The 55,776-nt window shown below is 58.6% G+C and carries 58 protein-coding genes and 2 pseudogenes (2 of these 60 running past the window's edge); 32 read left to right on the forward strand and 28 right to left on the reverse strand.

The features are described from left to right. On the forward strand, positions 1-1,075 hold the 3' portion of the coding sequence (locus Q8K09_RS14655; protein ID WP_305255716.1) for a class I adenylate cyclase. Its footprint begins 1,781 nt before the window's first position; only the last 1,075 of its 2,856 coding nucleotides appear in the window; the start codon falls outside the window, past its left edge; it ends in the stop codon at positions 1,073-1,075. A gap of 28 nt (positions 1,076-1,103) precedes the next feature. Here Q8K09_RS14655 and rnk read toward each other — a convergent pair whose 3' ends face one another. The 3 genes from rnk to cyaY form a co-directional block, all read right to left on the reverse strand. Beyond that, the gene (rnk, locus tag Q8K09_RS14660) at positions 1,104-1,511 is read right to left on the reverse strand and encodes a nucleoside diphosphate kinase regulator (protein WP_305255717.1); all 408 of its coding nucleotides are present in this window, start codon (positions 1,509-1,511) and stop codon (positions 1,104-1,106) included. Between the two features lie 121 nt (positions 1,512-1,632). Then, positions 1,633-1,857 carry a DUF1289 domain-containing protein gene (locus tag Q8K09_RS14665; protein ID WP_370869543.1) on the reverse strand — a complete coding sequence of 75 codons (225 nt, stop codon included), beginning with the start codon at positions 1,855-1,857 and terminating at the stop codon, positions 1,633-1,635. Then, positions 1,838-2,170 (reverse strand): iron donor protein CyaY, encoded by a 333-nt coding sequence (gene cyaY / locus Q8K09_RS14670; RefSeq protein ID WP_305255718.1) that lies wholly within the window; start codon positions 2,168-2,170, stop codon positions 1,838-1,840. Before cyaY ends, Q8K09_RS14665 begins: the two co-directional genes overlap by 20 nt. 283 nt (positions 2,171-2,453) lie before the next feature. Between cyaY and Q8K09_RS14675 the strand changes: the two genes are divergently transcribed. From Q8K09_RS14675 to Q8K09_RS14695, 5 genes are all read left to right on the forward strand, one after another. Beyond that, complete coding sequence (locus Q8K09_RS14675) at positions 2,454-2,579, forward strand: lipoprotein (protein WP_305255773.1); 126 nt, start codon at positions 2,454-2,456, stop codon at positions 2,577-2,579. Positions 2,580-2,588: 9 nt separating this feature from the next. Next, positions 2,589-3,842, forward strand: coding sequence for a diaminopimelate decarboxylase (lysA, locus tag Q8K09_RS14680; protein ID WP_305255719.1), 1,254 nt, complete (start codon positions 2,589-2,591; stop codon positions 3,840-3,842). A gap of 10 nt (positions 3,843-3,852) precedes the next feature. Beyond that, a complete protein-coding gene (dapF, locus tag Q8K09_RS14685) occupies positions 3,853-4,683 on the forward strand; it encodes a diaminopimelate epimerase (RefSeq protein WP_305255720.1) in 831 nt (276 codons plus the stop codon). After that, the gene (locus tag Q8K09_RS14690) at positions 4,680-5,378 is read left to right on the forward strand and encodes a DUF484 family protein (protein ID WP_305255721.1); all 699 of its coding nucleotides are present in this window, start codon (positions 4,680-4,682) and stop codon (positions 5,376-5,378) included. Before dapF ends, Q8K09_RS14690 begins: the two co-directional genes overlap by 4 nt. A gap of 261 nt (positions 5,379-5,639) precedes the next feature. Next, entirely contained in the window at positions 5,640-6,335 is a 696-nt protein-coding gene (locus Q8K09_RS14695) for an HAD family hydrolase (RefSeq protein ID WP_305255722.1), read from the forward strand. A gap of 61 nt (positions 6,336-6,396) precedes the next feature. Here the strand turns inward: Q8K09_RS14695 and sutA are convergent, their stop codons facing one another. From sutA to glnK, 4 genes are all read right to left on the reverse strand, one after another. Next, positions 6,397-6,720 carry a transcriptional regulator SutA gene (sutA, locus tag Q8K09_RS14700; protein ID WP_305255723.1) on the reverse strand — a complete coding sequence of 108 codons (324 nt, stop codon included), beginning with the start codon at positions 6,718-6,720 and terminating at the stop codon, positions 6,397-6,399. Between the two features lie 233 nt (positions 6,721-6,953). Then, positions 6,954-8,204 carry an ammonium transporter gene (locus tag Q8K09_RS14705; RefSeq protein ID WP_305255724.1) on the reverse strand — a complete coding sequence of 417 codons (1,251 nt, stop codon included), beginning with the start codon at positions 8,202-8,204 and terminating at the stop codon, positions 6,954-6,956. An 80-nt stretch (positions 8,205-8,284) separates the two neighbouring features. Beyond that, positions 8,285-9,598 (reverse strand): ammonium transporter, encoded by a 1,314-nt coding sequence (locus Q8K09_RS14710; protein ID WP_305255725.1) that lies wholly within the window; start codon positions 9,596-9,598, stop codon positions 8,285-8,287. 39 nt (positions 9,599-9,637) lie between these two features. Further along, on the reverse strand, positions 9,638-9,976 hold the full coding sequence (glnK, locus tag Q8K09_RS14715) for a P-II family nitrogen regulator (protein ID WP_003096476.1): 339 nt from the start codon (positions 9,974-9,976) through the stop codon (positions 9,638-9,640). Between the two features lie 408 nt (positions 9,977-10,384). Here glnK and Q8K09_RS14720 point away from each other — a divergent pair, with 408 nt between their 5' ends. The 5 genes and pseudogenes from Q8K09_RS14720 to Q8K09_RS14740 all read left to right on the forward strand — a co-directional run bounded on the left by Q8K09_RS14720 (position 10,385) and on the right by Q8K09_RS14740 (position 13,307). Beyond that, positions 10,385-10,657 (forward strand): accessory factor UbiK family protein, encoded by a 273-nt coding sequence (locus Q8K09_RS14720; protein WP_305255726.1) that lies wholly within the window; start codon positions 10,385-10,387, stop codon positions 10,655-10,657. Between the two features lie 34 nt (positions 10,658-10,691). Then, positions 10,692-11,339: pseudogene (locus tag Q8K09_RS14725) on the forward strand (magnesium chelatase domain-containing protein); the annotation flags it as partial. A gap of 479 nt (positions 11,340-11,818) precedes the next feature. After that, on the forward strand, positions 11,819-12,001 hold the full coding sequence (locus Q8K09_RS14730; RefSeq protein ID WP_305255727.1) for a hypothetical protein: 183 nt from the start codon (positions 11,819-11,821) through the stop codon (positions 11,999-12,001). A gap of 42 nt (positions 12,002-12,043) precedes the next feature. Further along, a complete protein-coding gene (locus Q8K09_RS14735; protein ID WP_305255728.1) occupies positions 12,044-12,370 on the forward strand; it encodes a helix-turn-helix domain-containing protein in 327 nt (108 codons plus the stop codon). Positions 12,371-12,404: 34 nt separating this feature from the next. Further along, a complete protein-coding gene (locus Q8K09_RS14740; protein WP_305255729.1) occupies positions 12,405-13,307 on the forward strand; it encodes a reverse transcriptase family protein in 903 nt (300 codons plus the stop codon). Between the two features lie 7 nt (positions 13,308-13,314). Here the strand turns inward: Q8K09_RS14740 and Q8K09_RS14745 are convergent, their stop codons facing one another. After that, positions 13,315-13,884, reverse strand: a complete 570-nt coding sequence (locus Q8K09_RS14745; RefSeq protein ID WP_305255774.1) for a recombinase family protein — start codon at positions 13,882-13,884, stop codon at positions 13,315-13,317. 449 nt (positions 13,885-14,333) lie between these two features. Between Q8K09_RS14745 and Q8K09_RS14750 the strand changes: the two genes are divergently transcribed. Beyond that, positions 14,334-15,596: a replication endonuclease gene (locus tag Q8K09_RS14750; protein WP_305255730.1), complete on the forward strand. Its 1,263-nt coding sequence runs from the start codon at positions 14,334-14,336 to the stop codon at positions 15,594-15,596. Between the two features lie 175 nt (positions 15,597-15,771). Here the strand turns inward: Q8K09_RS14750 and mobV are convergent, their stop codons facing one another. Together mobV and Q8K09_RS14760 are read right to left on the reverse strand one after the other, a co-directional pair. Further along, a complete protein-coding gene (gene mobV, locus Q8K09_RS14755; RefSeq protein WP_305255731.1) occupies positions 15,772-16,767 on the reverse strand; it encodes a MobV family relaxase in 996 nt (331 codons plus the stop codon). A gap of 5 nt (positions 16,768-16,772) precedes the next feature. Further along, positions 16,773-17,210: a hypothetical protein gene (locus Q8K09_RS14760; protein ID WP_305255732.1), complete on the reverse strand. Its 438-nt coding sequence runs from the start codon at positions 17,208-17,210 to the stop codon at positions 16,773-16,775. 286 nt (positions 17,211-17,496) lie between these two features. Here Q8K09_RS14760 and Q8K09_RS14765 point away from each other — a divergent pair, with 286 nt between their 5' ends. Beyond that, positions 17,497-17,907: a hypothetical protein gene (locus Q8K09_RS14765; RefSeq protein WP_305255733.1), complete on the forward strand. Its 411-nt coding sequence runs from the start codon at positions 17,497-17,499 to the stop codon at positions 17,905-17,907. An 86-nt stretch (positions 17,908-17,993) separates the two neighbouring features. Here the strand turns inward: Q8K09_RS14765 and Q8K09_RS14770 are convergent, their stop codons facing one another. Beyond that, positions 17,994-19,661 (reverse strand): recombinase family protein, encoded by a 1,668-nt coding sequence (locus Q8K09_RS14770; RefSeq protein WP_305255734.1) that lies wholly within the window; start codon positions 19,659-19,661, stop codon positions 17,994-17,996. 35 nt (positions 19,662-19,696) lie between these two features. Here Q8K09_RS14770 and Q8K09_RS14775 point away from each other — a divergent pair. Then, positions 19,697-20,560: pseudogene (locus Q8K09_RS14775) on the forward strand (YifB family Mg chelatase-like AAA ATPase); the annotation flags it as partial. A 189-nt stretch (positions 20,561-20,749) separates the two neighbouring features. Here the strand turns inward: Q8K09_RS14775 and Q8K09_RS14780 are convergent. Further along, complete coding sequence (locus tag Q8K09_RS14780; RefSeq protein ID WP_305255735.1) at positions 20,750-22,423, reverse strand: bifunctional diguanylate cyclase/phosphodiesterase; 1,674 nt, start codon at positions 22,421-22,423, stop codon at positions 20,750-20,752. Between the two features lie 267 nt (positions 22,424-22,690). On the opposite strand from Q8K09_RS14780, the gene rep reads away from it, so the two are divergent. Together rep and Q8K09_RS14790 are read left to right on the forward strand one after the other, a co-directional pair. Beyond that, on the forward strand, positions 22,691-24,700 hold the full coding sequence (gene rep / locus Q8K09_RS14785) for a DNA helicase Rep (RefSeq protein ID WP_305255736.1): 2,010 nt from the start codon (positions 22,691-22,693) through the stop codon (positions 24,698-24,700). Positions 24,701-24,855: 155 nt separating this feature from the next. After that, positions 24,856-25,428 (forward strand): xanthine phosphoribosyltransferase, encoded by a 573-nt coding sequence (locus Q8K09_RS14790; protein ID WP_305255737.1) that lies wholly within the window; start codon positions 24,856-24,858, stop codon positions 25,426-25,428. Positions 25,429-25,530: 102 nt separating this feature from the next. Here the strand turns inward: Q8K09_RS14790 and Q8K09_RS14795 are convergent, their stop codons facing one another. The 5 genes from Q8K09_RS14795 to dadA form a co-directional block, all read right to left on the reverse strand. Then, complete coding sequence (locus Q8K09_RS14795; RefSeq protein ID WP_305255738.1) at positions 25,531-25,953, reverse strand: cytochrome c5 family protein; 423 nt, start codon at positions 25,951-25,953, stop codon at positions 25,531-25,533. A gap of 193 nt (positions 25,954-26,146) precedes the next feature. Continuing rightward, positions 26,147-26,695: a cupin domain-containing protein gene (locus Q8K09_RS14800; protein ID WP_305255739.1), complete on the reverse strand. Its 549-nt coding sequence runs from the start codon at positions 26,693-26,695 to the stop codon at positions 26,147-26,149. Positions 26,696-26,798: 103 nt separating this feature from the next. Then, positions 26,799-27,872 carry an alanine racemase gene (alr, locus tag Q8K09_RS14805; protein ID WP_305255740.1) on the reverse strand — a complete coding sequence of 358 codons (1,074 nt, stop codon included), beginning with the start codon at positions 27,870-27,872 and terminating at the stop codon, positions 26,799-26,801. A gap of 133 nt (positions 27,873-28,005) precedes the next feature. Next, on the reverse strand, positions 28,006-28,356 hold the full coding sequence (locus tag Q8K09_RS14810) for a RidA family protein (RefSeq protein WP_305255741.1): 351 nt from the start codon (positions 28,354-28,356) through the stop codon (positions 28,006-28,008). Next, positions 28,331-29,629 (reverse strand): D-amino acid dehydrogenase, encoded by a 1,299-nt coding sequence (dadA, locus tag Q8K09_RS14815; protein ID WP_305255775.1) that lies wholly within the window; start codon positions 29,627-29,629, stop codon positions 28,331-28,333. The genes Q8K09_RS14810 and dadA overlap by 26 nt, the downstream gene beginning before the upstream one ends. A gap of 154 nt (positions 29,630-29,783) precedes the next feature. On the opposite strand from dadA, the gene Q8K09_RS14820 reads away from it, so the two are divergent. Continuing rightward, entirely contained in the window at positions 29,784-30,272 is a 489-nt protein-coding gene (locus tag Q8K09_RS14820) for an Lrp/AsnC ligand binding domain-containing protein (protein ID WP_305255742.1), read from the forward strand. Between the two features lie 43 nt (positions 30,273-30,315). Here Q8K09_RS14820 and Q8K09_RS14825 read toward each other — a convergent pair whose 3' ends face one another. After that, positions 30,316-30,669, reverse strand: a complete 354-nt coding sequence (locus tag Q8K09_RS14825; protein WP_305255743.1) for a YkgJ family cysteine cluster protein — start codon at positions 30,667-30,669, stop codon at positions 30,316-30,318. Between the two features lie 173 nt (positions 30,670-30,842). Between Q8K09_RS14825 and Q8K09_RS14830 the strand changes: the two genes are divergently transcribed. Beyond that, entirely contained in the window at positions 30,843-32,156 is a 1,314-nt protein-coding gene (locus Q8K09_RS14830; RefSeq protein WP_305255744.1) for an FAD-binding oxidoreductase, read from the forward strand. Positions 32,157-32,165: 9 nt separating this feature from the next. Here the strand turns inward: Q8K09_RS14830 and Q8K09_RS14835 are convergent, their stop codons facing one another. Together Q8K09_RS14835 and Q8K09_RS14840 are read right to left on the reverse strand one after the other, a co-directional pair. Beyond that, on the reverse strand, positions 32,166-33,329 hold the full coding sequence (locus Q8K09_RS14835; protein ID WP_305255745.1) for an MFS transporter: 1,164 nt from the start codon (positions 33,327-33,329) through the stop codon (positions 32,166-32,168). A gap of 302 nt (positions 33,330-33,631) precedes the next feature. Further along, positions 33,632-35,125, reverse strand: coding sequence for an aldehyde dehydrogenase (locus tag Q8K09_RS14840; RefSeq protein ID WP_305255746.1), 1,494 nt, complete (start codon positions 35,123-35,125; stop codon positions 33,632-33,634). Positions 35,126-35,561: 436 nt separating this feature from the next. Between Q8K09_RS14840 and Q8K09_RS14845 the strand changes: the two genes are divergently transcribed. Then, positions 35,562-35,927, forward strand: coding sequence for a cupin domain-containing protein (locus tag Q8K09_RS14845; protein WP_305255747.1), 366 nt, complete (start codon positions 35,562-35,564; stop codon positions 35,925-35,927). Between the two features lie 212 nt (positions 35,928-36,139). On the opposite strand, the gene rpmG is transcribed toward Q8K09_RS14845, so the two are convergent. Further along, positions 36,140-36,295 carry a 50S ribosomal protein L33 gene (rpmG, locus tag Q8K09_RS14850; protein ID WP_007894709.1) on the reverse strand — a complete coding sequence of 52 codons (156 nt, stop codon included), beginning with the start codon at positions 36,293-36,295 and terminating at the stop codon, positions 36,140-36,142. A 10-nt stretch (positions 36,296-36,305) separates the two neighbouring features. Further along, complete coding sequence (gene rpmB / locus Q8K09_RS14855; RefSeq protein WP_090240685.1) at positions 36,306-36,542, reverse strand: 50S ribosomal protein L28; 237 nt, start codon at positions 36,540-36,542, stop codon at positions 36,306-36,308. Positions 36,543-36,901: 359 nt separating this feature from the next. Here rpmB and Q8K09_RS14860 point away from each other — a divergent pair, with 359 nt between their 5' ends. Beyond that, positions 36,902-38,491 carry an ABC transporter substrate-binding protein gene (locus Q8K09_RS14860; protein ID WP_305255749.1) on the forward strand — a complete coding sequence of 530 codons (1,590 nt, stop codon included), beginning with the start codon at positions 36,902-36,904 and terminating at the stop codon, positions 38,489-38,491. Positions 38,492-38,605: 114 nt separating this feature from the next. Here Q8K09_RS14860 and radC read toward each other — a convergent pair whose 3' ends face one another. Further along, positions 38,606-39,280, reverse strand: coding sequence for a DNA repair protein RadC (gene radC / locus Q8K09_RS14865; RefSeq protein WP_305255750.1), 675 nt, complete (start codon positions 39,278-39,280; stop codon positions 38,606-38,608). A gap of 236 nt (positions 39,281-39,516) precedes the next feature. On the opposite strand from radC, the gene coaBC reads away from it, so the two are divergent. Genes coaBC through argB form a run of 4 tightly spaced genes read left to right on the forward strand, consistent with a single transcriptional unit; the run spans position 39,517 to position 44,755 of the window. Next, positions 39,517-40,725 (forward strand): bifunctional phosphopantothenoylcysteine decarboxylase/phosphopantothenate--cysteine ligase CoaBC, encoded by a 1,209-nt coding sequence (gene coaBC, locus Q8K09_RS14870; protein WP_305255751.1) that lies wholly within the window; start codon positions 39,517-39,519, stop codon positions 40,723-40,725. A gap of 30 nt (positions 40,726-40,755) precedes the next feature. Continuing rightward, complete coding sequence (gene dut, locus Q8K09_RS14875; protein ID WP_305255752.1) at positions 40,756-41,211, forward strand: dUTP diphosphatase; 456 nt, start codon at positions 40,756-40,758, stop codon at positions 41,209-41,211. Positions 41,212-41,254: 43 nt separating this feature from the next. Next, entirely contained in the window at positions 41,255-43,825 is a 2,571-nt protein-coding gene (locus Q8K09_RS21340) for a phosphomannomutase/phosphoglucomutase (protein WP_370869545.1), read from the forward strand. A 24-nt stretch (positions 43,826-43,849) separates the two neighbouring features. Further along, positions 43,850-44,755: an acetylglutamate kinase gene (argB, locus tag Q8K09_RS14885; protein ID WP_305255753.1), complete on the forward strand. Its 906-nt coding sequence runs from the start codon at positions 43,850-43,852 to the stop codon at positions 44,753-44,755. Between the two features lie 139 nt (positions 44,756-44,894). Here the strand turns inward: argB and Q8K09_RS14890 are convergent, their stop codons facing one another. Together Q8K09_RS14890 and pyrE are read right to left on the reverse strand one after the other, a co-directional pair. After that, on the reverse strand, positions 44,895-45,488 hold the full coding sequence (locus Q8K09_RS14890) for a DUF4124 domain-containing protein (protein ID WP_305255777.1): 594 nt from the start codon (positions 45,486-45,488) through the stop codon (positions 44,895-44,897). A 25-nt stretch (positions 45,489-45,513) separates the two neighbouring features. Beyond that, the gene (pyrE, locus tag Q8K09_RS14895) at positions 45,514-46,155 is read right to left on the reverse strand and encodes an orotate phosphoribosyltransferase (RefSeq protein ID WP_305255754.1); all 642 of its coding nucleotides are present in this window, start codon (positions 46,153-46,155) and stop codon (positions 45,514-45,516) included. A 93-nt stretch (positions 46,156-46,248) separates the two neighbouring features. Between pyrE and Q8K09_RS14900 the strand changes: the two genes are divergently transcribed. After that, the gene (locus Q8K09_RS14900) at positions 46,249-47,028 is read left to right on the forward strand and encodes an exodeoxyribonuclease III (RefSeq protein WP_305255755.1); all 780 of its coding nucleotides are present in this window, start codon (positions 46,249-46,251) and stop codon (positions 47,026-47,028) included. A 60-nt stretch (positions 47,029-47,088) separates the two neighbouring features. Here the strand turns inward: Q8K09_RS14900 and Q8K09_RS14905 are convergent, their stop codons facing one another. Further along, the gene (locus tag Q8K09_RS14905) at positions 47,089-47,460 is read right to left on the reverse strand and encodes a DUF4870 domain-containing protein (protein ID WP_305255756.1); all 372 of its coding nucleotides are present in this window, start codon (positions 47,458-47,460) and stop codon (positions 47,089-47,091) included. Between the two features lie 114 nt (positions 47,461-47,574). Beyond that, positions 47,575-48,297 (reverse strand): ribonuclease PH, encoded by a 723-nt coding sequence (gene rph, locus Q8K09_RS14910; protein ID WP_305255757.1) that lies wholly within the window; start codon positions 48,295-48,297, stop codon positions 47,575-47,577. A 140-nt stretch (positions 48,298-48,437) separates the two neighbouring features. Here rph and Q8K09_RS14915 point away from each other — a divergent pair, with 140 nt between their 5' ends. The 6 genes from Q8K09_RS14915 to Q8K09_RS14940 all read left to right on the forward strand — a co-directional run bounded on the left by Q8K09_RS14915 (position 48,438) and on the right by Q8K09_RS14940 (position 53,871). Continuing rightward, on the forward strand, positions 48,438-49,301 hold the full coding sequence (locus Q8K09_RS14915; protein ID WP_305255758.1) for a YicC/YloC family endoribonuclease: 864 nt from the start codon (positions 48,438-48,440) through the stop codon (positions 49,299-49,301). Positions 49,302-49,369: 68 nt separating this feature from the next. Further along, positions 49,370-49,990: a guanylate kinase gene (gene gmk, locus Q8K09_RS14920; RefSeq protein WP_305255759.1), complete on the forward strand. Its 621-nt coding sequence runs from the start codon at positions 49,370-49,372 to the stop codon at positions 49,988-49,990. A 169-nt stretch (positions 49,991-50,159) separates the two neighbouring features. After that, positions 50,160-50,423, forward strand: coding sequence for a DNA-directed RNA polymerase subunit omega (rpoZ, locus tag Q8K09_RS14925; protein ID WP_305255760.1), 264 nt, complete (start codon positions 50,160-50,162; stop codon positions 50,421-50,423). Between the two features lie 60 nt (positions 50,424-50,483). Beyond that, positions 50,484-52,592 carry a bifunctional GTP diphosphokinase/guanosine-3',5'-bis pyrophosphate 3'-pyrophosphohydrolase gene (gene spoT, locus Q8K09_RS14930; RefSeq protein ID WP_305255761.1) on the forward strand — a complete coding sequence of 703 codons (2,109 nt, stop codon included), beginning with the start codon at positions 50,484-50,486 and terminating at the stop codon, positions 52,590-52,592. A 103-nt stretch (positions 52,593-52,695) separates the two neighbouring features. Then, complete coding sequence (locus Q8K09_RS14935; RefSeq protein ID WP_305255762.1) at positions 52,696-53,076, forward strand: RidA family protein; 381 nt, start codon at positions 52,696-52,698, stop codon at positions 53,074-53,076. Positions 53,077-53,130: 54 nt separating this feature from the next. After that, the gene (locus tag Q8K09_RS14940) at positions 53,131-53,871 is read left to right on the forward strand and encodes a hypothetical protein (RefSeq protein WP_305255763.1); all 741 of its coding nucleotides are present in this window, start codon (positions 53,131-53,133) and stop codon (positions 53,869-53,871) included. 124 nt (positions 53,872-53,995) lie between these two features. Here Q8K09_RS14940 and Q8K09_RS14945 read toward each other — a convergent pair whose 3' ends face one another. Next, positions 53,996-54,853 (reverse strand): SDR family oxidoreductase, encoded by an 858-nt coding sequence (locus tag Q8K09_RS14945; protein WP_305255764.1) that lies wholly within the window; start codon positions 54,851-54,853, stop codon positions 53,996-53,998. 112 nt (positions 54,854-54,965) lie between these two features. On the opposite strand from Q8K09_RS14945, the gene Q8K09_RS14950 reads away from it, so the two are divergent. Further along, positions 54,966-55,776: the 5' portion of a hydrogen peroxide-inducible genes activator gene (locus tag Q8K09_RS14950; protein ID WP_305255765.1), read on the forward strand. The gene runs 116 nt beyond the window's last position; the window shows 811 of its 927 coding nt (coding positions 1-811); it begins with the start codon at positions 54,966-54,968; its stop codon lies beyond the right edge, outside the window.

A 55,776-nucleotide genomic window follows, 5' to 3' on the forward strand; every position in this document is an offset into this window, starting at 1 on the left:
CGAGCGCACCGACGCCCTGGGCTATTCCGGAGTGCGTGAGAACCTGATTTTGACCATCGACCAGGTCAGTCTGAACAGCTGGAACGAATTACTGGTCAGTCGCTACGACGGCCCCCATGCACTGCTCGACTGCCTGCGCGACTTTCTCAACAGTCTGCCGGCCAACGGCGACGCGCCCAACCTGCGGGTACGCTGCTTCTGTCGCAACCGCGCCACGGCGATTGCCGAGCGGGTTGAGGAACTGTTTCGCGACACCCTCGCCAACTTCGCGGGGGCGCAACACAACCGCTACCTGCTGCAAATCAGGCAGCAATACCACCTGCTCGAACTGACGCCTGGGCAGGTCAGTCACACCGCACTGACAGGCATGCCAGCACTGCTCGAACACCTCGGCAAGGAGCAGCCGGGCTACAGCAAACTGCACCTGGACCGCCATGCACTGGAAAACGACGACCTGGCCCTGATCCTGCCGCTCGGCCGCCCCGCATGTATCCAGGTGTTCTACCGGCGCCACGAGAGCAACGGCCTGGCAGAACTGACCCTGCTCGATGAACACAATGCGCTATGGCGACAAAGCGTGCCGTTTCGCGACGAGCAAAGCCTGCTGACGCCACTGCAGCGCTTCCTGCAATCGCTGCTATACCGGCGCAATGCCATGCTGCCGCTGGACGGCCAGGCGCCGCTGGATGGGTTAGACGTGCGCTATTACGAGGTATCCCCGGCGGCGCCGCAGCGGGCTCGCCAGGTGGAGCTGCGCTCACCGCCACAAGCCCCCGTGAGCCACCCATTCTACGATGTGCAGGCGATTATCGAGCCCGTCGACGGCAAGCGTGTCCACGTAACCCTGTACTGCAACCATCGTGAATTTTCTGAGCTGGAGTACGCCGGCGACCTCTACAGCGCCGTGGCCCGGCATATCCTTGCCCAGCGCCGCGAGGGCGAACGCTATCCGTGCTACATCACCGACCTTGACCTGTCCGCTGTACTGGGCGATGGACAAGCACAGACAGTTCATTACCTGCGCTACAAGGCCCGCCTGGAAGCGGCGCTCAATGCCGCGCTGAATAAAGCCTGAGGGGCGAGGCCGGCGGAGGGGCAATGTTTCAGCGGTTGTATTCGCCAGCCGCTTCCGGCTGATATTCCACCGCCAGCAGCGTCAGCTTGAGCACCTTGCCACCGGGCGCAGTCCAGTCGATGTGCTGGCCGACACTCAGCCCGAGCAGCGCGCTGCCGACCGGCGCAAGGACCGACACACAGCCTTCGCCACCGGCATCCTGCGGATAGACCAGGGTCAGGTGATAATCCTTGCCGTTGATTTCTTCGCGACAATGCACCCGCGAGTTCATGGTAACTACCCCGGCAGGCACCTGGTCATGAGCGACTACGTCGGCCCGGTCCAGTTCGGCCTGCAGGGCGACAGCACCTGGGCCGAATTCTTTCAAACCGTCGAGTAACCGCTCCAAACGCTGGACGTCGAGACGGGTAATGGTGATTGGCGGTGCACTTGTCATGGTCAGCTCAACGCTCCTTAACAGGGTGTATAAAAAGCAAAACCCCGTCTGAATAGAGACGGGGTTTTGCGCAAGATGACTTGACCGTATCACAGCCGCTCAAATAAACAAGACAGGGTGGTCAGGATTGGCGCTGCCGCAAACGCTCCTGGGCACTGTGGCAAATAATCCGTCGACGCGAATCATCGACACTGCTCCACTCGAGAATTTCGTTGAGCGCACGGCCACAACCCAGGCATACATCGCGGTCGTCCAGGCAACACTGGCGAACGCAGGGCGACGCGGTAACCGTCACAACCCGCTCGGGCGCCTCGTCGGATTGGGTTTCAGAGTTCTTCAAACTCAAGACTGGCTCCAGATTGCTCAAGGGTGATGCGGGCGAGCATTTCACCCAGCAACTCATCGCTGCTGTCGCAAATCCAGCGTTCGCTGGGCTCATCGTAATCGAAGTGAAAACCACCGGAGCGGGCCGCCAACCACAACTGGCGGATCGCTTCCTGGCGACTGAAGATCAACTGCGTGCCGTTTTCAAAACGCACGGTCAGCACACCTGCCGAGTTCTCCAGGTCAAGATCTATGTCGCTGTCATCGAAGATGTCTTCCACCGCTTCCTGTACGGCATCAACCAGATCGTGAAAGCGGGCTTCGGTCAAACTCATTGCGGATGTCCTCGAAAAATTCAGGTAGTGCAGAAAAGTGCCAGGCGCCCTGGGACAACATTGCGCAGGAGAGTCAGGCCGCAGCGCTTGAAGGTTGCGTGATGCGACCCGCACAGCGCGTCGCATAAGCGAAGGTGCGCAGTATAGCGTGCTGCAGGCGGATGATCCGCACCGCGCCAAGATGCAGGCAAAGCCCCGTCGGACGGGAATCCTGGCGCATAGGCAAGGCGCCGGGGGGCCGGTATACTCCGGCGCAATCATGCTTTATTACAAGGACTTCACCATGAAGCGGCTGTTTACTGCCCTTATCGCGCTTGTTGCCGTCAGTACCCTGCTCGCTGGCTGTGGCCAGAAAGGCCCGCTGTTCCTCCCGGAAGAAAGCAAGCCCGCGCCCGCACAGACCGAATAAGGACAGCTCATGAACGCCTTCAACTACCGCGACGGCACACTGTTCGCGGAGGGTGTGGCGCTGTCCGCCATCGCCCAGCGCTTCGGCACGCCAACCTACGTCTACTCGCGGGCGCACATCGAAGCGCAATACCACGCCTACGCCGATGCCCTGCAGGGCATGCCGCATCTGGTCTGCTTCGCCGTCAAAGCCAACTCCAATGTCGGCGTACTGAACGTGCTCGCGCGCCTCGGCGCCGGCTTCGATATCGTCTCGCGTGGCGAGCTGGAACGGGTCCTCGCGGCGGGTGGCGAGCCCGGCAAGATCGTCTTCTCCGGTGTCGGCAAGAGCCGCGACGACATGCGTCGTGCGCTGCAGATCGGCGTGCATTGCTTCAACGTCGAGTCCACCGACGAACTGGAGCGCCTGCAACAGATTGCCGCTGAACTGGACGTGCAGGCACCGGTGTCGCTGCGGGTAAACCCGGACGTCGACGCAGGCACCCACCCGTATATTTCTACGGGCCTGAAAGAAAACAAGTTCGGCATTGCCATCGCTGATGCCGAGGCTGTCTATGCCCGCGCCGCCGAATTGGCAAATCTGCAGATTGTCGGGGTCGATTGCCATATCGGCTCGCAACTGACCAGCCTGCCACCGTTCCTCGATGCTCTTGATCGCCTGCTCGCGCTGATCGACCGTCTGGCCGAACGCGGCATCCACATCAAGCACCTGGACCTGGGTGGCGGCCTTGGCGTGCAATACCGCGACGAGCAGCCGCCGCTGGCCGGTGACTATATTGCTGCCGTGCGTGAGCGCATTGCCGGGCGTGACCTGGCCCTGGTGTTCGAGCCAGGTCGCTCGATCGTTGCCAACGCCGGCGTACTGCTGACTCAGGTCGAGTACCTCAAGCACACCGAACACAAGGATTTCGCCATCGTCGACGCGGCGATGAACGATCTGATTCGTCCTGCGCTGTATCAGGCCTGGATGGACGTGGTGGCCGTGCAGCCGCGCGACGGCGCAACGCGCAACTACGACATCGTCGGACCGATCTGCGAAACCGGTGACTTCCTGGCCAAGGATCGCGACCTGGCATTGGCCGAAGGTGACCTGCTGGCCGTCTGCTCAGCAGGCGCCTACGGCTTCGTCATGAGCTCCAACTACAATACCCGCGGCCGTGCCGCCGAGGTGATGGTAGATGGCGACCAGGCCTTCGAGGTGCGGCGTCGCGAGACCCTCAGCGAACTCTTTGCGGGCGAAAGCCAGCTGCCGCCAGCACCATAAGGGCACACTGATGTTATTGCGCTTTACCAAAATGCATGGCCTCGGCAACGACTTCATGGTTCTTGACCTGGTCAGCCAGCACGCGCATATCCAGCCAAAAAACGCCAAGCAGTGGGGCGATCGCCACACCGGCGTCGGCTTCGATCAACTGCTGCTGGTGGAACCACCGAGTAATCCGGACGTCGACTTCCGCTACCGCATCTTCAACGCCGACGGCTCGGAAGTGGAGCAGTGCGGCAATGGCGCCCGCTGCTTCGCGCGCTTCGTGCTGGACAAGCGGCTGACGATGAAGAAGCAGATCCGCGTGGAAACCAAAGGCGGGATTATCGAGCTCGACGTGCGCGCCGATGGCCAGATCAGCGTGAACATGGGCGCGCCGCGCCTGGAACCTGCGCAGGTCCCCTTCCAGGCCGAACAGCAAGCCTTGAGTTACCTCGTCGAGGTTGATGGCCAGACAGTCGAACTGGCCGCCGTGTCCATGGGCAACCCCCATGCCGTGCTGCGCGTCGACAATATCGACAACGCACCGGTGCATGAACTGGGGCCGAAACTGGAGCACCATCCGCGCTTCCCGCAGCGGGTCAACGTCGGCTTTTTGCAAATAATCGACCGCCAGTATGCCAAGCTGCGCGTCTGGGAGCGTGGCGCGGGCGAGACCCAAGCCTGCGGCACGGGCGCCTGCGCTGCGGCAGTAGCGGCGATTAGCCAAGGCTGGATGGATTCGCCGGTACAACTTGAACTGCTCGGCGGCAAGCTGTGCATCGAGTGGGCAGGCCCAGGCCAGCCCGTCGTGATGACAGGGCCGGCGATGCGCGTGTACGAAGGACAGGTTCGCCTATGACCGACCAGCAGACTGTGCCCCAGCCACTCGACGCGGCCGCGATTGCCGACTATCTGCGCCGGCACCCGGCGTTCTTCGTCGAGCATGACGAATTGCTTGCGGAGTTGCGCATCCCCCACCAGCGCGGTGACACCATTTCGCTGGTCGAGCGTCAGATGACATTGTTGCGCGAACGCAACATCGAGATGCGCCATCGCCTCTCGCAGTTGATGGATGTGGCCCGCGACAACGACCGCCTGTTCGACAAGACCCGACGCTTGGTGCTCGATCTACTCGATGCCTCCAGCCTCGAAGAGGTGGTCAGCACCGTAGAAGACAGCCTGCGCCATAAGTTTCAGGTGCCTTTTGTCAGCCTGATTCTGTTCAACGATACGCCACTGGCGGTCGGTCGCTCGGTCAGCAGTGCCGAAGCACATCAGGCCATCGGCGGCCTGCTGGCAGGCGGCAAGACCATCTGCGGCGTGCTGCGTGAGAATGAGCTGAGCTTTCTGTTCGGCGAAAACGAAGCCGGGCAGATCGGTTCGGCGGCAGTGGTCGCGCTGTCCCATCAGGGCCTGCATGGCGTGCTGGCGATTGGCAGCAGTGACCCGCAACACTACAAGAGCTCCCTGGGCACCCTCTTCCTCGGCTATATCGCCGAAGTCCTGGCCCGCGTCCTGCCGCGCTTCGCCACGCCACTGCGCTCGGTACGTTAATGACGGGGGCTTCAGCCCGCCAAGCCATTGACCCGTGCTGGCAGCACCCGGACCTGACTGGCGGCCTGGCGCGCATACCGGACGAGCGCGCAGCAACTTAGCGAGCTGAATGCCCCTGCTTTTCACGCAGCACAATGTCAGCAGCGCAGCAGCCGCGCGTTTCGTCACAGCCTTTAAGCGCTATACCTATCCAGGTTTCCAGCACCTGGCCACGGTGTATGATCGCGCCCATCCACGAGTCAAACGCACAGGCAGTAGCGAATGAGCATTCAACTGATCACCTTCGACCTCGACGACACCCTGTGGGACGTGACCCCAGTGATGCAAGACGCCGAGGCGACACTGCGCAACTGGCTGGCCATGCACGCGCCACGCTTGGGTGCGGTGCCGGTCGAGCACCTGTGGACGATTCGCACGCAGTTGCTGCAAGGCGAACCATCGCTCAAGCATCGCCTCAGCGAGCTACGCCGGCGCATCCTGCACCATGCCTTGGCAGGCGCAGGCTATGCGTCCAGCGATGCCGCAGCACTGGCGGAGGAGGGTTTCCAGGTATTTCTCGCCGCGCGCCATCAGGTCGAGTTGTTCGCCGAAGTGCACCCGACGCTCGAGACTCTGGCCAATCGCTTCCAGCTCGGGGTGATTACCAATGGCAATGCTGATGTACGCCGCCTGGGCCTCGCCGATTACTTCCAGTTCGCCCTGTGTGCGGAAGAGCTCGGCATCGGCAAACCCGATCCCAAGCCCTTTCAGGAAGCACTCAAGCGCTCAGGGATTGCCGCACGACATGCAGTGCATGTCGGCGACCACCCCAGTGACGATATCGCCGGCGCCCAGGCTGCAGGCCTGCGGGCAATCTGGTTCAACCCGCAAGACAAGGCCTGGGAAGGCGACAAGCGCGCCGATGGCGAAATCCGCAGCCTGGCCGAATTACCCGCGCTGCTGCATAGCTGGGTGTAAGTCGCGCCCTTGGCGGTCGTTGATCAACGATGCCACCTCGCCAAGGGCTTGCAACAGCCGATCAGATAGGCCGGCTGCCGTACTTACTGTCAGGCTTTTTCGGCGGGTCAGACACCACGTTAGGCTCAACCTCCTGCACCTTGCCACCGCGCGCCAGGTACTCTTCCATGGCGCGAGCCAGAGCGTCGCGATCCTTTTGCTTGGCTTCGACGCTCGGCAGCTCCTCAACATTGACTGCCTTGGCTTTGGCCTTGGTCTTGCTGGTGCTGACAACTTCGTCGCCGTCATCATCACCGCTGTCGACGTCATCGGCGGTAGCCATTTCCTCGCCAGTGTCCTCGTCAGCCCCTTCGAGCTCGTCTTGTTCCAGATCTTCGTCGCTCATGTTCAACCTCATGACTTGCGAAAAGCAGGTTAGTTATAGCCCAGCAACGTGATCTTTCGTACGTCACCGGAAAATTCAAATGACCTTGCCTGGCAAAGCCTCCAGCCGCATATCGCGCTGGCCAGGACAAGCAGTGTGGCGTTGCATAACAGTGCTTATCGGCGCGCATTCTAGCGTGCTGTCAGAAAAAACAAAGGGCGCCTTTAGGCGCCCTTGTTTTAAATCACTGGCAATCAGCTTTTAGTGAATTCCGGATAGGCTTCCATACCGCATTCTGCGATATCTACACCTTCGTATTCTTCTTCCTCGCTGACACGCAGACCGATCACCAGCTTGATGATCGACCAGACAATCAGGCTGGCGATGAAGACCCAGGCAAAGATGCAGACCAGACCGAGCAACTGGGCGCCAAGAGTGGCATCCGGGTTGGTCAGTACCACCGCCAACAGCCCCCAGATACCGGCAACGCCGTGCACGGAAATGGCACCCACCGGGTCGTCGAGCTTGAGCTTATCCAGCCCCAGGATAGAGAACACCACCAGCACGCCACCGACACCACCGATCAGGGTCGCTTGCAACGCTGTCGGAGTAAGCGGTTCAGCAGTGATCGCCACCAGGCCGGCCAGGGCACCGTTGAGGGCCATGGTCAGATCGGCCTTGCCGAACAGGATGCGCGCCACGATCAATGCGGCGATCAGTCCACCGGCAGCAGCCATGTTGGTGTTGACGAACACCTGGGCTACGGCGTTGGCGTCTTCGATGGTGCTCATTTTCAACTGCGAACCGCCGTTGAAGCCAAACCAGCCCATCCACAGGATGAAGGTACCCAGCGCCGCCATCGGCAGATTGGCACCCGGAATGGCGTTGACCTGACCGTTGGCGCCGTACTTGCCTTTACGTGCGCCCAACAGCAGCACACCCGCCAGAGCTGCAGCAGCGCCCGCCATGTGCACCACGCCCGAACCAGCAAAGTCGAGGAAGCCCGCTTCGTTAAGGAAGCCCGAACCCCACTTCCAGAAGCCCTGCACCGGGTAGATGAAGCCGGTCATGACCACTGCGAAGGCGAGGAAAGCCCACAGTTTCATGCGCTCGGCCACGGCACCGGAGACAATCGACATACAGGTAGCGGCGAACACCACCTGGAAGAAGAAGTCCGAACGAGCCGAATAATAAGGCGCGTCCTCACCACCGGCGAGAACCGACTCGACGCTGTGCTCGTCACCGATCAGGAAGCCCAGGCTTGGCAGAATGCCGCCTTCCGGGCTGGAATACATGATGTGGTAACCGATCACCAGGTACATGACACAGGCCACCGCATACAGAGCGATGTTCTTGGTGAGAATTTCGGTGGTGTTCTTCGCCCTTACCAGGCCAGCTTCGAGCATGGCAAAACCTGCTGCCATCCACATCACCAGAGCACCGCAAATCAAAAAGTAGAAGGTATCGAAGCCGTACTGCAGTGCAGTCAATGCTGTGTTGTCCATGGTTCACCTCTTGCCGGCGCGCTTTTAAAGCGCTGTTCGGTTAAGGCGTCCGGGGTTGGCTCCGGACGCACTCCGTGTGCTTACAGGTTGTAGCCACGCTCGTTATGCAGGGCGAGGTCGAGACCGACCGTCTCTTCCTCGTCACTGACACGCAGGCCCATTACTAGGTCGATCACTTTCAGAATCACGAAGGTCAATACCGCGGTGTAGACCACCGTGAAGGCCACGCCCTCGAACTGCACCCACAGTTGCGCGGGAATGTTCTCTACCGTGCCAAAGCCACCCAACGCCGGCGCGGCGAACGCCCCGGTAAGAATGGCGCCAACAATCCCGCCCACGGCATGTACGCCGAAGACATCCAGAGAATCGTCATAACCAAACTTGCGTTTCAGACTGGTGGCGCAGAAGAAGCAGATCACTCCAGACGCCAGGCCAATAACCAATGCCCCCATCGGCCCGGCAGTGCCGGACGCAGGCGTAATAGCCACCAGCCCGGCCACCGCACCGGAAGCAATACCCAGCACGCTGGGTTTACGGTGGGTGATCCACTCGGCAAACATCCAGCTCAACGCCGCCGTCGCCGTGGCAATCTGGGTCACCAGCATGGCCATGCCAGCAGTGCCGTTGGCCGCCAGGGCCGAGCCGGCGTTGAAGCCAAACCAGCCAACCCAGAGCATGCTTGCGCCGATCAGGGTGTAGCCAAGGTTGTGCGGCGGCATGGCGGTAGTCGGAAAGCCCTTGCGCTTGCCCAGCACCAGACAGGCCACCAGACCGGCGATCCCGGCATTGATGTGCACCACGGTGCCACCGGCAAAATCCAGGACGCCCCAATCCCACATCAGTGCACCGTCACCGCTCCACACCATGTGCGCGATGGGGGTATAGACGATGGTGAACCAGACCGTCATGAACACCAGCATGGCCGAGAACTTCATGCGCTCGGCGAAAGCGCCGACAATCAGGGCTGGCGTGATGATGGCGAAGGTCATTTGGAAGGTGATGAACACACTTTCCGGAATCCCCCCAACCAGACTGTCGCTGGTCAGGCCACCCAGGAAGGCTTTCGACAGACCGCCGACGAAGGAGTTGAAGTTGACCACCCCCTGCTCCATGCCGGTGGTGTCAAAAGCCAGGCTGTAACCATAAACAACCCAAAGCACGCTGATCAGACCCGTGACGGCGAAACACTGCATCAGCACCGACAGGACGTTCTTCGAACGCACCATGCCGGCATAGAACAGGGCAAGCCCAGGTATGGTCATGAACAGCACGAGCACGGTCGCGACCAGCATCCAAGCCGTGTCGCCGCCATTTAAAACTGCCGCATCGGCCATGGCAAAGCCAGGAACGAGAGACAAAAGGGCTCCTAGCCCTGCGATTTTTCGCAGAGTCATTGGGGGTTACTCCTGGGGCGTGGGGGTTCGCGGGCTTACTTAGATCGCGTCGGTATCGGTTTCACCGGTACGGATGCGGATCGCCTGTTCCAGGTTGACGACAAAAATCTTGCCGTCACCGATCTTGCCGGTGTTGGCTGCTTTAGTGATGGCTTCAATGACGCGATCCAGCTGATCATCAGCGATGGCCACGTCAATCTTTACTTTGGGCAGAAAATCGACCACGTATTCAGCACCGCGGTACAACTCGGTGTGACCTTTTTGCCGACCGAAGCCTTTGACTTCAGTGACAGTTATGCCCTGCACGCCGATTTCCGACAGTGACTCACGGACGTCGTCCAACTTGAACGGTTTGATAATGGCAGTGACTAGCTTCATGAAACTTTCTCCCGTGTAAAGTGGACTTGCCCCAGGAATTACGAACCCGATTCAAGTCTAAGCGCTGTGTCTGGCTTTTGTAATGCATCGCTCGCCCCAAGGGACAACAGCGATACCCACCAACCGCTCCTGACGAAACACTTCCCGCTTCGCCTAACGCACCGGAACTGCATCGGTGCATTCGTCATTAGCGACTAAGCAGAAAGCTTGCCAGAACGTACAAAAACAATTCTTTTCAAGCAGTTACCGGTAAAAATCGATTCCACACATGGTCACGCAAGACCAACAGCGCACAATACCGGTGCGCGCATGCAACCACCCATGCGCGAAAAACGTGCACGCCTGAGCGCCCCGGCCCAAGGCGTAACTGCGTGCTACACTGCCGCAACCTGCCACTGGAACCCTGCCATGTTGCCGCCCAAAGCCCTGCTCGACGCACTCAGCTCGCATGCCTCGCGCCTGTTCAACGGTGAAACGCCGCTGCCGCGCAGCGAATTCGAAGCCCAGTTCAAAGCCTTGCTGCAGAGCGGCTTCAGTAAACTTGATCTAGTCAGCCGCGAAGAGTTCGATAGCCAGATGGCCGTTCTCGCTCGCACCCGGGCCCGCCTGGAAGCACTGGAAGCCAAGGTTGCCGAACTGGAAGCAAGCCCCCCGCAAGTTTCTCCGCCGCCCACCGAGTAACCCGCTCGGACGGCTGACGATCAAGGAGTGATCGATGTCCCTGGCCATAGTCCATAGCCGCGCCCAAGTCGGTGTCGAAGCCCCTGCGGTAACCGTCGAGGCGCACCTGGCCAACGGCTTGCCATCACTGGCACTGGTCGGCCTACCGGAGACTGCGGTCAAGGAAAGCAAGGACCGGGTACGCAGCGCCATCCTCAACTCCGCCTTCGATTTTCCGCCGCGACGTATCACTCTAAATCTGGCCCCGGCCGACCTGCCCAAGGACGGCGGGCGCTTTGACCTGGCCATCGCCCTGGGAATTTTAGCCGCCAGCGGCCAGGTGCCGGCTACCGCCCTGGAACAGCTCGAATGCCTGGGTGAACTGGCCTTGTCCGGCGCCGTGCGACCGGTGCGCGGGGTATTACCCGCCGCACTGGCAGCCCGCGCTGCCGGACGCACCTTGGTGGTGCCGAAAGCCAACGCCGAAGAAGCCAGCCTGGCCTCCGGCCTGGTGGTCATCGCGGTGGAACATTTGCTCGAACTGGCCGCCCACCTCAACGGCCAGGCCCCCATCGCGCCCTACCAGGCCCAGGGCCTGCTGCGCCGCACCCAGCCCTACCCGGATCTGGCCGAAGTCCAGGGCCAAGTCGCCGCCAAGCGCGCCCTGCTGGTTGCTGCGGCGGGTTCGCACAACCTGCTCATATTGTGTATGAGTACACCCATAAAAGGTCGTGTGCATCTAGGTATCCGAGGTAGGAACGTACCCAACCCAAGAAATGACAGACCTTTGATGTTTCTATAGGCCTCTGTTTTTTCAAGGTTTTCTTAGCAAGCACCTCGATTGCCTGCTAATTTTTTTCGCCATTAGCGAAATTTGTTTGACATGAGCGAATTAATTTCGCATAGTTACTTCGCGGACGGTGACTCAATCTCGTTGCTGTTGGTGCTTTGCACCGTGGAGATCTCGGTCTCTAACCCTTGGTCGGAAAGGGGTGCCATGCCCGTCCCCGCGACGTGTGTATGCGCCTCACCTTCACGACATAAGCGGCTTCGTCAAGAGCGACGAAGCCGGTGTCTCGGAGGGGGAAAAACATTGCTCAACCCGTTTCACTTCTTGCTGTCTGGTTATGCTCGAGAGACGCGCAATTAAGCGTGTCATAACCAAGATAGGAGCATTTAAAAATGCACAAGAGTGAAGAAAAAACCGCAGAGCAATGTCTGGTTTGTCCAGAAAAGAAGAAGTGGAGCGTAGTAAAGGTTTTCATGGCAGTGTTTCAAGCGATACGGTTTTTCGTGAACCTTTTTAGCTTGATTGATAAATACTGGCCGAAAGTCCTTACGCTTTTCGGAATCGACGCTGAATAGATCTACCCCGCTGTTGTCACACGTTTAATATAGGCACTCGCCATGATCAATAAAGCCCTGAAGCTCATTCGAACTTTCTACGATGTTTCGCAGTCTGACCTTTCTGCTCGCCTAGGAATTTCTAACTCATATCTTTCAGAAATTGAGTCTGGAAAAAAACAGCCCACGATGGACATTCTGTCTAGATACAGCGATCAGTTCGAAATCCCCCTCTCTTCTATATTGTTTTTCTCTGAAAATTTGGACAGCCCCAAACCTAGTGACAAACTAAGGTTAAATGTCGCTAAAAAAATAGTCTCTATACTTGAATGGAATCAAACACGAAATGAGACGACCAAAAAATTCAGCACAAAAGCGAAGAACTTTTAAGCTCTACCCCATATCTCAATGTGCGCTATATAAGATGACCTCGCCAAAGAAATTATGTGAGGTGCTAGATGAAAAACTTTCAAAGATAAATGAGCTGCTGGAGAGTGAGGAGAACTACCGGGAGTTCACCCTGCTGGAAGACTTAAACCCCTTCTCCCAGAAAGTTAAAAAGAAGAGGCTTGTACAGACTCCAGCCAGAAACTTGAGAAGCGTCCATGAGCGCATACTCAAGCTTTTGCAGCGCATGGAATATCCTAACTACGCGCACGCCGGTGTTAAGAAGCGCTCCTACCGCTCAAATGCACTAGCACATGAACAGGCTCGAGTCATTGCCACCTTTGACCTAAGCAATTTTTACGGTTCGGTAAAATCTCATCACGTGAGTTCATTTTTCTCAGAAAAAATGCGCTGCGTTGGTGATGTCACTGGAATTCTGACAAATTTAACAACTTTCCGTAATTGCCTTCCTACCGGTAGTCCACTCAGCCCACTACTTGCTCTTCATGCCTCTCGGCCAATGTTCGACGACCTAGACTCTCTAGCTCAGAAGCATGGACTTATCTTCACATGCTACGTTGACGATCTAACCTTTTCTGGAGATCAAATACCTCCTTCACTGGAGCGAGAGGTGAGCTCAATAGTCAGAAGGAACGGCCACAGCATCAACGATAAGAAGACTCGAATCTTTAACGAAAACCAGCCAAAGCACGTGACTGGCACTGTAATCATTAACAAAAAAGTACACGTACCACATGCAAGACTTGTATCGGTAAGAAGACTTGAGGCCGCTATCAATGGCGATATTGATAACTATGGCTTCACCGAGCTCAAACTCCTGGAGAAGCTGGCAGGCGTTCTAAACGAAGCATCGTATCTCGACCCTAAATTTCGAAGCAAAGCATTAGCCGCTAGAAAAAATCTAACTTTAACGGGATAGAACCAATCTAACCCTTATTCCAGTGTCGCTTAACAGTCGCAAGCCCCACCCCTAGCTCTTGGGCTGCCTGAGCTTGAGTCATGCCTCTAAGCCTCATCTGCTGGACAGCTGCCGTCCTTCCTACCGCAGCTGGACGACCTAGCTTCTTGCCTTCTAATTTAGCACGCCGAAGACCTGCATGAGTGCGCTCAATTAGTAAATCTCGCTCGAACTCTGCAACAGCGTTCAAGACTTGCATGGTCATTTTCCCCGCCGGAGATGTTAGATCTGCCCCTCCTAGGGCGAGGCAGTAAACCCTAATGCCTGCGCTTTCCAAAGACTCCACTGTAGATCGAACGTCCATTGCATTCCGTCCCAGCCGATCAAGCTTCGAGACCAAAAGGATGTCTCCAGACTCAAGCCTATCAAGCAGCCTCCGAAACCCTGGACGCTCATTCGCAGCCACACTTCCCGATATAACCTCTTCTATTACTCGATGAGGATTAATATTGAAGCCACTTGCGCGCACTTCCTCCAACTGATTTTGGGTTGTCTGGCCTTCCGTACTAACTCGGGCATATAAAAACGCACGCGACATCATCTACTCTCCCAGATATTGGTATCAAATAACCTGGGATCATAATAACAGGGTGTCATTTAAAGTAAAGGCTATATTTATGATACCAATCTCAGAGGCTTATTCTGGTATCAATTAACGGTCGTTTTATGATGCCATTATGATAAATATCTACCTAAACACGGGTCGGTTTCGAACAATAATAAATTCCGTGTATGTATGAAAAATTGACACTTCTATACACTTAGTTATATTCAATAAATAGCGCTTGCCGTGGCTAATGGCTTGGGATTTAATCAAGTAAATAGATCACTTACCCCCATCAGCTAGTAGGCATGGAGGATAAGCAGTGAGAGCTCTCTGTGCGCTATATCCCAATAAACACCATCTCAATCTTTCAACTCTCTGTCTTTACACAAGAACAGATTAGAAGCTTGGCAATCCAAATCTCTGCCTCCCATGGCAGGTATATGGCGCAGGCTCGTGCTGAGGAGCTAGAGTTGCATGTCAATCGCGAATTAGAATTCGGAATAACAAACAACAATAAAAATCATGAGGCATTGGAGTGTAAGTGCTTGCGTCTTGCTGATCCTGATTTTTGGTTCCAAAATTTAACTAAAATTTCTGGCCGTGTACAAGAGACGATTGCGGTTAGAAATTTGGATGTTGGGCCACTTGAGCCGTTCTGCTCCAATGAATGTTTTACGAACTATCTAGAGCGTCAAGCGCTTCGCTCTGTAACAACCATTTGGCATTTTCGGCGCCAAATAGAAAGGTTAGCCAATACAAACTATGTGATTACAAAAGCTGCATGTCAACGGGCATTTGAGACAGGGCATCTCTCTGTTCTTATCACGCTAGGGCTTGATGGGCGTTATCATTCATCGAGCCCGAAGTACGAAGGAAAGACATTCGACGATGCCTATAGAGTAATTCATAAAACGTATGAATCCATATTAGACCACCTCTCCCGCTACGGGCGCCGCGGTGAGGATTTCTATGGAATTCGTGGCGTTGAAGTACATGAAGATGGATGCCCTCACTTCCACATACTATTATATATAAACCCAAATCTACTTGAGCGCTTGCAGCGAAAGATCAAGGCTCTTCACCACCAGCAATCAGAAGCTATGGGCAAGTATTACGACATGAACTCTCATAAATTGCTTACAGTGCGCTACCCTCGGGATGCTGGGCACTATGGCAGTGGTGTCAGCTATGTATTCAAGAACTCATATTCAGGAAAGCCCGGAAGCAAAATTGATTTTACTAGCTCCTTGCGTCAGAAGGCTGTTATTGGTTTGTACGGTAAGCGTCAATATGAAAAAATTGGAATGTGTGGAGTTTCTACAAAAATCAAAGAAATAGCGAAGCATAAAAGCCACGATGAGATTGCTCGCAGCCTTGACCTTTCAATAAAAGACAAGAATAAACGCCAGCGTTGGATAACCATCGTTAAAGCACTAATTTCTGGCGGTGCTAAACGATATACGCTTGTAAAGGAAGTAAGAAAAAATAGGTATGGGGTAGCGGTTAGCTGCGTAGTAGATGTCTTATGCGAGAATTCCGAAGCGAAAGCAGGAGCTCAGAATATGGCTATTTGTACGGCAGTTATGTGCAATTATTCTAGTCATATAGGGGCGGGGCTGAATTGCTGGTTTTATTGTCACAAAAGGCTAGATTTTTTGACACACATTCGTGCTCCCCCTATATTCGTTAATTCTGGGGACTAAATAATTATTACATGCGCTGTCTTGGGCACGTTGATCTCCATTAATCGCAAGATCAATCATTTGTTGCTCGAATGTTGACATGCTTCGGCTTCAGCATATTGTGGCGATAACTGCAATCATGGTTGGCTTAGCTTAAGTAATTTTCGAGGTTGGTCAGGTGGAGATTTTTCGGCAATTAATGCCTTGGTTGAGGTGAGTATCTTGGCTTAATGGTATGCGAGAGAAGTAGTGTGTGCTTTCGTATATTGTTCTGCTCCACTATGATTCGCTCCATAGCTTCTACGCGCGCCAGAGCAATATCCAAATCAGGTTTCCTTCTAGAGATTTCCTCTTCACGCAGAGTAAGCGATAGTTCTCGCTTGTCTAATTCCACACCGAGTTGCTTCAGGCGTTTAGCTGTAATTTCAGACTGGCGTTCTGCTCGTTCAAGTGCCTGGGCTCTTGCTTGCGTTGCTTTGCGTTCAACTGAATGCACTGCGACCCCTTGGCTCTGCGTATGAGCAGTGGCCTGCGCTTGTTTCCACTGCTCCGTTTCGTACCCAAACGCTTTAGCCACGTAATCAGACCGTGTGAGCTTCTGTTCCTGCTGTTCATGGCCATGCAGAGCAGCATAGAAATGGGAAACTTCTCCGTGGTGAGCTTTCGATCCCTGAATGCCGCGTAGTAAGCCCCGGTTTTTTCCGCAAGAAAAATGAAAGCTATCCTGCATTGCCCTCATTAATTTTGGCCCACCGAGAAAGTCTCGGGCAGATAACCGGCCATCGCGAGTGATCGGAACGACGTAGGCAACGAGATGGGGAGTAGTTTCATCCAAATGAACTACCGCGCAGAGAATATTTTCATTGCCATGCCGCTCACGCAGCCATCTCATTGCGTCGTGAAAGTAGCCTGAACCTGCGTCCTCTAAATGGCCTCCATGGCGCTTAAACGCTTCAGGAGAGGCGGTTATTAAGTACTCAATGCAAACGACTGCATCGCGGCGCCGCGCTTCAGGCAGGCGATCAGAAAGGCATGTCAGCAGGCTTTGCGTACTCCCCGCGCCTGATACAGGGTTTTTGTGAGTGATGGCGCTGTTCGCGTTTGGTGTCGCTTGCTCGCGAAAGGTGTGCCCGGCGGATCTTGCAACAGAGCTGATAGTTTTATGTTTCTTAGTACGGATGATTGCAAACATCGTGATCACCGTGGCTCGAAAGAACTGTCATATTTACTGTCGTGCTGGTGCCTTTTTTTTTCGATCAGTTGGCGCCGTGACTGGGGGAAAATATGACTTTTATCACGCTCTTCACGACCAGCTAAATCATCCAGTAAACGCCGGATGGCAAAAATTATTAGTTCTAAAATCTGCGCATCCGCAATCATATACTCATACAACTGATTTTCTGATTGAGTGATGCTCCCTGCCCCCCAACTCTCCAGTTCTCGTAGAGCTTGCCAAATCGTTGTTGGGATGGCGAACCTAGAAATTCTGTAAAGCCTACCTTTCAGACTTGCTGGCGGGGCCCATTTTACTGTTTCATTAATTAGCTCAATTAATCCAGCAAGAGAAATTATTTGGCTGGCTCGCGCTAGCACGATTTTATCTGATGTAGTAATTGAGCTTTGGTAAGTATCCATGGCGCTTCTCCGTCACCTGTATATATATTTTTATTATGAACATGAGCTGGCAACATGGCAATATCTTTGAGCAGGTAATTAATAAAAAACTCAATAAGTAAATCATCGGTAATACGCATAAATCGCACCGATCCAGGTTAAAGCGGTGCAAATAATAGCTAAGGACTCTAACCGCTGCTCTTGAGCGCGACATTAAATTACTGCAAACTGAACAGTACAAAATCGCGTAAGCCTAGATCCTTAGGAAAATAGGTCCTCCAAAAATAGAGTGCTTGAGGTAATAATCATGAGAGTCGAAGACTATTTGATTTGGCAAATCGAAGATTGTGGTCAAAAAGAAGGTACAAAGTATGCAGCCCGAATGGCTGTTGGTTCGCTAGGCTCAAGAAAAAGACTCAAATTAATATGCGATGCTGCTGATCAAGGAGATGAGGGTAAAGAAATTTTCGTCAAAATCATGGAAGACGAGCACCCATTTACTTACAAGCTTTTTAACGACTTTCAGTATTATTCATGGGCAATAGATGTACCGTCATACGAAAACCCGGACGACGACCATGATGATATAACTTGGATTTATGTGCCACCGTCCGTCTTTGTTGAAGTTTCCTCTGCCATCATTGCTGCAAACGCCTTGGCCTTTATAGATGAAAACTCTTTAAAGCGTTACTTACTCGGAAATGATCTCAACCTGTAATTCAAAAGCACTGCATTAAGATATAAAGTGTAACCCACTACACATCGTACCGATGGTGGGCCAGCGTGCCGCTGAACTGCTTAAAATCAATCGACATCCACAGGTTTATATATATCAATTAGATCAAGGATAGCGCCACTCATAATACTGGCAATCCCTCCATCTCCTTGACTTTCGACAAGGTCGAGACTCTTTCGATTGTAGGAATAAAACCTAAACTCATCACCATCGTGATCAACTGAAAATTCCTCTACACCATCAACCACGACAACGTAGCTTTGATTAAACCTTGAACCAACATCAAAATTCACCCTGATGCTCAGGTTTTTAATTAAACTATTTGCCCTTGCCCGCCCTTCATAGCTAGCCATATCTAGTCGCTCAAAAAACTCATCCTTATTTATTACCTTCTCTCGTTGCAAGTCGGTCATAAGCGTATTTTTTTCAGACTTCAATATGTCTAACTGATCCTCTAATTTACCAATGATAGCAACTAACGTTCCAGGCAGTTTGGTTCCAAATGAAAGCACCTGACTTGACAACTCACTTAGCTTCTCAGAAACCTCTGAAATTTTTGCATTAACAACATTCAATTCACTCTTAAGCTTTCCTTGTGCATCCTGCACTAAGCTTAAACTATCAACCTTTGCAAGTATCTCTATGAACACTTTCTCTGAACGTTCTAACCTGACCTGCTTATTTTCGCATGTACCCTTAGCCGCTCCATAGCACCGTAAATATTTACCGCCTTTTGGTTTTTTACCTTTATTCACCAAATGCATCGACTGGCCACAAATCGCACATTTTGCGACACCTTGCCAAACATTAAACTCTTTTGTTTGCCTTGTAGATTTATATATATTTCTTTCATCTCTAGCTAGCTGAGCCGCATAAAATACTGACTCAGATATAACCACAGGAAAAAAATCCAGTATAGGTTCACCAGATGGCAAACGTATCCCATCTATCAAATTTGTAGGCTGGTATTCTCCTAACAACGCTCTATTTGATAAGATTTTACTGGTGGAACTGCTCCCCCACTTACCACTCTTATTTCTGGTAGCCGAACCAAACACTGGTATATTTTCTTTATTCAAAATCTTTGCAATTGCTTTTTGTCCATATCCCGCAGGCGCAAGATAGAAAATCTTCTCTATTGTTTCAACTCGCTCAGCAATGGCCTTATAAACACCATTGTCATACTCAATCCAATAAGGACATGCCGCCCCCAAAGGTTTTTTGTATTCACGAGCATCTGCCTGCTTCTTTTTCCATGCTTTTGATACCCGCATACCTTTGATGCTTGATTCACTATGAGCCCTACTCATGTGAACAATACTTATAATCAGATCAAGCTCATTATAATCTTGCGTATACAGCTTCCCATCAGCAGAGGTGTATATTTGTATACCTTTATTCAATAAATCTAAAAATCTAGGTAAAGCATCTTTTACTTTCTCTCTACTTAATCTATCTAGTGACTCGATTATCAGAAAAGATCCTGACGGAATAGTCCCGTCATTAACATAAGAAAGGAACCTTGCCAGTTGTCCTGTGTCATCTAGATGCTTTGCCGTATAGGCACTTCGACCGCTATCAAGAAATTGGTAATCCTTCGTACTGACTAACTCCAGTCCTTCCACTTCACAGTAGCGTATTGCAGCTTCTTGTTGACGACGAAAGCTATCCCCCTTGGCCTGCTCCGGGCTGCTAAATCTCACGTAACTGTAGGCTTTTGGTCTCTGGTCGTTCATAGCATCTGTCTTTATCTTAATTTGGTGTAAAGTAACATAACCTGCTGTTGACCGGTCCTCCAGGCACCGGCAAGACCCTGTTGGCCAGCCGCCTGCCCGGTCTGCTGCCGCCACTCGACGAGCAGGAAGCCCTGGAAGTCGCGGCGATTCATTCGGTGGCCAGTCACACCCCGCTGGATGCCTGGCCGCAACGGCCCTTTCGCAACCCGCATCACAGCGCCTCCGGCCCGGCCCTGGTCGGTGGCGGCAGCCGGCCGCAACCGGGGGAAATCACCCTGGCCCATCAGGGCGTACTGTTTCTGGATGAGCTGCCCGAGTTCGACCGCAAGGTGCTGGAGGTGCTGCGCGAGCCCCTGGAAAGTGGGCAAATCGTCATCGCCAGGGCCCGTGACAAGGTGCGCTTTCCCGCGCGGTTCCAACTGGTAGCGGCGATGAACCCCTGCCCTTGCGGCTTTCTTGGCGACCCCAGCGGCCGCTGTCGCTGCAGCACCGAACAGATCCAGCGCTACCGCGGCAAGCTCTCGGGGCCACTGCTCGACCGCATCGACCTGCATGTGACGGTGGCCCGGGAAGCCACCGCCCTGCATGTGCTGCCCAGCGAAGGTGCCGACACAGCCACCGGCGCCGCCCTGGTGGCGCGCGCCCGGCAACGCCAGGTCCAGCGCCAGGGCGTGGCCAATGCCTTTCTCGACCTGCCCGGCCTGCGCCAGCACTGCGGCCTGCACGCCGCCGATCAAGACTGGCTGGAAAGTGCCTGCGAGCGCCTCGGCCTGTCCCTGCGCGCCGCGCACCGGGTGCTCAAGGTCGCACGCACCCTAGCCGACCTCGAAGAAGTCGAGCAGATCGCCCGCAGCCACCTGGCCGAGGCGCTGCAGTACCGTGGGCATCCGCAGAGCTGAACGCGGGCCTAGCATCCGCGGCGATCGTCCTGAGCCTGGGTTTCGTGTGAAAGGGCGCGTGAGCAGCAGGCAAAAGAGCCGCGCCTCTCGTAGGGAGCGCGTAGCCGCTAAGTCGAGCGCAGCGGGGCGTTTCGCGCAGCTACGGGTGCACGCGGCGCACCCTGCGCAGCGGCGTTCGATGGCACTGAATCAGGGCTTGAGCTGCGCCAACAGCGGCTGACGCATGCCGAACACCAGGAAGCGCGCCAGCTCGTTGAGCGGGATCGCCTTGCTGATCAGATAACCCTGCACCTGGTCGCAGCCGAACTCGCGCAGCAGCGCCAGTTGCTCGGCATTTTCCACGCCTTCGCCGACCACCTGCAGGTTGAGGTTATGGGCCAGGTTGATCATTGCCCGCACCAACTGGCGATTCTCCGGGCGCCGATCCATATCGCCGACGAAGCTCTTGTCGATTTTCAACAACGCAATCGGCAGGCTACTGAGGTGCACGAAGGAGGAAAACCCCGTGCCGAAGTCGTCCAGTGAAAAGCGCACACCCAGCTGACCGAGCGCCAGCATGGTTTGCTGGACATGCTCGCTGCGACGCATCACGGCAGTCTCGGTCAACTCGAACTCCAGCCAGCGCGCATCGACGCCGCGCTCTGCGATCAGGCGACTGAGGGTCGGTAATAGCTGGCTGTCCTGAAACTGGCGGAACGACAGGTTGACCGCCATGTGCAGCGCCGGAAGACCGCGCCCGCGCAACCACTGCATATCGCGCAGCGCACGGGAAATCACCCAGTAGCCCAGCGGTACGATCAACCCACTTTCTTCGGCCAGCGGCACGAATTCAATCGGCGCCAGCAGACCACGCTCGCGGTGGCGCCAGCGCACCAGCGCCTCCAGGCCGACAATGCGCCCCGTCTGCAAACACAGGCGCGGCTGGTAATGCAGCTCCAGCTCGTCGCGCCGCAGGGCCCGACGCAACTCACTTTCCAGCTCGGCCTGGCTGCGCGCGCCGCGGTTGATGCGCTCGTCAAATACATGGAAGGTGCAGCCTTGCTGGCTCTTGGCCTGCTGCATGGCAATGTGCGCATGCCACATCAGCGGATCGGCACCAGCATCCGTGCGTGAATACGCCAAGCCAATACTGCAACCGATCAACAGGCTTTCGCCATCGACCCAGTAGGGTTCGGACAGGACTTCGGTAATACGCTCGGCCAGACGTGGCGCACGCTGCGGATCGCTGCGCACATCGAGCAGCAGGGCAAACTCGTCACCGCCCAGGCGAGCGATCTGATCCTTCGCTTGCAGTTGTGCCTTGAGCCGTGTCACCACCTGCCGGATCAACTGATCGCCGGCCTGGTGGCCGAGGGCATCATTGGCGTGGCGAAAGTTGTCCAGATCAAGATGCGCGAGTACCAGACCACTCCCCCGGCACTCGCTCAGGCGAGCGGCAAGCAGGGTCTGGAAGCCCTGCCGATTGGCGATGCCGGTCAGCGCGTCCTGCTCGGCGAGGCACTGCAGGGTGTCTTGCAGACGGACGTGCTCGCGCACATAGCGCAGGCAGCGGCGCAGCACATCGACGCTCAAGCCATCACGAACCAACCAGTCACAGACCCCTACTGGCGCTTCGACCGGCTCTTTTTCAAGCAGCAAAATGATCGGTAGAGGACAGGTCCCGGCCGCTGGACGGCGCGCCTCTGTAGTCAGCAGCAGGCCATTGATCTGGGGATCGAGCAGACTGCTAGCCGCCGCCCACGAAGGTGCGGATATCAGCGGAAAGCTGCTGCCCAGCGCGCCGAGTTGCTCGCGCAATAGTTCGAGCCACTCTGGCGTTTCAGCCAGCAGAACCAACCGCAAGGGATCGTCGAGCGCGGACAATAAACCCTCCCCAGGCCTCAAAGATAGTCAGCGGAATACCGCCTTTATTCGCCAGAATTGGCGTCTAATCAGTCACATCCGAGTGCTACCGTCACGCATCCTGCATCAAAGACAAAAAACCGACAAGCGGCCCAGAGTACTGGATTACACAAAATAACCAAGCGTGGCTTACTGCCAGCACACACTCCATCGCATAACCTCAGACGATTCAGGCACAAATCTCAAGGCCTGCTAAAATGCGCGCCCACTCCCCAGGTGATTGATTCGATGTCCCGACTGAACCCCCGGCAGCAGGAAGCCGTGAACTATGTCGGCGGCCCTCTTTTGGTGCTCGCCGGCGCAGGTTCCGGCAAGACCAGCGTGATCACCCGCAAGATTGCCCACTTGGTGCAAAACTGCGGCATCCAGGCCCGTCACATCGTCGCCATGACCTTCACCAACAAGGCGGCGCGAGAAATGAAGGAGCGTGCCGGCGTCCTGCTCAAGGGCCCCGAGGCCCGCGGACTGACCGTCTCGACTTTTCACAACCTGGGCATGAATATCATCCGCAAGGAATACGCCGCGCTGGGTTACAAGCCGGGCTTCTCGATCTTCGACGAGGGCGATATCAAGGCGCTGCTCAGCGACATCATGCAGAAGGAATATTCCGGCGATGATGGCGCCGACGAGATCAAGAACTACATCGGCAGCTGGAAGAGCGAGCTGATCATGCCCGAACAGGCCCTGGCCGAATCGCGGGGTCCCAAGGAACAGACCGCCGCCATCGTCTACCTGCACTACCAGCGCACGCTCAAGGCGTACAACGCGGTGGACTTCGACGACCTGATCCTGATGCCGGTGAGGCTGTTTCAGGAGCATCCGGACATTCTGGAAAAGTGGCAGAACCGCATCCGCTACCTGCTGGTCGACGAATACCAGGACACCAACGCCAGCCAGTACCTGCTGGTGAAACTGCTGGTGGGCATGCGCAATCAGTTCACCGTGGTCGGCGACGACGACCAATCGATCTACGCCTGGCGCGGCGCGCGCCCGGAAAACCTGATGCTGCTGAAGGACGATTATCCGTCGCTGAAAATCGTCATGCTGGAGCAGAACTACCGCTCCACCAGCCGCATCCTCAAGTGCGCCAACACCCTGATCGCCAACAACCCCCACGCCTTCGAGAAGCAGCTGTGGAGCGAAATGGGCATGGGCGACGAGATCCGCGTGATCCGCTGCCGCAACGAAGACGCCGAATGCGAACGCGTAGCTCTGGAAATCCTCACCGAACACCTGCGCACCCAGCGCCCGTACAGCGATTACGCCATCCTCTATCGCGGCAACTACCAGGCCAAGCTGATGGAGCTGAAACTGCAGCACCATCAGATTCCCTATCGCCTCTCGGGCGGCACCAGCTTCTTCGCCCGCCAGGAGGTGAAGGACCTGATGAGCTACTTCCGCCTGCTGGTCAACCCGGATGACGACAACGCCTTCCTGCGGGTGATCAACGTACCGCGCCGCGAGATCGGCTCGACTACCTTGGAAAAACTCGGCAACTACGCCACCAGCCGCAAGATCAGCATGTACGCCGCCGCCGGCGAAATCGGCCTGGGCGAGCAACTGGATGCACGCTATACCGAGCGCCTGGCGCGCTTTACCAAGTGGATGGACCGGGTACGCCAGGAGTGCGCGCAGAACGACCCGATTGCGGCGATCCGCAGCATGGTCATGGACATCGACTACGAGAACTGGCTGCGCCAGAACGCCTCCAACGACAAGGTCGCCGACGCGCGCATGGGCAACGTCTGGTTCCTGGTCGAAGCGCTGAAGAACACCCTGGAGCGCGACGAAGATGGCGAAATGACCATCGAAGACGCCATCGGCAAACTGGTATTGCGCGACATGCTCGAACGCCAGCAAGAGGAAGAAGACGGCGCCGAAGGCGTACAGATGATGACCCTGCATGCCTCCAAGGGCCTGGAGTATCCCTCGGTGTATATCCTCGGCGTGGAAGAAGAAATTCTTCCGCACCGCTCCAGTATCGAGGCCGACACGGTCGAGGAAGAGCGCCGCCTGGCCTACGTCGGCATCACCCGCGCCAAACGCAACCTGACCATGACCTTCGCCGCCAAGCGCAAACAGTACGGCGAAATCATCGACTGCTCACCGAGCCGTTTTCTCGACGAGTTGCCGCCAGAGGATCTGGTTTGGGAGGGCCTGGAAGACGCGCCACCCGAGGTCAAGGCCGCCACCGGCAACTCGGCGCTGGCCAACATGCGCGCCATGCTGAAAAAATAGCTGGGAGTTATTTTTAACGTCGCGCAGCGATGGCCCGCAGGGTGGTCGCCAGGGATGGCAGGCCATAAAAAATAGTGCTACTTCGTAGCCCGGATGCCATCCGGGGAAACCGTCCCGGATTACATCCGGGCTACGTTCATATGAGAGGAATACGCGTGGAAGCGCTGAAACAGAAGATTCGCGATGAAGGCATAGTGCTCTCGGAGCAGGTGCTCAAGGTCGACGCCTTTCTCAACCATCAGATTGATCCGGCACTGATGCAACTGATCGGCCATGAGTTTGCCCAGCGCTTCGCCGGCCAAGGCATCACCAAGATCGTGACCATCGAAGCGTCGGGCATCGCCCCAGCGATCATGGCTGGCCTGGAGCTGGGTGTGCCGGTGATCTTTGCTCGCAAATATCAGTCGCTGACGCTCAAGGATGACCTGTATACCGCCAAGGTGTTTTCCTTCACCAAGCAAACCGAGAGCACGATCGCCATCTCGGCCAAGCACCTGAGTGCCACTGATCACGTGCTGGTTATCGATGACTTTCTCGCCAACGGCCACGCAGCCAAAGCGCTGATCGACCTGATCGGCCAGGCAGGCGCAAGCATCGCCGGGATCGGCGTGGTGATCGAAAAGTCCTTCCAGAGTGGCCGCGCCGAACTGGACAGCCAGGGTTACCGGGTCGAGTCGCTGGCCCGTATTGCCTCACTCAAAGCTGGCCGGGTCAGCTTTATCGACTGAAGCGCTCGCAGGGAACCCCACCCTACAAAAGCAGCCTGCAACACAATCCTGGCACATAGCCAAAAAAAACCGCCCTTAGGCGGTTTTTTTATCGCTGCCGTATTACAGACCGGACATCTTGACGATGGCGTCACGCAGCTCGTCATCCGAACAATCGGCACAGGTGCCCTTGGGTGGCATCGCGTTGATGCCCGCAATGGCCGTAGCCAGGATGCCGTCGATACCGCCTTCTTTGTCGGCACGGACTTTCCAGGCGGCAGTGTCACCGATCATCGGCGCGCCAAGAATACCCGGGGTATGGCAGGCGCTGCAGTGAGCGGTAATGATGGAGTCGGCAGAACGTGCAGCACTGCCAGCGGCAACCGCCACGGCACCTACGCCCTTGCATTCTTCACCCATTACGCACACTTCACCCGCCGGCTTCAAGCGCTCGGCAATGGCTTCGTTTGTCGTAGCCTGAGCCGTCACTGCCCAAAGAGCCAAGACGGCAGCCGGTGCTACCAGCATTTTCTTAATTAGATTCACGGTACACCCTCATCGTGGCTAGTCACGCCCGCGGCCACGGTTCGCGAGCGCGTGGATTATAACGGCAAGCCGCCTCAGCCGAAACAACCCAAATTGTCGCAGGGTTATTGGCTTGAACCACGCACTACCCGAACAAGTATCAGCAGGTAGGCGTTCTATTCTTGTTAGCGGCTTATCGCCTGAAACGCTAGGCTCAAAAGTTCGCCGGCGTAGTCGCACTGATCAAACGCGCTGGCTGATCGAACGGATTACGGAAGCGATGCGGCTTGCTGCTCTCAAAGTAGTAACTGTCGCCCGGCTCAAGGATGAATACCTCATCGCCAACGCTCAGTTCAAGGCGCCCTTCCACCAGCAGGCCGGTTTCCTCACCGTCATGGGTGTACATGTCATCACCCGTATCGGAGCCGGCAGGGTAGGTTTCATCGAGCAGGGTAATCGCCCGATTCGGGTAGGCCTTGCCCACCAGCTTCATGCTGATCGCACCACTGTGGATATCGATGAGCTCGGCAGCGCGGTACACCACCTGGGTGTAGTTGTCCTGTTCCGCTTCCTGGGAGAAGAATTCCACCAACGACATGGGGATACCCGCCAGCACCTTTTTCAGCGAGCTGATCGAGGGGCTTACGCTGTTCTTCTCGATCATCGAAATGGTGCTGTTGGTAACGCCTGCCCGCTTGGCGAGTTCACGCTGGGACAGGCCCTTGAGTTTGCGAATGGATTGCAGTCGAACACCGACGTCCAATACTGGAGCCCTCCTCGGGGAGATACGGAAAAGTGTTCGTATCATGGCAACAGTGTTCAGTATTTACAACACTCTGAATACAAATCCTCTGCAGCCTCCGCCCTCAGGCCTCGCAGTAGAGCAAAGGCACCCGCCGCAGGTTGCAAAAAAGCTGGTAGGGAATGGTTCCGGCGCGAGTCGCCACGTCGCTGGCAAGAATCTGCTTGCCCCACAACTCGACCCGGCTGCCAAGGCCGGTGCCAGGCAGATCGCTGAGGTCGACGCAGAGCATGTCCATCGAAACCCTGCCAATCAGCCGACTCGGCCGGCCATCAATCAGCACCGGCGTGCCGGTCGGCGCATGCCGGGGATAACCGTCGGCATAGCCCATGGCGACCACGCCGACCCGCGTTGGCCGCTCGGTGACGAAGCGCGCGCCATAACCGACCGGCTCGTCGGCCGGCAGCTCGCGTACGCTGATGATCTTCGATTCCAGGGTCATCACCGGCTGCAATCGCGCAGCGAGAGCCTGCGCCTGCTCGAATGGGCTGGCGCCATAGAGCATGATGCCGGGGCGCACCCAGTCACTTGGCACCTGCGGCCAGCCGAGCACGGCCGGTGAGTTGCGCAAGCTGACTTCTGCCACCAGGCCCTGCCGCGCCTGCTCGAACACCGCCAATTGCTCGGTGCTACGCGGGCAATCCAGTTCATCGGCACGGGCGAAGTGACTCATCAGAACAATTTTCGCCACCTTGCCACTGGCCAGAAGACGCCGATAGGCCGCCTGGTAGTCGGCCGGGTGCAAGCCGACGCGGTGCATGCCTGAGTCCAGCTTCAACCACACGGTCAGCGGCTTGCGCACGGCCGAGCGCTCAATGAGCTCCAACTGCCATAACGAATGCACCACGCACCATAGATCCTGCTGCTCGATCAGCGCCAACTCGTCGGCTTCAAAGAAGCCTTCCAGCAACAGGATCGGCCCACCAATACCCGCCTCGCGCAGCTGCAGCGCCTCTTCGATGCAGGCCACGGCGAAACCATCGGCCTGCTCCTGCAGAGCCTGCGCGCAGCGCACCGCGCCATGCCCGTAGGCATCGGCCTTGATCACCGCGAGCGCCTTGGCGCCGGTAACCTCGCGGGCCAGTTGATAGTTATGACGCAGGGCTTGCAGATCGATCAGGGCACGGGCTGGACGCATGGTTTTCTCGAGTATCGGGCGTAGGCCGGGTAGCAGTGTTGTTCGGCGCAACCCGCTGCACGGGTTGCGGACTGCCGATTAAAAAAACCCGGCGGGACAGCCGGGCAAAACCAACAAAAAGGAGGTCTGCAGCTCAGACGGCCGCTACCACCATCATTTCGACCAGCACCTCGGGGGTGTACATCGCCGCCTCGACGCAGGCGCGGCCTGGTGCGGCGCCGGGTACGACCCACGCGTCCCATACCTGGTTGAGACCGGCGTAGTCGCGGGCCATGTCCTTGAGGTAGATGGTCACCGAGAGAATGCGCGACTTGTCGCTGCCGGCCTCGGCCAACATCGCATCGATATTGGCCAGGGTCTCGCGGGTCTGCTGCACGATGTCGCCACTGTAATCATCCGCCAACTGCCCGGCTAGGTAGACCGTGCCGTTGTGGATGTTGATTTCGCTGTAACGGGTTTCAGTGCGCAGCCGCTGGACTGACATGTTTGGAAGACTCCTTGGAGTTGCTGTAACGGAAGATATCCAGTCCTTCGCCGCTGATCTGCGGGCGCTTCGAGGCCATCAGGTCGGCGAGGAAGCGACCGGAGCCGCAGGCCATTGTCCAGCCCAGTGTGCCGTGGCCGGTATTGAGGAACAGATTGCGAAAACCGGTAGCACCGACGATCGGCGTACCGTCCGGGGTGGCCGGGCGCAGGCCGGTCCAAAACTCCGCCTGCTTGAGGTCGCCACCTTGAGGGTAGAGGTCGGCGGTGATCATCTCCAGCGTCTCGCGGCGCCGCGGATTCAGGCTCAGATCGAAACCGGCGATCTCGGCCATACCGCCCACCCGGATGCGGTTGTCGAAACGGGTAATGGCGACCTTGTAGGTCTCATCGAGAATAGTGGACGTCGGCGCCATGTCACCATTGGTGATCGGCACGGTCAGCGAGTAGCCCTTGAGCGGGTAAATCGGCGCGCGGATACCCAGCGGCTTGAGCAGTTGCGGGCTATAGCTGCCGAGTGCGAGTACGTAGTGGTCGGCAGTTTCCAGCTTGCCATCGATCCACACGCCATTGATCCGGTCGCCCGCACTGTCGAGGCGCTCGATGGTCTGGCCGAAGCGAAATTCGACGCCCAATTGCTTGGCCATCTCGGCCAGCTTGAGGGTGAACATCTGGCAGTCGCCGGTCTGGTCGTTGGGCAGGCGCAGAGCGCCAGCCAGCTTGTGCTTGACGCTCGCCAGGGCTGGTTCGATGCGAGCGATGCCGTCGCGATCGAGCAGCTCGAAAGGCACGCCGGACTGCTGCAAAACGGCGATGTCTTTGGCCGCGTTGTCGACCTGTGCCTGGGTGCGGAACAGCTGGGTGGTGCCCAGACGACGGCCTTCGTAGCCGATACCGGTCTCGGCGCGCAGCTCATCGAGGCAATCGCGGCTGTACTCGGACAGGCGCACCATGCGCTCCTTGTTCACTGCGTAACGGCTGGCGGTGCAATTGCGCAACATCTGCGCCATCCACAGGTATTGGTCGATATCGGCAGTGGCCTTGATGGCCAGCGGTGCATGCTTCTGCAGCAGCCATTTGATGGCTTTCAATGGCACGCCCGGCGCCGCCCACGGCGAGGCGTAGCCAGGGGAAACCTGACCGGCGTTGGCGAAGCTGGTTTCCATGGCAGGGCCGTCCTGACGATCGACGACCACCACCTCGAAACCCTGGCGAGCCAGGTAATACGCACTGGCCGTACCCACCACACCACTACCAAGCACCAGAACCCGCATCGCCATCTCCTCGCCGCGACTGTGCGCCAGCGTTTTTGTTTTGAGCATTAATGGACGCAGTATATTTATCCAAAGCCAGTGCATTTCACTATATATGCAACTATATTTGGCGAGAATTCTTGGCAAAAGCCACTTAAACGGAGGGGCATCCCCCATGCGCACCCAGCATCAGAGCCGTCGCGAACTGGACAAGATCGACCGCAATATTTTGCGCCTGCTGCAGGAGGACGGGCGCATCTCCTTTACCGAACTGGGCGAACGGGTTGGCTTGTCGACCACGCCCTGCACCGAGCGGGTGCGCCGCCTGGAGCGCGAAGGCATCATCATGGGCTACAACGCCCGCCTCAACCCGCAGTACCTCAAGGCCAGCCTGCTGGTATTCGTCGAGATCAGCCTGGATTACAAGTCCGGTGACACCTTCGAGGAGTTCCGCCGCGCCGTGCTCAAGCTGCCCCATGTGCTGGAGTGCCACCTGGTCTCCGGCGACTTCGACTACCTGGTCAAGGCGCGCATCAACGAGATGGCCAGCTACCGCAAACTGCTCGGCGACATCTTGCTCAAGCTGCCGCACGTGCGCGAATCGAAGAGCTATATCGTTATGGAAGAGGTCAAGGAGAGCCTGAGCCTACCCATTGCGGAGTAACGTCGACGTCAGCGCTGGTGCGCTTGACCAACGCAGCCCGACCCTACACAAGCACCTGGCGGGTACTGGCTATCAGCTGATGTACTTGCCGCTCGACATCCGCCTCGATTAGCGTTTCCGGTCCGCGGCCATGGGGGCATGGCAGGCTTTTAGTCGTACCGAACAGGCGGCAGATCAACGGCCGCTGGTCATAGACCTCACACCCTTGCGGCCCGAGGTGTACGCAATTCAACTCGGCCAGCGCAGCATCATGAGCGGCATCGCTTTTCACCGGCAGGCGCGCCATCTCCTCGGATGAAGCGGTGACCGGTCCGCAGCAATCGTGACAGCCCGGCACGCAGTCGAAACGCGGGATCTGCAAACGCAGGTGATCGATCTTGCGGCTGGTACAACTCATCGCTAGTGCCCCGTGTAAATTCCGCGCATCTTAACCCCGCTACCTCGTTAATCGCGGCAGATCAGTTAATTAGTCGACCAAACCTACTTTTTGTCTCACGCCACTTGGCGACGAGCAAAGCCCGCGTTTATCCTGCGTAAAAATTTCCAAACACAATAAACAGGATTTCACACATGAACGGCCGCGTTCACCAACCGGTTTACAGCACCCCACATGCCGCGTCTTACTATGCCGCCAGCGTCAACCGCCAACTGACCTACCCGCCGCTACGCGGGGAGCTCAGCGCCGACGTATGCATCGTCGGCGGCGGCTTTTCCGGGCTGAACACGGCCATCGAACTGGCCCAGAAAGGCTTCTCGGTGGTGTTGCTGGAAGCCCACAAAATCGGCTGGGGTGCCAGCGGACGCAACGGCGGCCAACTGATTCGCGGAGTCGGTCATGGCGTCGAACAGTTCGAATCGGTCATTGGCACAAGCGGCGTACGCGAACTCAAATTGATGGGCCTCGAAGCCGTGGAAATCGTCCGCCAGCGAGTCGCGCAATTCACCATCGACTGCGACCTGACCTGGGGCTATTGCGACCTGGCCAACAAACCAGCTCATCTCGAGGGCTTCGCCGCCGACATGGCGGAGTTGAAAAGCCTCGGTTACCGGCATGAACTGCGTCTGCTGCAACCGGAGCAGATGCACGAGGTGGTCGGCTCCGAGCGCTACGTCGGCGGCCTGATCGACATGGGTTCCGGCCACCTGCACCCGCTCAACCTGGCCCTCGGCGAGGCCGCCGCCGCCCAGTCATTGGGCGTGCAGCTGTTCGAGGACTCAGCGGTGACGCGCATCGACTACGGCGCAACGGTCAAGGTGCACACCGCCCAGGGCGTGGTGCGCGCGGCTCATCTGGTGCTCGGCTGCAACGCCTACCTGAATGGCCTGAACAGTAACCTGGGCGGTAAGGTGCTGCCCGCTGGCAGTTATGTGATCGCCACCGAACCGCTGTCCGAGGTCCAAGCCCACGCGATCATTCCGCAGAACATGGCGCTGTGCGACCAACGCGTAGCCCTCGACTACTACCGCCTGTCCGCCGACCGACGCCTGCTGTTCGGTGGTGCCTGCCATTACTCCGGCCGCGACCCCGCGGACATCGCCGGCTACATGCGACCGAAAATGCTCGCCGTCTTCCCGCACCTGCAGGATGTGCAGATCGACTACCAGTGGGGCGGCATGATCGGCATCGGCGCCAACCGCCTGCCGCAGATCGGCCGACTCAAGGATCAGGCCAACGTCTACTATGCCCAGGCCTATTCCGGCCACGGCGTCAACGCCACCCACCTGGCCGGCAAGCTGTTGGCCGAGGCCATCGGCGGCCAAGCCAGCAACGGTTTTGACCTGTTCGCCCAGGTGCCGCACATGACCTTCCCTGGCGGCAAGCACTTGCGCTCGCCGTTACTGGCCCTGGGCATGCTCTGGCACCGCTTCAAGGAGCTGCTGTAGGCGCCTGGGCTAGTCGCCACGCACCGGCACAACCAGACTGAACTGATCATCGGCACCCTGACCGCGCCAGGCCAGCACCACGAACACCGCGGCACCCAGCGCCATCAGCAGTGGCAACGCATGACCACTGACCCACTGACTGACTGCACCAGTGGCCAGCGGCCCGATCAGGCAGCCGATGCCCCAGAGTTGCGCCACATGGGCATTGGCGCGCACCAGGGCATCGTCACGGTAACGCTCGCCGATCAGGATCAATGACAGCGTGAACAGTCCACCAGCACTGGCGCCGAACAGCACCAGCAGCGGCCAGATCAGCGACGTGTGCAACAGCAATGGAATCGCCAGACTGGCGCACAGCAACGTCACCCCACAACCGCGGAACAGGGTGCGCCGCGACATGCGATCAGCCAGCAGGCCGATCGGCAGTTGCAGGGCGGCGTCACCCACCACCACCACGCTGACCATGAACAGCGCGACTTCCTGGGTGAAGCCCTGACGCAGGCCGTAGATGGGTAGCAATGTCAGCATCATCGCCTCGAACGCGGCGAACAGCATCACCGCCCAGGCGATGGCCGGCAGCTTGCGGCAGAACGTCAGCAGGCCACGCCCCGATGCACTATGACCATCCACCCGAGGCGCACCCGTACGACCCAGCAGGATCAGTGAACCACTGATCAGCAGGCCGACGCCCGCCCAGAAGCCAAGATCAGTGCTGGTGCCCAACGCGCTGAGCAGCAGCGGCCCGCTCAGCTGGCTCAACGCATAGCCGGTGCCATAAAGGGCGACCAGGCGGCCACGCCACTTCTCCACAACCAGTTGGTTGATCCAGCTCTCGCCGAGGATGAACACCACGGTCAGCGCCATACCGATCAGCAAGCGCAATAACAGCCACACCGCATAGCTCTGCATCAGCGCCAACAGCCCCACTGACAGCGCGCCGGCCAGCAGGCACAACTGCATCAGACGGGTAGTTCCCAGGTACGCTGCCAAGCGCCCTGCCAGGGACGCACCCAGCAGTACACCCACCGCCGGAGTCGCCGCCATGACGCCGATGGCGAAGGAGTTGTAGCCCCAGCTCTCCAGGCGCAGCGACACCAACGGCATGGTCACCCCGAGGGCCAGACCGATACTGATGACCGCCGAGCAGACCGCGAAATAGGTACCCCAACGCATTGCCAGACTCCTTTATGCCGTGGCCCGCAACAAAAAACGGCCGGGTTTCCCAAGGAAACCCGGCCGCAGGTGTGGCTCGCAAGGAGCCGGCCCCTCAACTCGGGGGCGGACCTCAAGGGAGAACAAAAACGCTCCCCTTAAAAACAGATTATCGACCGAAACCAACACCGACAAAGATTTCCTGGGCTAAGGCCAGACGAGGCGCCCCGGAGCTTTTAAGCGCAGCGTACTGCAGTACGTGAGCATTAAAAGCGAGGACGCAACGCCATATGGCCGACGACCAGGAGATCGTCCCGCTAGCGTTACAGCTTGATCCAAGTGGCTTTCAGTTCGGTGTACTTGTCGAAGGCATGCAGCGACTTGTCACGGCCGTTGCCGGACTGCTTGAAGCCGCCGAAGGGCGCTGTCATGTCGCCGCCATCGTACTGGTTGACCCACACGCTGCCGGCACGGAGCGCCTTGGCAGTCAGGTGGGCCTTCGACAAGTTGCTGGTCCATACCGCCGCCGCCAAACCATAAGGCGTGTCGTTGGCAATCTGTACGGCTTCTTCCGCCGACTCGAAGCCGATTACCGACAACACAGGGCCGAAGATCTCCTCGCGGGCGATGCGCATGGCATTGTTCACGCCATCGAAAATGGTCGGTTCGACATAGGTGCCGCCGGTTTCTTGCAGCACTTGCTTGCCACCAGCCACCAGCGTGGCGCCCTCGTCGTGACCGGCCTGGATGTAGCTCAGGACATTGTTCATCTGGGTGGTGTCGACCAGCGCACCGACATTAGTCGCCGGATCCAGCGGGTTACCCGGCTTCCAGGCCTTGATCGCTTCGACCACCATCGGCACAAACATGGCCTTGATCGAGTTTTCCACCAGCAGGCGCGAACCGGCGGTGCAGACTTCGCCCTGGTTGAAGGCGATGGCGCCGGCTGCGGCTTCGGCGGCGGCCTGCAGATCAGGCGCATCAGCAAAGACTATGTTCGGGCTCTTGCCGCCGGCTTCCAGCCAGACACGCTTCATGTTCGACTCACCGGCGTAAATCATCAGCTGCTTGGCAATCTTGGTCGAGCCGGTGAACACCAAGGTGTCGACGTCCATGTGCAAGGCCAGAGCCTTGCCTACAGTGTGCCCGTAACCCGGCAGCACATTGAGCACGCCCGCCGGGATGCCCGCCTCGATAGCCAATTGCGCCAGGCGGATGGCGGTCAACGGCGATTTTTCCGACGGCTTGAGGATCACCGAGTTACCGGTAGACAACGCTGGCCCGAGCTTCCAGCAGCTCATCAGCAAGGGGAAATTCCACGGCACGATGGCGGCGACCACACCAATCGGCTCACGGGTGACCAGGCCCAGTTCGTTATGCGGGGTGGCAGCCACTTCGTCGTAAATCTTGTCGATCGCCTCGCCGCTCCAGCGGATCGAACGCGCAGCGCTGGATACGTCGATACCAAGGGCATCGCTGATCGGTTTGCCCATGTCGAGGGTTTCCAGCAGCGCCAGTTCCTCGGCGTGCTGATCGATCAGGTCAGCGAAGCGGATCATCACATCCTTGCGCTTGACTGGCGCCAGACGCGACCAGATGCCCGAATCGAAGGTCTGGCGGGCGTCCTGCACCGCTAACTCGGCGTCGGCCTGATCACAACTGGCGACCTCGACCAACATGCGTCCGTCCACCGGACTGATGCACTCGAAGGTCGCGCCGGAAGCTGCCGCACGGTATTCGCCATGAATAAAGGCACGGCCTTCGATCTTCAGGGTTTTGGCGCGCTGTTCCCAATCGGCACGAGTCAGGCTAGTCATTCGAGCATCCTCTATCAGTAAAAAGTAGCGCGGCGTAGCGCGTGCGCTGTCAATAATTCTGCAAGGCCTAAGGAGGCCAAATTCTGCGGGCAACACTAAACCAGAGGGCTGCACATTATCAATATTTTTTACAAAATACGAAAAACACCCTTCCCACGTTCGTTTTATTAAACATAGACTGCGTAAAGTCGTGCCCAGCGTCCTCTATTTTGCGCGAACGAACAATCAGCAACACTGCGCAAACGAATAGAAAAACCAACAGTCTCGACAGTTACCACCGATTTTCAACTCAGGGCCAAACTACGCCTGCCGGGTAACGCCGCAGGCATGTATTCACCGGCCCTGGTTGCAGCACAGGCGTCGCTTGATACCCGCGTGGAAAACTCGCCGACTCGATTTGCCACACCCGTTAACCGTCCACCACCGGAACCCCCGTATGACAATCGAACAGATCCTCGACTTCGCCCAAGCCAGCACTGCACCTGAGCACTATCGCCCGGCACCGGAAAAAATCCTCAAGGGCGACCCAGAGCAAAGCGTGCGCAACCACTACGGCAGCCCTTGCGGGCAGTTCAACAGCGGTATCTGGGAAGGCGCGGTAGGCCAGTGGACCGTTAATTACAGTGAGCACGAGTACTGCGAAATCCTCGAGGGCGTGTCCGTGTTGCGCGATGCACACGGCAACGCCAAGACCGTACGTACTGGCGACCGTTTCGTTATTCCCGCCGGCTTCTCTGGCACCTGGGAAGTGCTGGAAGCCTGCCGCAAGGTCTACGTGATCTTCGAGCAAGGGCCACGCTGACTGCCCCATGTGTCAGCCTTTAGCCCGTGCCGAGCGGGCTTTTTCGGCGACAGCCACGCTGCGCGTACCCAGGGGCAAGCCTCCACCGGCTTGCCGCCCGGGACATGCGCTACAGATCAGCCACGGCGGCCTCACCAGACGGCCTGGATATAAACTCAAGCCATGAAAAAGCCCGCCATGAGGCGGGCTTTTTCAACAAAGGCGCAGATCAATTACTTGATCTTGCCTTCCTTGTAGATCACGTGCTTGCGTACAACCGGATCGAATTTTTTAATTTCGATTTTGTCCGGCGTGGTGCGCTTGTTTTTGTCGGTAGTGTAGAAATGACCAGTACCGGCACTCGAGATCAAACGGATCAGTTCGCGCATGACTTACTCCTTAAACCTTTTCGCCGCGAGCACGCAGCTCGGACAGAACGACGTCAATACCACGTTTGTCGATGCAGCGCATGCCCTTGGCAGAAACGCGCAGACGCACGAAACGATTCTCGGACTCGACCCAGAAGCGGTGATGCTGCAGGTTCGGCAGGAAACGACGACGGGTTTTGTTGTTTGCGTGGGAAATGTTATTCCCAGTTACCGGACCCTTACCGGTAACTTGACAGACTCTCGACATGCCTCAGCCCTCTAAAACCACATGCCCAACCCGGCATGGGTTGGCCGCATAAACTCAATATCATTGGCGCTCGGCGCCGCGTATCTCGAGGGTCTTACCAGCTGCACTGCAAAGCGCAAGTACCGGGCCCCTACAAAAGAGCGCTGCTTTATACCAGAAAGCCTGACGTGCAACAAGGCCGAGCGTACTTTCGAAACGCATGCGCGTCGCGAAACATCGACTTCCAGGCCGCCAGTGCAGGCGGAGCAAGCAGCCTACCGCTCGTCGGCAAGTCCACTGTTCTGGCCGCGCGTTATCGTCTAGGGTAACCCTTTGTCGGCGCGCCGGTAGGCGCGCACCGCACTCTCAAGGAGTTTGTCATGCGCCTCGCTACCCGAACGCTGCTATTGACCGGCCTGCTCAGCCCACTACTGGCTCAGGCAGCCACGCTCAGTGTCTGCACAGAGGCCAGTCCGGATGGCTTCGACGTTGTGCAATACAACTCACTGACCACCACCAACGCCTCGGCCGATGTGCTGATGAATCGCCTGGTGGAATTTGACGCCAGCAGCGGCCAGTTACTGCCCAGCCTGGCGCAAAGCTGGGACGTCAGCGAAGACGGCCTGAGTTACAGCTTTGTCTTGCGCGAGGATGTCGCCTTCCACGAAACCGACTACTTCAGCCCCAGCCGCCCACTGACCACAGACGATGTAGTGTTCAGCTTCCAACGCATGCTCGACCCTCAGCACCCTTGGCACAACGTTGCTGCAAGCGGCTACCCGCACGCCCAATCGATGCAGTTGCCTAGCTTGATAAAAAGTATCGACAAGCTCGACGAGCACCGCTTGCGCTTTACCTTGAACCGCCCCGACGCCACGTTCCTGGCTACTCTGAGCATGGGCTTCGCCTCGATTTATTCCGCCGAATACGCCGAGCAACTGCTCGCCGCTGGCAATCCGCAGCGACTCAACAGCCAGCCAATCGGCAGCGGCCCCTTCGTCTTCAAGCGCTTCCAGAAAGATGCAGTGGTGCGCTATGACGCCAACCCCGAGTACTTTGCCGGCAAGCCCGCGGTGGATAGCCTGGTGTTCGCCATCACCCCGGATGCCAATGTGCGCCTGCAGAAGCTGCGCCGCGGCGAGTGCCATATCGCCCTCTCGCCCAAACCGCAGGACGTGCAGACCAGCGCCGCCGATGCCGAGCTGAAGAGCGTGCACACCGCCGCCTTCATGACCGCCTTCGTCGGTATCAATAGCCAGCATGCCCCGCTGGATAAAACCGCCGTACGCCAGGCGATCAACCTGGCATTCGACAAGGCCAGCTACTTGCAAGCAGTGTTCGAGAACAGTGCCGAAGCAGCCAACGGCCCCTACCCCGCCAACACTTGGAGCTACGCCGCAGAACTGCCCGGCTATGCCCATGACCCGGACCGGGCGCGCGCCCTGCTGGCCGAAGCAGGCCTGCCAGATGGCTTCAAGACCACCATCTGGACGCGCCCCAGCGGCAGCCTGCTCAACCCAAATCCGAGTCTGGGCGCCCAGTTGCTGCAGGCTGACCTGGGCAAAGTCGGCATTCAGGCAGAGATCCGCGTGATTGAATGGGGCGAACTGATCCGTCGCGCCAAGGCCGGCGAACACGATCTGCTATTTATGGGCTGGGCTGGCGACAATGGCGACCCGGACAACTTCCTCACGCCGCAATTCTCCTGCGCCTCGCTCGAATCGGGACTGAACTTCGCCCGCTATTGCGACCCGCAACTGGACAAGCTGATCGCCGATGGCAAGACCGTCAGCGACCAGGCGCAGCGCAGCCAGATCTACAAAGAAGCGCAGCGGATCATCCAGCAGCAGGCGCTGTGGCTGCCCCTCGCTCATCCGACGGCTTATGCCCTGATCCGCAAGGAAGTCGAGGGCTATCAGGTCAGCCCCTTCGGCCGCCAGGATTTCGCCAAGGTGCGTTTGAACCCCTGAGCCGCTCTGTGTGCGCCTGGCGACCCGACCACCGGCCGAGTCGCAGGGTGCCGACAGGCGATCACTGGCGCACCGCCGAAGTCCAGCCGGACACCGCCGCGCTGCCCAGTCCACCTACAACCAGCCGTACTCGGCCATCGACAGCGGCTCGCCGTCGCCGACGATGAAGTGATCGAGCACCCGCACATCGACCAACTCCAGCGCTTCCTTGAGGCGTTTGGTCAGCACCCGATCCGCCTGGCTAGGCTCTGCTACGCCAGAAGGATGGTTATGGGTCAGGATCAGCGCCGCGGCGTTGTGCGCCAGCGCCCGCTTGACCACCTGACGGGGATAGACGCTGGCACTGTCGATGGAGCCGTGAAACAGCGCCTCGAAGGCCAGCACGCGGTGCTTGGAATCGAGAAACAGACAACCGAACACCTCGTGGGGCTCATGCCGCAACAGCGCCTTGAGGTAGTCGCGTACCGCCTGCGGGCTTTCCAGTGCCGAGTCGCGACGCAGTTGCTCGGCCAAGTGCCGACGCGCCATCTCCAGCACCGCCTGCAACTGGGCAAACTTGGCCGGCCCCAGTCCCAAACGCTTGCTGAAGGACGCCAAGTCCGCCTGCATCAGGGCGCGCAGCCCACCAAAATCGCCGAGTAGATGGCGCGCCAGATCCACCGCGCTCTGCCCGGCAACGCCGGTACGCAGGAAGATCGCCAACAATTCGGCGTCAGTCAGGGTGGCAGCCCCTTGGGCCAGAAGTTTTTCCCGCGGACGCTCCGCCACGGGCCAATCGCGAATACTCATAACACCTCCATGTCGAGTCCTGCGCCTGCCGAACCTGGATGGCCACTGCGGCCGGGGTCTGGCAAGCTCCTGGCGCCGCTTTTTCACTGCGGCTGCTGTGTTATCTTAGCCGATCTTTTTTGCGCGGCGACTGGCCTGACGGCCCGTCGGACTTGGGACTCTGTCCTACTGCAAAAGCCCAACGATCTGCCTGTAGGCAGTCGCGGCGTACATCCACCCAAATACAAGGCAGGCCTATGCAGCGGCTATATCGAAAGCGCATCGTTCTAGGCGTGGGCGGCGGCATCGCCGCCTACAAGAGCGCAGAGCTGGTTCGCCGCCTGCGCGATCAGGGCGCAGACGTGCATGTGGTCATGACTCGCGGTGGCCGTGAGTTCATCACGCCGCTGACCCTGCAGGCATTGTCCGGTCACCCGGTGCACCTGGACCTGCTCGACCCCGCCGCCGAAGCCGCCATGGGCCATATCGAACTGGCGCGCTGGGCTGATCTGGTGCTGATCGCCCCAGCTACCGCCGACCTGATGGCACGCCTGGCCCAGGGTGTCGCCGATGACCTGCTGACCACCCTGGTGCTGGCCACTGACGCCCCGATTGCCCTGGCGCCGGCGATGAACCAGGCAATGTGGCGCGACCCAGCCACCCAGGCCAATGCCCAACTGCTTGGCGAGCGCGGCATGCGCCTGCTTGGCCCTGCAGCAGGCAGCCAGGCCTGCGGCGATGTCGGCTTGGGCCGCATGCTGGAAGCCGACGAGCTGGCGCAATGCGCCGCCGATTGCTTCCAGAGCCAGGCATTGACCGGCAAACATGTGCTGATCACGGCCGGACCGACCCAGGAAAACATCGACCCGGTGCGCTACATCACCAACCACAGCTCCGGCAAGATGGGCTTTGCTCTCGCCGAGGCCGCCGCCGAAGCCGGCGCCAAGGTCACCCTGATCAGCGGGCCGGTGCACTTGCCGACTCCGGACCGGGTCACCCGCATCGACGTGGTCAGCGCCCGCGACATGCTCGCCGCGTGCGAAGCCGCCATGCCCTGCGATCTGCTGATCGCCGCCGCCGCCGTCGCCGATTACCGCCCGGAAGTGGTCGCGCAGCACAAATTGAAGAAAGACCCCAGCAGTGGCGACGGCCTGCTCCTGCAAATGGTGCGCAACCCGGATATCCTCGCGACACTTGCGAGCCGAGCGGATCGCCCGTTTAGCGTCGGCTTCGCGGCCGAGACCGAGAACCTGCTTGGCTATGCCTCACGCAAACTGCAGGACAAGAACCTCGACCTGATCGTTGCCAACGACGTCGCCAACCCGAGCATCGGCTTCAACAGCGAAGAAAACGCGATCACCATCATCGATCGCGACCTCCAGCAAAGCAGCTTCGCCCAGACCAGCAAAGGCAAGATCGCCCGCCAGCTGGTGGACTTTATCGCTGACCGCTTGCACCGCGCCTGATGCCCTCATTCACCGACCGCAGAGCCTGACATGCACGCCTTACAAGCCAAAATCCTCGACCCGCGACTGGGCACCGACTTCCCCCTGCCGCAGTACGCCACGCCAGGCTCCGCGGGCCTCGACCTGCGCGCCATGCTCAAACAGGACCTTATCCTCGAGCCCGGGCAAACCGTGCTGATCCCCACCGGCCTGTCGATCTATATCGGCGACCCCGGCCTGGCGGCGCTGATCCTGCCGCGCTCGGGCCTTGGCCACAAACACGGCATCGTCCTCGGCAACCTGGTCGGCCTGATCGACTCCGATTACCAAGGCGAGCTGATGGTGTCCTGCTGGAACCGTGGGCAAAGCGCCTTCAGCATGGCCATTGGCGAGCGCATCGCGCAACTGATCCTGGTGCCGGTGGTGCAGGCGCACTTCGAGCTGGTCGAGCAGTTTGATCAAAGTCAGCGCGGCAGCGGCGGCTTTGGCCATTCCGGCAGTCACTGAGTGACCTTTCCCTTTCCAGGATGAACCGCCAAGGAGACGTTCGATGAAACGCTTCAAGCGCACCGCCAAGGATGCAACCGCCGCCAACCCGGGCAGGCAACGATTCACCGGTCAGCAGACCGCCAGCGCCCTGCTCCCAGGCCTGCTGGCTGTCGGCAGCGGGTTGATGCTGGCCGGTGCGCTGCTCTGGTTTGGCCTGTTCAACGGTATGCAGCAACAGCAACAACAGCAACTCACTCAAGCCTGGGGAGGCGCCCAGGCGGCGGCGCTGCAACAGGCGTTGCTGCAACTGGCTGCCGATACCAGTGCCGCGGCACGCAATCCCGAGCTACTGCAGGCAGTGCAGAGCCGCGACAGCCAACAGCTACGAGAGGCCGAAGGTAACCTGCGCTACTGGGATGGCGTGGTCGATGCGCACCTCAACGCCCGCGGCGAAGCCGTTCAGGACATGGGCCGGGACGCACCAATGAACTTTGCCGCATTGGACATATTGCGCCGAGTAGAAAACGGTCAGGCACCTGCCGCAGAAGCCTACAAGATCGGCCAGCGCTGGCTGGTCTACAGCGCCGCAGCGTTGCGCCAGAGCGATGATCAACCCGCACAGGGCACACTCTTGCTGGCTGTCGAGCTGGACCGGGTGCTGGCCAATTTACCGCCCCTGCCAGCCGATGTCGGTCAACTACGACTGACCCAGCAATTCGGCAATAGCGCCGGCCAGGTGCTGACGCAACGCGGCCAGGGCCACGGCGACGAACAACGCTTCAATAGCGGCAATCCGAACTGGCAACTTGGCTTCACCCCAGGCCCAGGCCTGAGCGCATCGACCATCACCCCAATACTGCCGGGCCTGGCTGCTCTGCTGGCTCTGGCCGGCGGCCTGCTTGGCCTGTACCTGGTCTACAGCCGCCAGCAACAGCGTCTGCGCATGGACGCTGCGCAACTTGAGCGACTGGTTAACGAACTCTCAGCCGGTAAAGCCGTCAAAAATTTCAGCATGAGCCTGCCGGCGCTCGACAGCCTGAGACAAACCCTGGCCCGCCTATCGCGCCACGCCAGCAAACCACCAGAAAACCTCAACAGCGCCAGCAATGCTTCGCCCACAGCGGAACCTGGCCAGGAAGCCGGGCTGATCGATCCGCTGTTTCAAGACACGGATATCCTCGATATCGACATTCTCGACGAAGACCTGGATCTTCTGGGACTGGAGCAAACACCCCTTATGAATACCCCGCAAACCGCCCCAAAACTGCCCGCTGACATCTTCCGCGCCTACGACATTCGCGGCGTGGTCGGCAGCAGCCTGACCGCCGAAACCGCTTACTGGGTTGGTCGCGCGATCGGCTCGCAGAGCCTGGCGCAGGGCGAAGCAAACGTTGCTGTGGGCCGCGACGGTCGCCTGTCCGGCCCGGAGCTGGTCGAACAGCTGATTCAAGGCCTGCTCGACTGCGGCTGCAGCGTCAGCGATGTCGGCATGGTGCCGACCCCGGTGGTCTACTACGCCGGCCATATACTCGCCGGCAAATCCGCCGTCATGCTAACCGGCAGCCACAACCCGCCGGATTACAACGGTTTCAAGATCGTCATCGCTGGCGACACCCTGGCCAATGAACAGATTCAGGCCCTCAAGGCCCGTATCGACAACAATGATCTGGCCAGCGGTGTCGGCACGGTCGAGCAGGTCGATGTGCTGGAGCGTTACTTCACGCATATCCGTGACGATATCGCCATGGCAAAACCCATGAAGGTAGTGGTCGATTGCGGCAACGGCGCCGCCGGGGTAATCGCCCCGCGACTGATCGAAGCCTTGGGCTGCACAGTGATCCCACTGTTCTGCGAGGTTGACGGCACCTTCCCCAACCACCACCCGGACCCAGGCAAGCCGGAAAACCTGGTCGACCTGATCGCCAAGGTCAAGGAAGAGAAAGCCGACCTCGGCCTGGCGTTCGACGGCGACGGCGACCGCGTCGGCGTGGTCACCAACAACGGCACCATCATCTACCCGGATCGCCTGCTGATGCTGTTCGCCAAGGACGTGGTATCACGCAACCCGGGCGCCGACATCATCTTCGACGTCAAATGCACCCGCCGCCTGACCCCACTGATCAGCGGCTACGGCGGTCGCCCGGTGATGTGGAAAACCGGCCACTCGCTGATCAAGAAGAAAATGCGCGAAACCGGCGCATTGCTGGCCGGCGAGATGAGCGGGCACATCTTCTTCAAGGAACGCTGGTTCGGCTTCGACGACGGTATCTACAGTGCCGCCCGCCTGCTGGAAATTCTCAGCCAGGACAAGCGCGATGCAGAGCACGTGTTCAGCGCTTTCCCCAACGATATTTCCACCCCGGAAATCAATATCCAGGTTACCGAGCAGAGCAAGTTCGGCATCATTGATGCGCTGCAACGCGACGGCCATTGGGGCGAGGCCAACCTCACCACGCTGGACGGTATACGCGTCGACTATCCAAAAGGCTGGGGCTTGGTACGGGCCTCCAACACCACACCGATGCTGGTGTTGCGCTTCGAGGCCGACAGCCAAGAGGAACTCGAACGCATCAAGAATGTATTCCGCAGCCAACTGCTCAACGTTGCACCCGATATCACCTTGCCGTTTTGATTGAGATTAGCCATGGAGACCCGCATGACCCTCGAACGTGATGCTGCCAGTAACGTCGCCAAAGTTCTGTCCGAAGCGCTGCCGTACATCCGCCGCTTTGTCGGCAAGACCCTGGTGGTCAAGTACGGTGGCAACGCCATGGAAAGCGACGAACTGAAAACCAACTTTGCCCGTGACATCGTGCTGATGAAGGCCGTCGGCATCAATCCGGTGGTAGTGCATGGTGGCGGCCCGCAAATTGGCGACCTGCTCAAGCGCCTGTCGATCGAAAGCCACTTCATCGACGGCATGCGCGTGACCGATGCGCAAACCATGGACGTGGTGGAAATGGTCCTCGGCGGCCAGGTCAACAAGGACATCGTCAACCTGATCAACCGCCACGGCGGCAGCGCCATCGGCCTGACCGGCAAGGACGCCGAACTGATTCGCGCCAAGAAGCTCACCGTAACCCGCCAGACCCCGGAGATGACCCAGCCGGAAATCATCGACATCGGCCACGTTGGCGAAGTCATCGGGGTCAATACCGACCTGCTCAACATGCTGGTCAAGGGCGACTTCATCCCGGTCATCGCACCGATCGGCGTCGGCGCGCAAGGCGAGTCCTACAACATCAATGCCGACCTGGTCGCCGGCAAGGTGGCCGAAGCCTTGAAGGCCGAGAAGTTGATCCTGCTGACCAACATCGCCGGCCTGCTGGACAAGCAGGGCGAGGTGCTCACCGGCCTGACCACCGAACAGGTCGACGGCCTGATCGCCGATGGCACCATCTACGGCGGCATGCTGCCGAAAATCCGCTGCGCCCTCGAAGCGGTGCAAGGCGGCGTCACCAGCGCGCACATCATCGATGGCCGGGTGCCCAACGCAGTGCTTCTGGAAATTTTCACCGACAGCGGTGTTGGTACCCAGATCTGCAACCGCAAGCGCCACTGAGCGCATCCGCTCGCACAGACCGTAGCCTGCCTCTATTCATGGAGCAGGCTCCAGGGTAATCCGGGAGAGAGTTTCCCGGATTGCGCCTAGGCTTATCCAGGCGACGAAACCGTAAAAAATCGCCGCCACGGAGCGCCGGTTAGCGCCGCTTGCCCAATAGCTCGCCGAGGCGCTGGTGATCAGCAGAAAAACTAGCCAGGAGCTGCTTGCGCGCGTCCTGGTAACGGGCAATTTCCTTGTACTGACGCAGCTGCTCATCTTTCTGGTTGTCGATCTGCACCAGCAGGTGCTCAGGCACTGCGCGCCCAGCACGCTCATGATCCGCTGCCTGACTCTGCAAGTTTCCCTGCTGAGTGCGCGCTGCCTGCAAATTACTACGGGCCGCGCCGATCAACCCGTCCACCTCGGCCAGTTTGCGGTCGCGCGCCCGGTCAATATCCTCGGGCGTGCTGTACAACCGCAGTAGCTGGGCATCGGAGCTGGCACGGGCCTTGTCGGCCAACAAACGCTGCATTTCCTCGGCGCTCGGGGCCGGCGGAATGACCTTGATGACCCGTCCCTGGTCATTCAGCACCTCATAGCCCTTGCCGATAAACTCTGGTGGCACGCCTTGACGGCCGAGCACGGTAACGCCGTGGTCATCGATATAGCGATACAACTCGGTGGCGCCAGCAACAATCGGCAGCAGCAAACCGCACAACAGTGAACAACTGAGCAGAACCGGCTTGCTTATCAAGGCAGCATCCTATGACGAGGAGTTAAATTCCATATTCGGTGCGATAGGCTTGTACCGCCGGCAAATACTGCTTGAGTTCGGCATCGTCTGCCAGGTATTCCAGCACCAGCTCGAGCGAGACGATGCTCACCACCGGCATGCCGAAGTCGCGCTCGACCTCCTGAATTGCCGACAATTCGCCCCGGCCACGCTCCTGACGGTTCAACGCAATCAGCACGCCGGCCGCTTGCGCGCCCTGGGCCTGGATAATCTGCATCACCTCGCGAATCGCGGTGCCTGCAGTGATCACGTCATCGACAATCAGCACCTTGCCCGCGAGCGGCGCACCGACCAGCGTGCCGCCTTCGCCGTGATCCTTGGCTTCTTTACGATTGAAACACCACGGCACATCGCGCTGGTGATGCTCGGCCAAGGCCACTGCAGTGGTCGCCGCCAGGGGAATACCCTTGTAGGCCGGACCAAACAACACATCGAAGGAAATACCACTGTCCACTACCGCCGCGGCGTAAAAACGCCCCAGCCGGGCCAGCGCCAGACCGCTGTCAAACAGCCCTGCGTTAAAGAAGTACGGGCTGATGCGCCCAGACTTGAGAGTGAACTGACCAAAGCGCAGAACACCGCGCTCAATGGCAAAACGAATGAAGTCGCGCTGGTACGCTTGCATGAAAAGCCCCGGACGGCACGGATTTAGCTAGGAATTTAGCTTATTGGAGACGAGCTCGGGTATCATACACGCACGTGTTTTTAGGGGCCATTTATGCGGATCATCAGTGTGAACGTGAATGGTATTCATGCTGCAGTCGAGCGCGGTTTGCTCAGTTGGCTGCAAGCACAGAATGCCGACGTCATCTGCCTGCAGGACACCCGCGCCTCCGCCTTTGAGCTGGACGACCAAGCCTTCCAACTGGATGGCTATTTCCTCTATGCCTGCGATGCCGAAGTACCAAGCCAAGGTGGCGTGGCACTGTATTCGCGGTTGCAACCCAAGGCGGTAATCAGCGGCCTCGGCTTTGAAATGGCCGATCGCTACGGGCGCTACCTGCAGGCCGATTTTGACAAAGTAAGTATCGCTACCCTGCTGCTGCCATCCGGGCAGGGCGGTGATGAGAGCTTGAATCAGAAATTCAAGTTCATGGACGACTTTACCCATTACCTGGACAAACAGCGCCGCAAGCGCCGTGAGTACATCTATTGCGGTTCACTCCACGTGGCGCACCAGAAGATCGACGTGAAAAACTGGCGCGACTGCCAGCAATCACCTGGTTTCCTGGCACCTGAGCGAGCCTGGCTGGACGAAGTCATCGGCACCATGGGCTATGTAGACGCCCTGCGCGAAGTCAGCCGCGAAGGTGACCAGTTCAGCTGGTGGCCGGACAGCGAGCAGGCAGAGCTGCTCAACCTGGGTTATCGCTTTGACTATCAATTACTGACCCCCGGCATGCGCCGCAGCGTGCGCACCGCGCGCCTGCCGCGTCAGCCACGCTTCTCGCAACATGCGCCGCTGACGGTCGATTACGACTGGATCCTCAGCGTGTAATGCGACGAGCAGACACAATAAAGCCGGCATTCGCCGGCTTTATTGTGTCTGCCATGAAGCTTACTTCACCAGGCGCCAGCTGAAGGGATAGCGATAGGCCTGACCCTCATTGGCCTTGATCCCGGCAATGACGGTCAGCACAAGAGCGCCAATACCCAACAGAATCAGCAGCGGGAAGCCGATCACCACCACCATAAGAAAGAAACACAGCACCGCCGCCAACGCCACGCTGATCTGGAAGTTCAATGCTTCCTTGCCCTGCTGATCGACGAAAGGATCGAGATCCTTTTTGATCTGCCAGACAATCAATGGGCCGAGCAGATTGCCAAACGGGAAGACCAGCCCCAGGAATGCGGCAAAATGACAGAACATCGCCCACTGGCGCGCTTCCTTACTGGGTGTCGGCACCGGGATTTGCATATTTTCGTCCATTATTACCCTCCTTAGCAGGCTGTTAAAAAGCCAATACAAAACCATGGAATACCACGGCTGAGCAGACACGCAAGCCCAGTCAGCACTCGCTAAAGTGCTGACTGCGGCAACGCATTAGTCGGCCAGTGCCGCTTGCTGCAACTCGAACAGTTCATTTATTCCTTTTTGCGCCAACGCCAGCATTGCATTCAAATCTTGCGGCTGGAACGGCGCGCCCTCGGCTGTGCCCTGCACCTCGATAAAGCCGCCGGCACTGGTCACCACCACGTTCAGATCGGTTTCCGCGGCGGAGTCCTCCAGGTAATCCAGATCGAGCACAGGCTCGCCCTGGTACATGCCGACCGACACCGCAGCGATCATCTGCTTGAGCGGATCGCCGCCTTTCAGGCCGCCACGCTTCTTGATCACTTTCAGCGCATCAATCAGTGCCACCATGGCACCGGTGATGGACGCCGTACGCGTACCACCATCGGCCTGGATCACGTCGCAGTCGACATACAGGGTATTTTCACCCAGCTTGCTCATGTCCAGCGCAGCGCGCAGCGAACGGCCGATCAGGCGCTGAATTTCCAGGGTACGTCCGCCCTGCTTACCGCGACTGGCCTCACGCTGGTTACGCTCACCGGTAGCGCGCGGCAGCATGCCGTACTCGGCAGTCAACCAACCCTGGCCCTGCCCCTTGAGGAAGCGCGGCACGCCCGACTCGACACTGACCGTGCAGATCACCTTGGTGTCGCCGAATTCCACCAGCACTGAGCCTTCGGCATGCTTGGTGTAGTTGCGGGTAATACGGATCGGGCGCAACTGATCGGCGCTGCGGCCACTGGGACGTTTCATCAAGGAATACCTGTTCTGGATAGAAATCTGCGCGCCATTATAGAGGGCGCGCGCCGGCAACGACATGCCGAATTGGGAGCGACCGACGCACTGCGCTACAATCTCGCGCCTTTCGTACCGACTTTTCGCGAGGTTCGCCCATGATCCACAGCATGACTGCCTTCGCCCGCGCCGAGCAGGCCGGAACCAATGGCACCCTGAGCTGGGAGCTGCGCTCGGTCAACCACCGTTACCTGGAGCCGCACCTGCGCCTGCCAGAAAGCTTCCGCGACCTCGAAGGCGCGGTGCGCGAAGCACTGCGCAATGGCCTGTCACGCGGCAAAGTCGAGTGCACCCTGCGCTTCGCCGAAGACAGCGCCGGCAAGCCGCTGCAAGTAGATCGCGAGCGCGCCGCCCAACTGGTTGCCGCCGCAGAAAGCATCGCCAGCCTGATCAAGCATCCGGCACCGCTCAACCCTCTGGAAGTATTGAGCTGGCCCGGCGTACTGGTCGCCGATGCCGCGGACCCGCAAGCACTCAACAAAACCGCACTGAACCTGTTCAAGCAGGCGCTGGATGAACTGAAGCAAAGCCGCTTGCGCGAAGGCATTGACCTGGCCAAGTTGCTTAACGATCGCCTGGACAGCATCGACAGCGAGGTCGCAGCGCTGCGCGAGCTGGTACCACAGATGCTCGCCATACAGCGCCAGAAAATCCTCGACCGCAGCGCCGAGCTACAGGCCGAACTCGACCCGCAGCGCCTGGAGCAGGAGCTGGTGATCCTCGCCCAGAAAAGCGATGTCGCCGAAGAACTGGATCGCCTGGCCACCCACGTTAGCGAAGTACGTCGTGTCCTGAAAAGCGGCGGCGCAGCCGGCCGGCGCCTGGACTTCCTGATGCAGGAACTCAACCGCGAAGCCAACACCCTCGGCTCCAAGGCCTTCGACACACGCAGCACCCAGGCCGCAGTCAACCTCAAGGTGCTGATTGAACAGATGCGCGAGCAAGTGCAGAACATCGAGTAAAAACTACTGCGCCAGCTCGCTACGTTTTTAAAGACCCAATAAAGAACAGCCCGTCCCAGGAAACTCTTATGGCCATCACCACCGGCACCCTCTACATCATTTCTGCACCGTCCGGTGCCGGCAAGACCAGCCTAGTCAAGGCGCTGGTCGACAGCGAGGCACAGATCCGCGTATCGGTCTCGCACACCACGCGTGCCATGCGCCCTGGCGAGGAGGAAGGGGTGAATTACCACTTCGTCGCCCGCGAGCAGTTTCATACGATGATCGACAACAGCGACCTGCTCGAGCACGCCGAAGTTTTCGGCAACCTCTATGGCACGTCGCAAGCCTGGGTCGAGCAGACACTCGCCGACGGTTTCGACCTGATTCTGGAAATAGACTGGCAGGGCGCGCAGCAAGTACGCCACCTGATGCCCCAGTCCAAGTCCATCTTCATCCTGCCGCCGACCCAGGAGGCGCTACGTCACCGCCTGACCAATCGCGGCCAGGACAGCGGCGAAATCATCGAACAACGCATGCGCGAGGCAGTCAGCGAAATGAGTCATTACGTCGAATATGACTACCTGCTGATCAACGACGATTTTGCTCACGCGCTCAGCGACCTGAAGGCCGTGTTCCGCGCCAACCAGCTGCTGCAAAAGTCGCAACAGCAGCGTCATCGCGGCCTGCTCAGCGAGTTGCTGGCCTAAAGTCGGCGGCACCCTGTAAGCTTTAAGGCACACGCAGAGCGATCTGCTTATGACCTGAGCTTATAGTCGATAAAAACAAAGCTTCCATTAATACTGGTTGTTTTTTAAACTACTCAGTCCGCTCGCCCCTCTGGGCCAGCCTTATTTTGCTTTTGCTACGAGGAAGACCATGGCTCGCGTTACCGTCGAAGATTGCCTGGATCACGTTGAGAACCGTTTTGAACTGGTCATGCTCGCCACCAAGCGTTCGCGCCAACTCGCCACCGGCGGCAAAGAGCCGAAAGTCGCGTGGGAAAATGACAAGCCAACCGTAGTCGCACTGCGTGAAATCGCGGCTGGCCTGATGAGCTATGACGTCATCGCCCAAGACGAAATCATCGAAGAAGAGCCGCTGTTCGCTGCCTTCGAAGATGAGGCCAACGAGCCTCTGTAAGCCTATGCCTGAACGAAGTCGTGAGGCACTGAATCATAAAAATCGGCAAGGGAATTACCCATGCCGAGCATAGATGCTTTTGCCGATCGACTTTTGAGTTACCTGGATAACGACCAGGTCAACTTGGTGCGTCGCGCCTATTACTATGCCGAACAAGCCCACGACGGCCAACGCCGCCGCAGCGGCGAAGCTTACGTCACCCATCCCCTGGCGGTGGCGAACATCCTGGCCGACATGCACATGGACCATCAGAGCCTGATGGCGGCCATGCTGCACGACGTGATTGAAGACACCGGGATTGCCAAAGAAGCGCTGAACACCCAGTTCGGCGAGACCGTTGCCGAACTGGTCGACGGGGTCAGCAAACTGACCCAGATGAACTTCGAGACCAAGGCCGAGGCGCAGGCCGAAAACTTCCAGAAAATGGCCATGGCCATGGCACGCGACATTCGCGTGATCCTGGTCAAACTGGCCGACCGCCTGCATAACATGCGCACCCTGGAAGTGCTGTCCGGCGAGAAACGCCGGCGCATCGCCAAGGAAACCCTGGAAATATACGCCCCCATCGCCAACCGCCTGGGCATGCACAGCATGCGTATAGAGTTCGAGGACCTTGGCTTCAAGGCCATGTACCCCATGCGCTCAGAGCGTATTCGTGCCGCAGTACGCCGCGCCCGCGGCAACCGCAAGGAAATCGTCAACAAGATCGAAGAATCGCTAACCCATTGCCTGACCCACGACGGCCTGGAAGGTGAAGTACTCGGTCGCGAGAAGCACATTTACGGCATCTATCAGAAGATGCGCGGCAAGCGTAAAGCGTTCAACGAGATCATGGACGTCTACGCCTTTCGCATCGTCGTCGACAAGGTCGACACCTGCTATCGCGTACTCGGCGCCGTGCACAACCTGTACAAACCGCTGCCCGGCCGCTTTAAGGACTACATCGCGATACCCAAGGCCAACGGCTACCAGTCCTTGCACACCACGCTGTTCGGCATGCATGGCGTACCCATCGAGATCCAGATTCGCACCCGCGAAATGGAAGAAATGGCCAACAACGGTATCGCCGCGCACTGGCTATACAAGTCCAACGAAGTCGACCAGCCCAAAGGCACCCACGCCCGCGCGCGGCAGTGGGTCAAGGGCGTGCTGGAGATGCAGCAACGCGCCGGCAACTCGCTGGAATTCATCGAGAGCGTGAAGATCGACCTGTTCCCGGACGAGGTCTATGTGTTCACACCCAAGGGCCGCATCATGGAATTGCCCAAAGGCTCGACTGCAGTCGACTTCGCCTACGCGGTGCACACCGACGTTGGCAACACCTGCATCGCCTGTCGTATCAATCGGCGCCTGGCGCCCCTGTCGCAGGCCCTGGAAAGCGGCTCGACGGTCGAAATCGTCAGTGCTCCGGGCGCACGGCCGAACCCTGCCTGGCTCAATTTCGTGGTCACCGGCAAGGCGCGCACGCACATCCGTCACGCTCTCAAGCTGCAACGCCGCTCCGAGTCGATCAGCCTCGGCGAACGCCTGCTGAACAAGGTCCTGACCGGTTTCAACAGCCACCTGGACAAGCTGGTTCCCGAGCGCGTGCAAGCGGTGCTCGGCGAATACCGCCAGGAAGTGATCGAGGACCTGCTGGAAGATATCGGCCTGGGCAACCGCATGGCCTTTGTGGTGGCGCGCCGCCTGTTGGCCAGCGAGGGTGAGCAGTTGCCGAGCGCCGAAGGCCCCCTGGCTATTCGGGGTACCGAAGGCCTGGTGCTGAGCTACGCAAAATGCTGCACACCAATCCCCGGCGACCCCATCGTCGGCCACCTTTCGGCGGGCAAAGGCATGGTTGTGCACCTGGACAGCTGCCGGAACATCGGTGAAATCCGCCACAACCCGGAAAAGTGCATCCAACTGTCCTGGGCCAAGGATGTGGTTGGCGAATTCAATGTCGAACTGCGCATCGAACTCGAACACCAGCGTGGGCTGATCGCCCTGCTGGCAGGCAGCGTCAACGCCGCCGACGGCAATATCGAAAAAATCAGCATGGACGAGCGTGACGGCCGCATCAGCGTCGTGCAGCTGGTAGTCAGCGTACATGACCGTGTGCACCTGGCCCGGGTGATCAAGAAGCTGCGTGCGCTCCAAGGCGTGATGCGCATCACCCGCGTACGTGCCTGAGCGAGCCAACACACAACCGTACGCATACAGCCTGGGCTCAGCACATTTATTCAATTCCCTGGCGGGCTAAAACTCGCCGAACCTCGACCAATCAGGAGCTCCCATGAGCAAGAGCGTTATCAACAGCGACAAGGCCCCGGCAGCCATCGGCACCTACTCTCAGGCGATCAAGGCCGGCAACACCGTCTATATGTCCGGGCAGATCCCGCTGGACCCGCAGACCATGGAACTGGTTGAAGGCTTCGAAGCACAGACCGTACAGGTCTTCGAGAACCTCAAGTGCGTAATGGAAGCCGCTGGCGGCTCGTTCAAGGACGTGGTCAAGCTGAACATCTTCCTCACCGACCTGACGCATTTCGCCACCGTCAACGAAGTCATGGGCCGCTATTTCCAACAGCCCTATCCGGCCCGCGCCGCCATTGGCGTAGCAGCACTGCCGAAGGGCGCCCAAGTGGAAATGGACGCAATTCTGGTACTCGAATAAGTCCCCCGGCGGGGCGCAGCGCCCCGTCACCCTTTTCTGCACAAGGAATTCCTCATGCGTGCCTTTCTCGCGGTGTTTTTTTGCGCCTCACTGCTCGGCGGCTGCGCGGGGAAATCTAGCGATCCCAGCGGTACCTGGATCAATCAGGCGGCAATTGATGCCGCTACCGAAGGCGGCAACCTGCGCGAAGCACTGCTCGCCTATGGCCCCAACCTTGAGTGGCGGATCCAGCCACAACGCCAGCTCGCCACTTACAGCAACGGTTTCGAGCAGGGTGAAGGCCGCTTGCTCGGCGAAGCCGGCAAAGGTTGGCGGGTCGACTTCTACGCCGACCATCACGAATACCTCAGCCTCAGCGGCGACCAATTGCTACAAGCCGCCAGTGACACTTGGCCGGAACAACACTTTGCCCGCCCGGCAACCCCTGCAGTCGCGAACGCACCGCTAGGCGGCAGCTTCGAGCAAGCGCTCTATGGCGCCTATCTGGGCGGCAGCTGGACGATCATGCAAGGTCTGGGCGAAGGGGGGCTGGTGCTGTTCCAGCCTGACGGCCGCGTTGAAGGCCTGCCCGGCACCGAACGCTACGCCCTGTGCCTGGCCGGCGACTGCGCCGCGATGAGCGGCGAATCCGACAGCATCTGGCTGCAACTGGCTGAGCAGGGCCAGACCTGGCTGTTCGAGCGCGATGACCAGCACCTGAGCATCTTCACCGCACTCAATCGCGCGCAGAGCGATGAAATGCCCGATTACCACAAGGGCGAACTGCACTGGCGGCTTGAGCGCACAAGCCACTAGTGTCGCTGCAGCGCTCAAATAGTCTATGACGGTTGGGTTAGCCGCCCGCCGAACGCCGCGTAACCCAACACAGCGCTTAACCGACATCTCAACGCTGGCGATTGCATCCGCGATGCGTATGACCTCAAAGCGCCGCCAGCACCGCCGCATAGCCCTCGCGGTAGCTCGGATACTGCGGCGCCCAGCCCAGGGCACGGAGGCGGGCATTACTGCAGCGCTTGCTGCCCGCACGACGCACCGTAGACTGCTCAGCCCAATGGCTGACACCCAGCTGCTCACGTAGCCAGGCCACCACCTCGTGCAACGGAGCCGGCTCATTGTCGACGCCGATATAGCAGTCATCCAGCGCCACCCCACGGGCATCGGCTTGCAGCAGGAATGCCAACAGACCGGCAGCATCGTCAACATGAATCCGATTGCCGTACAGCGGCGGCTCACTCGCCACCTGGTAGCCCTGCTGTACCTGGCCAAGCAGCCACTTACGGCCCGGACCATATATCCCGGTCAGCCGCACCACGCTCGCGGCAGAAGCGCTGTGCAGAGCCAACTGCTCGGCCTCCAGCATTATCCGCCCAGAGAAGCCCGTGGCCTGCGCCAGCGAAGACTCGTCGACCCACTCGCCAGCTTGCTGACCATAAACGCCGCTGCTGGAGACAAACAGTAGACGCTTGGGTATTTGCCCATGCAGCGCCAACCAGCCGAGCACCCGACGCAAGCCTTCAACATAGGCGGCGCGATAGCCGGCCTCGTCATGCTCGGTCGCCGCCGCGCAGTACACCAGGTAATCCAGTTCGCCCGTCGGCCAGTTCGGCGGACAGGCCTCGGCCTGCAGATCGCCGGCAACCGGCCGGATCGCGGCGGGTAACTTCTCAACCGCACGGCGCAGGCCATGCACCGTCCAGCCGGCAGCAGCCAGACGCAGGCCCAGCCGCGTACCGACATCGCCGCAACCGGCAATCAACAGACTCGGGCTAGTCGACATAAAACTCTCCATCAAAGCAGCGGTAGCAGGAATTCATCGGTAGACAGTCTAGCCCGGTTGGTTGATTGCAATGCAAAGGCTATGCTTGGCAGCAACTTAATGGATAAACACTATGACCCTCACCGAACTGCGCTATATCGTCACTCTGGCCCAAGAGCAACACTTCGGCCGTGCCGCCGAACGCTGCCACGTTAGCCAGCCAACCCTGTCGGTGGGGGTGAAGAAACTCGAGGACGAACTCGGCGTCTTGATCTTCGAGCGCAGCAAGAGCGCGGTGCGCCTGACCCCGGTCGGCGAAGGCATCGTTACCCAGGCGCAGAAGGTGCTGGAGCAAGCCCAGGGTATTCGCGAGCTGGCCCAGGCCGGCAAGAACCAGCTGGCTGCGCCACTGAAGATCGGTGCTATCTACACCGTCGGACCCTACCTGTTCCCCCACCTGATTCCACAGTTGCACCGGGTGGCGGCGCAGATGCCGCTGTATATCGAAGAGAATTTCACCCACGTCCTGCGCGACAAACTGCGCACCGGCGAGCTGGATGCAATCATCATCGCCCTGCCGTTCCACGAGGCCGACGTGCTGACCCTGCCGCTGTATGACGAGCCATTCTATGCGCTGCTGCCGGCCGGGCACCCCTGGGCGGCGATGAAGACCATCGACAGCAAACTGCTCAATGACAAGAGCCTGCTGCTGCTCGGCGAAGGCCATTGCTTCCGCGACCAGGTGCTGGAAGCCTGCCCGAGCCTGCGCAAGGGGGGTGAAGAACACGCACAACACACCACCGTGGAATCCAGCTCGCTGGAAACCATCCGCCACATGGTCGCCTCCGGCCTGGGCGTGTCGATCCTGCCGCTGTCGGCGGTCGACAGCCACCACTACGCCCCCGGAATTATCGAAGTGCGGCCGCTCAGCCCGCCGGCACCGT

Source organism: Pseudomonas sp., assembly GCF_030683065.1.
Lineage (GTDB): Bacteria > Pseudomonadota > Gammaproteobacteria > Pseudomonadales > Pseudomonadaceae > Aquipseudomonas.

Excerpts from the sequence above, each read along its gene's own strand:
- rnk (WP_305255717.1), bottom strand. The coding sequence starts at position 1,511 with ATGACAAGTGCACCGCCAATCACCATTACCCGTCTCGACGTCCAGCGT.
- cyaY (WP_305255718.1), bottom strand. The coding sequence starts at position 2,170 with ATGAGTTTGACCGAAGCCCGCTTTCACGATCTGGTTGATGCCGTACAG.
- Q8K09_RS14675 (WP_305255773.1), top strand. The coding sequence starts at position 2,454 with ATGAAGCGGCTGTTTACTGCCCTTATCGCGCTTGTTGCCGTCAGTACC.
- lysA (WP_305255719.1), top strand. The coding sequence starts at position 2,589 with ATGAACGCCTTCAACTACCGCGACGGCACACTGTTCGCGGAGGGTGTG.
- dapF (WP_305255720.1), top strand. The coding sequence starts at position 3,853 with ATGTTATTGCGCTTTACCAAAATGCATGGCCTCGGCAACGACTTCATG.
- Q8K09_RS14690 (WP_305255721.1), top strand. The coding sequence starts at position 4,680 with ATGACCGACCAGCAGACTGTGCCCCAGCCACTCGACGCGGCCGCGATT.
- Q8K09_RS14695 (WP_305255722.1), top strand. The coding sequence starts at position 5,640 with ATGAGCATTCAACTGATCACCTTCGACCTCGACGACACCCTGTGGGAC.
- sutA (WP_305255723.1), bottom strand. The coding sequence starts at position 6,720 with ATGAGCGACGAAGATCTGGAACAAGACGAGCTCGAAGGGGCTGACGAG.
- Q8K09_RS14705 (WP_305255724.1), bottom strand. The coding sequence starts at position 8,204 with ATGGACAACACAGCATTGACTGCACTGCAGTACGGCTTCGATACCTTC.
- Q8K09_RS14710 (WP_305255725.1), bottom strand. The coding sequence starts at position 9,598 with ATGACTCTGCGAAAAATCGCAGGGCTAGGAGCCCTTTTGTCTCTCGTT.
- glnK (WP_003096476.1), bottom strand. The coding sequence starts at position 9,976 with ATGAAGCTAGTCACTGCCATTATCAAACCGTTCAAGTTGGACGACGTC.
- Q8K09_RS14720 (WP_305255726.1), top strand. The coding sequence starts at position 10,385 with ATGTTGCCGCCCAAAGCCCTGCTCGACGCACTCAGCTCGCATGCCTCG.
- Q8K09_RS14730 (WP_305255727.1), top strand. The coding sequence starts at position 11,819 with ATGCACAAGAGTGAAGAAAAAACCGCAGAGCAATGTCTGGTTTGTCCA.
- Q8K09_RS14735 (WP_305255728.1), top strand. The coding sequence starts at position 12,044 with ATGATCAATAAAGCCCTGAAGCTCATTCGAACTTTCTACGATGTTTCG.
- Q8K09_RS14740 (WP_305255729.1), top strand. The coding sequence starts at position 12,405 with ATGACCTCGCCAAAGAAATTATGTGAGGTGCTAGATGAAAAACTTTCA.
- Q8K09_RS14745 (WP_305255774.1), bottom strand. The coding sequence starts at position 13,884 with ATGTCGCGTGCGTTTTTATATGCCCGAGTTAGTACGGAAGGCCAGACA.
- Q8K09_RS14750 (WP_305255730.1), top strand. The coding sequence starts at position 14,334 with ATGGCGCAGGCTCGTGCTGAGGAGCTAGAGTTGCATGTCAATCGCGAA.
- mobV (WP_305255731.1), bottom strand. The coding sequence starts at position 16,767 with ATGTTTGCAATCATCCGTACTAAGAAACATAAAACTATCAGCTCTGTT.
- Q8K09_RS14760 (WP_305255732.1), bottom strand. The coding sequence starts at position 17,210 with ATGGATACTTACCAAAGCTCAATTACTACATCAGATAAAATCGTGCTA.
- Q8K09_RS14765 (WP_305255733.1), top strand. The coding sequence starts at position 17,497 with ATGAGAGTCGAAGACTATTTGATTTGGCAAATCGAAGATTGTGGTCAA.
- Q8K09_RS14770 (WP_305255734.1), bottom strand. The coding sequence starts at position 19,661 with ATGAACGACCAGAGACCAAAAGCCTACAGTTACGTGAGATTTAGCAGC.
- rep (WP_305255736.1), top strand. The coding sequence starts at position 22,691 with ATGTCCCGACTGAACCCCCGGCAGCAGGAAGCCGTGAACTATGTCGGC.
- alr (WP_305255740.1), bottom strand. The coding sequence starts at position 27,872 with ATGCGTCCAGCCCGTGCCCTGATCGATCTGCAAGCCCTGCGTCATAAC.
- Q8K09_RS14810 (WP_305255741.1), bottom strand. The coding sequence starts at position 28,356 with ATGTCAGTCCAGCGGCTGCGCACTGAAACCCGTTACAGCGAAATCAAC.
- dadA (WP_305255775.1), bottom strand. The coding sequence starts at position 29,629 with ATGCGGGTTCTGGTGCTTGGTAGTGGTGTGGTGGGTACGGCCAGTGCG.
- Q8K09_RS14820 (WP_305255742.1), top strand. The coding sequence starts at position 29,784 with ATGCGCACCCAGCATCAGAGCCGTCGCGAACTGGACAAGATCGACCGC.
- Q8K09_RS14825 (WP_305255743.1), bottom strand. The coding sequence starts at position 30,669 with ATGAGTTGTACCAGCCGCAAGATCGATCACCTGCGTTTGCAGATCCCG.
- Q8K09_RS14830 (WP_305255744.1), top strand. The coding sequence starts at position 30,843 with ATGAACGGCCGCGTTCACCAACCGGTTTACAGCACCCCACATGCCGCG.
- Q8K09_RS14835 (WP_305255745.1), bottom strand. The coding sequence starts at position 33,329 with ATGCGTTGGGGTACCTATTTCGCGGTCTGCTCGGCGGTCATCAGTATC.
- Q8K09_RS14840 (WP_305255746.1), bottom strand. The coding sequence starts at position 35,125 with ATGACTAGCCTGACTCGTGCCGATTGGGAACAGCGCGCCAAAACCCTG.
- Q8K09_RS14845 (WP_305255747.1), top strand. The coding sequence starts at position 35,562 with ATGACAATCGAACAGATCCTCGACTTCGCCCAAGCCAGCACTGCACCT.
- rpmG (WP_007894709.1), bottom strand. The coding sequence starts at position 36,295 with ATGCGCGAACTGATCCGTTTGATCTCGAGTGCCGGTACTGGTCATTTC.
- rpmB (WP_090240685.1), bottom strand. The coding sequence starts at position 36,542 with ATGTCGAGAGTCTGTCAAGTTACCGGTAAGGGTCCGGTAACTGGGAAT.
- Q8K09_RS14860 (WP_305255749.1), top strand. The coding sequence starts at position 36,902 with ATGCGCCTCGCTACCCGAACGCTGCTATTGACCGGCCTGCTCAGCCCA.
- radC (WP_305255750.1), bottom strand. The coding sequence starts at position 39,280 with ATGAGTATTCGCGATTGGCCCGTGGCGGAGCGTCCGCGGGAAAAACTT.
- coaBC (WP_305255751.1), top strand. The coding sequence starts at position 39,517 with ATGCAGCGGCTATATCGAAAGCGCATCGTTCTAGGCGTGGGCGGCGGC.
- dut (WP_305255752.1), top strand. The coding sequence starts at position 40,756 with ATGCACGCCTTACAAGCCAAAATCCTCGACCCGCGACTGGGCACCGAC.
- Q8K09_RS21340 (WP_370869545.1), top strand. The coding sequence starts at position 41,255 with ATGAAACGCTTCAAGCGCACCGCCAAGGATGCAACCGCCGCCAACCCG.
- argB (WP_305255753.1), top strand. The coding sequence starts at position 43,850 with ATGACCCTCGAACGTGATGCTGCCAGTAACGTCGCCAAAGTTCTGTCC.
- pyrE (WP_305255754.1), bottom strand. The coding sequence starts at position 46,155 with ATGCAAGCGTACCAGCGCGACTTCATTCGTTTTGCCATTGAGCGCGGT.
- Q8K09_RS14900 (WP_305255755.1), top strand. The coding sequence starts at position 46,249 with ATGCGGATCATCAGTGTGAACGTGAATGGTATTCATGCTGCAGTCGAG.
- Q8K09_RS14905 (WP_305255756.1), bottom strand. The coding sequence starts at position 47,460 with ATGGACGAAAATATGCAAATCCCGGTGCCGACACCCAGTAAGGAAGCG.
- rph (WP_305255757.1), bottom strand. The coding sequence starts at position 48,297 with ATGAAACGTCCCAGTGGCCGCAGCGCCGATCAGTTGCGCCCGATCCGT.
- Q8K09_RS14915 (WP_305255758.1), top strand. The coding sequence starts at position 48,438 with ATGATCCACAGCATGACTGCCTTCGCCCGCGCCGAGCAGGCCGGAACC.
- gmk (WP_305255759.1), top strand. The coding sequence starts at position 49,370 with ATGGCCATCACCACCGGCACCCTCTACATCATTTCTGCACCGTCCGGT.
- rpoZ (WP_305255760.1), top strand. The coding sequence starts at position 50,160 with ATGGCTCGCGTTACCGTCGAAGATTGCCTGGATCACGTTGAGAACCGT.
- spoT (WP_305255761.1), top strand. The coding sequence starts at position 50,484 with ATGCCGAGCATAGATGCTTTTGCCGATCGACTTTTGAGTTACCTGGAT.
- Q8K09_RS14935 (WP_305255762.1), top strand. The coding sequence starts at position 52,696 with ATGAGCAAGAGCGTTATCAACAGCGACAAGGCCCCGGCAGCCATCGGC.
- Q8K09_RS14940 (WP_305255763.1), top strand. The coding sequence starts at position 53,131 with ATGCGTGCCTTTCTCGCGGTGTTTTTTTGCGCCTCACTGCTCGGCGGC.
- Q8K09_RS14945 (WP_305255764.1), bottom strand. The coding sequence starts at position 54,853 with ATGTCGACTAGCCCGAGTCTGTTGATTGCCGGTTGCGGCGATGTCGGT.